The sequence below is a fragment of the Alkalispirillum mobile genome, assembly GCF_003664325.1.
In the GTDB taxonomy this organism is placed as follows: Bacteria; Pseudomonadota; Gammaproteobacteria; order Nitrococcales; family Halorhodospiraceae; genus Alkalilimnicola; species Alkalilimnicola mobilis.
Genome location: NZ_RCDA01000004.1, coordinates 1 through 55,933 on the forward strand (window position 1 = coordinate 1; position 55,933 = coordinate 55,933).

54 protein-coding genes and 1 riboswitch (1 of these 55 cut by a window edge) are annotated in these 55,933 nt (G+C 66.3%); of the genes, 27 read left to right on the forward strand and 27 right to left on the reverse strand.

Features of this window, described 5'->3' with window-relative positions:
- Both DFR31_RS14125 and gap read right to left on the reverse strand, forming a co-directional pair.
- On the reverse strand, positions 1–236 hold a 236-nt coding region (locus tag DFR31_RS14125; RefSeq protein ID WP_425452565.1), incomplete at its 3' end, for a hypothetical protein.
- A gap of 322 nt (positions 237–558) precedes the next feature.
- Positions 559–1,569, reverse strand: coding sequence for a type I glyceraldehyde-3-phosphate dehydrogenase (gene gap, locus DFR31_RS11265; protein WP_121442795.1), 1,011 nt, complete (start codon positions 1,567–1,569; stop codon positions 559–561).
- A gap of 209 nt (positions 1,570–1,778) precedes the next feature.
- On the opposite strand from gap, the gene DFR31_RS11270 reads away from it, so the two are divergent.
- Positions 1,779–2,054, forward strand: coding sequence for an Lrp/AsnC family transcriptional regulator (locus tag DFR31_RS11270; RefSeq protein WP_121442796.1), 276 nt, complete (start codon positions 1,779–1,781; stop codon positions 2,052–2,054).
- A gap of 37 nt (positions 2,055–2,091) precedes the next feature.
- Here the strand turns inward: DFR31_RS11270 and DFR31_RS11275 are convergent, their stop codons facing one another.
- The 4 genes from DFR31_RS11275 to DFR31_RS11290 all read right to left on the reverse strand — a co-directional run bounded on the left by DFR31_RS11275 (position 2,092) and on the right by DFR31_RS11290 (position 7,234).
- Positions 2,092–4,422, reverse strand: a complete 2,331-nt coding sequence (locus tag DFR31_RS11275) for a nitric oxide reductase activation protein NorD (RefSeq protein WP_121442797.1) — start codon at positions 4,420–4,422, stop codon at positions 2,092–2,094.
- A 39-nt stretch (positions 4,423–4,461) separates the two neighbouring features.
- A complete protein-coding gene (locus tag DFR31_RS11280) occupies positions 4,462–5,268 on the reverse strand; it encodes a CbbQ/NirQ/NorQ/GpvN family protein (protein WP_121442798.1) in 807 nt (268 codons plus the stop codon).
- 137 nt (positions 5,269–5,405) lie between these two features.
- Positions 5,406–5,762, reverse strand: coding sequence for a ribulose bisphosphate carboxylase small subunit (locus DFR31_RS11285; protein WP_121442799.1), 357 nt, complete (start codon positions 5,760–5,762; stop codon positions 5,406–5,408).
- Positions 5,763–5,812: 50 nt separating this feature from the next.
- Positions 5,813–7,234: a form I ribulose bisphosphate carboxylase large subunit gene (locus tag DFR31_RS11290; protein WP_121442800.1), complete on the reverse strand. Its 1,422-nt coding sequence runs from the start codon at positions 7,232–7,234 to the stop codon at positions 5,813–5,815.
- A gap of 145 nt (positions 7,235–7,379) precedes the next feature.
- Between DFR31_RS11290 and DFR31_RS11295 the strand changes: the two genes are divergently transcribed.
- The 3 genes from DFR31_RS11295 (at position 7,380) to DFR31_RS11305 (ending at position 10,248) form a co-directional block, all read left to right on the forward strand.
- Positions 7,380–8,309: a LysR family transcriptional regulator gene (locus DFR31_RS11295; RefSeq protein ID WP_121442801.1), complete on the forward strand. Its 930-nt coding sequence runs from the start codon at positions 7,380–7,382 to the stop codon at positions 8,307–8,309.
- A 306-nt stretch (positions 8,310–8,615) separates the two neighbouring features.
- Complete coding sequence (rpe, locus tag DFR31_RS11300; protein WP_121442802.1) at positions 8,616–9,308, forward strand: ribulose-phosphate 3-epimerase; 693 nt, start codon at positions 8,616–8,618, stop codon at positions 9,306–9,308.
- A 61-nt stretch (positions 9,309–9,369) separates the two neighbouring features.
- Complete coding sequence (locus DFR31_RS11305) at positions 9,370–10,248, forward strand: phosphoribulokinase (RefSeq protein ID WP_121442803.1); 879 nt, start codon at positions 9,370–9,372, stop codon at positions 10,246–10,248.
- A gap of 25 nt (positions 10,249–10,273) precedes the next feature.
- Here the strand turns inward: DFR31_RS11305 and DFR31_RS11310 are convergent, their stop codons facing one another.
- The 3 genes from DFR31_RS11310 to DFR31_RS11320 are packed head-to-tail and all read right to left on the reverse strand — an operon-like array spanning position 10,274 to position 12,920.
- Positions 10,274–10,777 carry an alpha/beta fold hydrolase gene (locus DFR31_RS11310; RefSeq protein WP_121442804.1) on the reverse strand — a complete coding sequence of 168 codons (504 nt, stop codon included), beginning with the start codon at positions 10,775–10,777 and terminating at the stop codon, positions 10,274–10,276.
- A gap of 12 nt (positions 10,778–10,789) precedes the next feature.
- Positions 10,790–11,941 (reverse strand): peptidoglycan -binding protein, encoded by a 1,152-nt coding sequence (locus tag DFR31_RS11315; RefSeq protein WP_121442805.1) that lies wholly within the window; start codon positions 11,939–11,941, stop codon positions 10,790–10,792.
- Positions 11,934–12,920: a flagellar motor protein MotA gene (locus tag DFR31_RS11320; RefSeq protein WP_121442806.1), complete on the reverse strand. Its 987-nt coding sequence runs from the start codon at positions 12,918–12,920 to the stop codon at positions 11,934–11,936. Before DFR31_RS11320 ends, DFR31_RS11315 begins: the two co-directional genes overlap by 8 nt.
- A gap of 148 nt (positions 12,921–13,068) precedes the next feature.
- On the opposite strand from DFR31_RS11320, the gene DFR31_RS11325 reads away from it, so the two are divergent.
- The 6 genes from DFR31_RS11325 (at position 13,069) to aroE (ending at position 18,406) form a co-directional block, all read left to right on the forward strand.
- On the forward strand, positions 13,069–13,275 hold the full coding sequence (locus DFR31_RS11325) for an oxidoreductase-like domain-containing protein (RefSeq protein WP_121442807.1): 207 nt from the start codon (positions 13,069–13,071) through the stop codon (positions 13,273–13,275).
- The gene (hemB, locus tag DFR31_RS11330; protein WP_121442808.1) at positions 13,272–14,270 is read left to right on the forward strand and encodes a porphobilinogen synthase; all 999 of its coding nucleotides are present in this window, start codon (positions 13,272–13,274) and stop codon (positions 14,268–14,270) included. The genes DFR31_RS11325 and hemB overlap by 4 nt, the downstream gene beginning before the upstream one ends.
- 88 nt (positions 14,271–14,358) lie before the next feature.
- On the forward strand, positions 14,359–15,033 hold the full coding sequence (locus DFR31_RS11335; protein ID WP_121442809.1) for a TIGR00153 family protein: 675 nt from the start codon (positions 14,359–14,361) through the stop codon (positions 15,031–15,033).
- 14 nt (positions 15,034–15,047) lie between these two features.
- Positions 15,048–16,304, forward strand: a complete 1,257-nt coding sequence (locus DFR31_RS11340; RefSeq protein WP_121442810.1) for an inorganic phosphate transporter — start codon at positions 15,048–15,050, stop codon at positions 16,302–16,304.
- A gap of 51 nt (positions 16,305–16,355) precedes the next feature.
- Positions 16,356–17,483 carry an AI-2E family transporter gene (locus DFR31_RS11345; protein ID WP_211328297.1) on the forward strand — a complete coding sequence of 376 codons (1,128 nt, stop codon included), beginning with the start codon at positions 16,356–16,358 and terminating at the stop codon, positions 17,481–17,483.
- Positions 17,484–17,593: 110 nt separating this feature from the next.
- Positions 17,594–18,406, forward strand: coding sequence for a shikimate dehydrogenase (gene aroE, locus DFR31_RS11350; protein ID WP_121442811.1), 813 nt, complete (start codon positions 17,594–17,596; stop codon positions 18,404–18,406).
- 33 nt (positions 18,407–18,439) lie between these two features.
- Here aroE and DFR31_RS11355 read toward each other — a convergent pair whose 3' ends face one another.
- Genes DFR31_RS11355 through DFR31_RS11365 form a run of 3 tightly spaced genes read right to left on the reverse strand, consistent with a single transcriptional unit; the run spans position 18,440 to position 21,031 of the window.
- A complete protein-coding gene (locus DFR31_RS11355; RefSeq protein ID WP_121442812.1) occupies positions 18,440–19,210 on the reverse strand; it encodes an ABC transporter ATP-binding protein in 771 nt (256 codons plus the stop codon).
- A gap of 1 nt (position 19,211) precedes the next feature.
- Positions 19,212–20,180 (reverse strand): FecCD family ABC transporter permease, encoded by a 969-nt coding sequence (locus DFR31_RS11360; RefSeq protein WP_121442813.1) that lies wholly within the window; start codon positions 20,178–20,180, stop codon positions 19,212–19,214.
- Complete coding sequence (locus tag DFR31_RS11365; RefSeq protein WP_121442982.1) at positions 20,177–21,031, reverse strand: cobalamin-binding protein; 855 nt, start codon at positions 21,029–21,031, stop codon at positions 20,177–20,179. The genes DFR31_RS11360 and DFR31_RS11365 overlap by 4 nt, the downstream gene beginning before the upstream one ends.
- A 255-nt stretch (positions 21,032–21,286) precedes the next feature.
- On the opposite strand from DFR31_RS11365, the gene DFR31_RS11370 reads away from it, so the two are divergent.
- The 8 genes from DFR31_RS11370 to DFR31_RS11405 all read left to right on the forward strand — a co-directional run bounded on the left by DFR31_RS11370 (position 21,287) and on the right by DFR31_RS11405 (position 30,291).
- Positions 21,287–21,901, forward strand: coding sequence for a histidine phosphatase family protein (locus DFR31_RS11370; RefSeq protein ID WP_121442814.1), 615 nt, complete (start codon positions 21,287–21,289; stop codon positions 21,899–21,901).
- Between the two features lie 222 nt (positions 21,902–22,123).
- Positions 22,124–22,373: riboswitch (cobalamin riboswitch) on the forward strand.
- A gap of 166 nt (positions 22,374–22,539) precedes the next feature.
- Complete coding sequence (locus tag DFR31_RS11375; protein ID WP_121442815.1) at positions 22,540–24,348, forward strand: TonB-dependent receptor domain-containing protein; 1,809 nt, start codon at positions 22,540–22,542, stop codon at positions 24,346–24,348.
- Between the two features lie 96 nt (positions 24,349–24,444).
- Positions 24,445–25,434, forward strand: a complete 990-nt coding sequence (acuI, locus tag DFR31_RS11380; RefSeq protein WP_121442816.1) for an acrylyl-CoA reductase (NADPH) — start codon at positions 24,445–24,447, stop codon at positions 25,432–25,434.
- Between the two features lie 101 nt (positions 25,435–25,535).
- Positions 25,536–25,994, forward strand: coding sequence for a MaoC family dehydratase (locus tag DFR31_RS11385; RefSeq protein WP_121442817.1), 459 nt, complete (start codon positions 25,536–25,538; stop codon positions 25,992–25,994).
- 131 nt (positions 25,995–26,125) lie between these two features.
- Positions 26,126–27,559 carry a bifunctional D-glycero-beta-D-manno-heptose-7-phosphate kinase/D-glycero-beta-D-manno-heptose 1-phosphate adenylyltransferase HldE gene (gene hldE / locus DFR31_RS11390; protein WP_121442818.1) on the forward strand — a complete coding sequence of 478 codons (1,434 nt, stop codon included), beginning with the start codon at positions 26,126–26,128 and terminating at the stop codon, positions 27,557–27,559.
- Between the two features lie 75 nt (positions 27,560–27,634).
- Positions 27,635–28,597 carry an ADP-glyceromanno-heptose 6-epimerase gene (rfaD, locus tag DFR31_RS11395; protein WP_121442819.1) on the forward strand — a complete coding sequence of 321 codons (963 nt, stop codon included), beginning with the start codon at positions 27,635–27,637 and terminating at the stop codon, positions 28,595–28,597.
- 15 nt (positions 28,598–28,612) lie between these two features.
- On the forward strand, positions 28,613–29,533 hold the full coding sequence (locus DFR31_RS11400) for a Kdo hydroxylase family protein (RefSeq protein WP_121442820.1): 921 nt from the start codon (positions 28,613–28,615) through the stop codon (positions 29,531–29,533).
- The gene (locus DFR31_RS11405) at positions 29,533–30,291 is read left to right on the forward strand and encodes a 3-deoxy-D-manno-octulosonic acid kinase (RefSeq protein WP_121442821.1); all 759 of its coding nucleotides are present in this window, start codon (positions 29,533–29,535) and stop codon (positions 30,289–30,291) included. Before DFR31_RS11400 ends, DFR31_RS11405 begins: the two co-directional genes overlap by 1 nt.
- A 12-nt stretch (positions 30,292–30,303) precedes the next feature.
- Here DFR31_RS11405 and DFR31_RS11410 read toward each other — a convergent pair whose 3' ends face one another.
- Both DFR31_RS11410 and DFR31_RS11415 read right to left on the reverse strand, forming a co-directional pair.
- Positions 30,304–31,392, reverse strand: coding sequence for a glycosyltransferase family 9 protein (locus DFR31_RS11410; RefSeq protein WP_121442822.1), 1,089 nt, complete (start codon positions 31,390–31,392; stop codon positions 30,304–30,306).
- Positions 31,393–31,399: 7 nt separating this feature from the next.
- Positions 31,400–32,377, reverse strand: coding sequence for an LpxL/LpxP family acyltransferase (locus DFR31_RS11415; protein WP_121442823.1), 978 nt, complete (start codon positions 32,375–32,377; stop codon positions 31,400–31,402).
- Between the two features lie 131 nt (positions 32,378–32,508).
- Between DFR31_RS11415 and DFR31_RS11420 the strand changes: the two genes are divergently transcribed.
- Positions 32,509–33,324, forward strand: coding sequence for a BUD32 family EKC/KEOPS complex subunit (locus DFR31_RS11420; protein WP_121442824.1), 816 nt, complete (start codon positions 32,509–32,511; stop codon positions 33,322–33,324).
- Positions 33,325–33,353: 29 nt separating this feature from the next.
- Here DFR31_RS11420 and msbA read toward each other — a convergent pair whose 3' ends face one another.
- Both msbA and DFR31_RS11430 read right to left on the reverse strand, forming a co-directional pair.
- On the reverse strand, positions 33,354–35,141 hold the full coding sequence (msbA, locus tag DFR31_RS11425; protein WP_121442825.1) for a lipid A export permease/ATP-binding protein MsbA: 1,788 nt from the start codon (positions 35,139–35,141) through the stop codon (positions 33,354–33,356).
- The gene (locus DFR31_RS11430) at positions 35,138–35,644 is read right to left on the reverse strand and encodes a ParB N-terminal domain-containing protein (RefSeq protein ID WP_121442826.1); all 507 of its coding nucleotides are present in this window, start codon (positions 35,642–35,644) and stop codon (positions 35,138–35,140) included. The genes msbA and DFR31_RS11430 overlap by 4 nt, the downstream gene beginning before the upstream one ends.
- A gap of 230 nt (positions 35,645–35,874) precedes the next feature.
- On the opposite strand from DFR31_RS11430, the gene DFR31_RS11435 reads away from it, so the two are divergent.
- Together DFR31_RS11435 and DFR31_RS11440 are read left to right on the forward strand one after the other, a co-directional pair.
- A complete protein-coding gene (locus DFR31_RS11435) occupies positions 35,875–36,714 on the forward strand; it encodes a glycosyltransferase family 2 protein (RefSeq protein ID WP_121442827.1) in 840 nt (279 codons plus the stop codon).
- A gap of 5 nt (positions 36,715–36,719) precedes the next feature.
- Positions 36,720–37,829, forward strand: coding sequence for a glycosyltransferase family 4 protein (locus DFR31_RS11440; RefSeq protein ID WP_121442828.1), 1,110 nt, complete (start codon positions 36,720–36,722; stop codon positions 37,827–37,829).
- On the opposite strand, the gene DFR31_RS11445 is transcribed toward DFR31_RS11440, so the two are convergent.
- The 11 genes from DFR31_RS11445 to DFR31_RS11495 form a co-directional block, all read right to left on the reverse strand.
- Complete coding sequence (locus DFR31_RS11445) at positions 37,809–39,059, reverse strand: O-antigen ligase family protein (RefSeq protein WP_121442829.1); 1,251 nt, start codon at positions 39,057–39,059, stop codon at positions 37,809–37,811. The genes DFR31_RS11440 and DFR31_RS11445 overlap by 21 nt on opposite strands.
- Before the next feature lie 73 nt (positions 39,060–39,132).
- Positions 39,133–39,843 (reverse strand): hypothetical protein, encoded by a 711-nt coding sequence (locus tag DFR31_RS13820; protein WP_147436978.1) that lies wholly within the window; start codon positions 39,841–39,843, stop codon positions 39,133–39,135.
- Complete coding sequence (locus DFR31_RS11455) at positions 39,777–40,916, reverse strand: glycosyltransferase (RefSeq protein WP_170153683.1); 1,140 nt, start codon at positions 40,914–40,916, stop codon at positions 39,777–39,779. Before DFR31_RS11455 ends, DFR31_RS13820 begins: the two co-directional genes overlap by 67 nt.
- 28 nt (positions 40,917–40,944) lie before the next feature.
- A complete protein-coding gene (locus DFR31_RS11460; RefSeq protein WP_245971175.1) occupies positions 40,945–41,946 on the reverse strand; it encodes a glycosyltransferase family 9 protein in 1,002 nt (333 codons plus the stop codon).
- Positions 41,933–42,763, reverse strand: coding sequence for a lipopolysaccharide kinase InaA family protein (locus DFR31_RS11465; protein ID WP_121442833.1), 831 nt, complete (start codon positions 42,761–42,763; stop codon positions 41,933–41,935). Before DFR31_RS11465 ends, DFR31_RS11460 begins: the two co-directional genes overlap by 14 nt.
- On the reverse strand, positions 42,760–43,605 hold the full coding sequence (locus DFR31_RS11470; protein WP_211328298.1) for a lipopolysaccharide kinase InaA family protein: 846 nt from the start codon (positions 43,603–43,605) through the stop codon (positions 42,760–42,762). Before DFR31_RS11470 ends, DFR31_RS11465 begins: the two co-directional genes overlap by 4 nt.
- Positions 43,602–44,462: a lipopolysaccharide core heptose(I) kinase RfaP gene (gene rfaP, locus DFR31_RS11475; RefSeq protein WP_121442834.1), complete on the reverse strand. Its 861-nt coding sequence runs from the start codon at positions 44,460–44,462 to the stop codon at positions 43,602–43,604. Before rfaP ends, DFR31_RS11470 begins: the two co-directional genes overlap by 4 nt.
- Positions 44,459–45,598: a glycosyltransferase family 4 protein gene (locus DFR31_RS11480; RefSeq protein WP_121442835.1), complete on the reverse strand. Its 1,140-nt coding sequence runs from the start codon at positions 45,596–45,598 to the stop codon at positions 44,459–44,461. The genes rfaP and DFR31_RS11480 overlap by 4 nt, the downstream gene beginning before the upstream one ends.
- The gene (waaF, locus tag DFR31_RS11485) at positions 45,598–46,644 is read right to left on the reverse strand and encodes a lipopolysaccharide heptosyltransferase II (RefSeq protein ID WP_245971176.1); all 1,047 of its coding nucleotides are present in this window, start codon (positions 46,642–46,644) and stop codon (positions 45,598–45,600) included. Before waaF ends, DFR31_RS11480 begins: the two co-directional genes overlap by 1 nt.
- Positions 46,645–46,660: 16 nt before the next feature.
- Entirely contained in the window at positions 46,661–46,921 is a 261-nt protein-coding gene (locus tag DFR31_RS11490; protein ID WP_121442836.1) for a zinc-finger domain-containing protein, read from the reverse strand.
- Positions 46,922–47,057: 136 nt separating this feature from the next.
- Positions 47,058–48,596 (reverse strand): malonate--CoA ligase, encoded by a 1,539-nt coding sequence (locus DFR31_RS11495; RefSeq protein ID WP_121442837.1) that lies wholly within the window; start codon positions 48,594–48,596, stop codon positions 47,058–47,060.
- Between the two features lie 176 nt (positions 48,597–48,772).
- Between DFR31_RS11495 and DFR31_RS11500 the strand changes: the two genes are divergently transcribed.
- The 6 genes from DFR31_RS11500 to DFR31_RS11525 all read left to right on the forward strand — a co-directional run.
- A complete protein-coding gene (locus DFR31_RS11500) occupies positions 48,773–49,432 on the forward strand; it encodes a GntR family transcriptional regulator (protein WP_170153684.1) in 660 nt (219 codons plus the stop codon).
- Between the two features lie 199 nt (positions 49,433–49,631).
- Positions 49,632–50,660, forward strand: coding sequence for a TRAP transporter substrate-binding protein (locus DFR31_RS11505; RefSeq protein WP_121442839.1), 1,029 nt, complete (start codon positions 49,632–49,634; stop codon positions 50,658–50,660).
- A gap of 118 nt (positions 50,661–50,778) precedes the next feature.
- Positions 50,779–51,405 (forward strand): TRAP transporter small permease subunit, encoded by a 627-nt coding sequence (locus DFR31_RS11510; protein WP_121442840.1) that lies wholly within the window; start codon positions 50,779–50,781, stop codon positions 51,403–51,405.
- The gene (locus DFR31_RS11515) at positions 51,402–52,718 is read left to right on the forward strand and encodes a TRAP transporter large permease (protein ID WP_121442841.1); all 1,317 of its coding nucleotides are present in this window, start codon (positions 51,402–51,404) and stop codon (positions 52,716–52,718) included. The genes DFR31_RS11510 and DFR31_RS11515 overlap by 4 nt, the downstream gene beginning before the upstream one ends.
- Entirely contained in the window at positions 52,718–54,145 is a 1,428-nt protein-coding gene (locus DFR31_RS11520) for a malonyl-CoA decarboxylase (RefSeq protein WP_121442842.1), read from the forward strand. The genes DFR31_RS11515 and DFR31_RS11520 overlap by 1 nt, the downstream gene beginning before the upstream one ends.
- Positions 54,146–54,263: 118 nt before the next feature.
- Positions 54,264–55,933 carry the 5' portion of a mechanosensitive ion channel domain-containing protein gene (locus tag DFR31_RS11525; RefSeq protein WP_245971177.1) on the forward strand. It continues 781 nt past the right edge of the window, so only the first 1,670 of its 2,451 coding nucleotides appear in the window; it begins with the start codon at positions 54,264–54,266; its stop codon lies beyond the right edge, outside the window.

Sequence of the window (55,933 nt, forward strand, 5' to 3'; positions counted from 1 at the left end):
CCCATGGGCGCGCCCGGGTGACCGGACTTCGCGCGCTGCACCGCGTCCATGGACAGGGCTCGGATGGCATTGGCCAGCTCTCGGCGTGTGGGCATGGGGAATCTCCCTGGGCTGGTACCCGGGCGCGGTCCAGTGGATGCGCCCGGGCGATTGTGGGGCGACGCGCGGCCGGCTGGCCGCAGCGTCTGGTGTAAGAAACCGGCGGGCTGTCCCCAGTCCGCCGGAAGGGGCTTCACGAGGGAAAGAAGCCCGTCACCCGACTCGGTGAGCGCCCGGCTGCTGTGACGGTGCCCGGTGTCGGACCCGGCGCGGGCGTTGACTTTGCAGATGGCGCGCGTGGCGGAACAGCCACTGCTGCGCCATGAAAGATTGTGGGCATGCGGTGGTTTTCATGCCGGTTCTCCTCCTGGCTGTTCGTTATGCCCGGCGGCCCTCTTCGGGGCTTTGCCGGTGGTCTTATCGTTGTCTACGAATCCATGCTGGCAAAAGGTGGCCCGGGATGGAATTCAGGGCTTTTTATGGCTCCCATAAGGCCGCCTTTTGCCGTGCGGGTTCGGGTCAGCCGGTGCGCATCATGGCCACGGCGGTATCGAGCATGCGGTTGGAAAAGCCCCACTCGTTGTCGTACCAGGCGGTGACTTTCACCAGGTTGCCGGTCACCTTGGTGAGGCTGGCATCGTAGGTGCTGGAGGCCGGGTCGTGGTTGAAGTCGATGGAGACCAGCGGGGCGTCGTTGTAGGCCAGGATGCCGCGCAGCGGCCCTTCGGCGGCCTCGCGCACCACCTGGTTGATCTCCTCCACGCTGGTCTCGCGCTGGGCGGTAAAGGTGAGATCGACAATGGAGACGTTCACGGTGGGCACCCGGATGGCGTAGCCGTCCAGTCGGCCGTTCAGTTCCGGCAAGACCAGCCCCACTGCGGCAGCGGCCCCGGTTTTGGTGGGGATCTGGCTCATGGTGGCCGAGCGGGCCCGGCGGATGTCCTTGTGGTGGACGTCGGTGAGGACCTGGTCGTTGGTGTAGGCGTGAATGGTGGTCATCAGCCCGCGGTCCAGGCCGATGGCCCGGTGCAGCGGCAGCACCAGCGGTGCCAGGCAGTTGGTGGTGCAGGAGGCATTGGACACCACGGTGTGCTCGGCTTTCAGGGTGTCGTGGTTGACCCCGTAGACCACGGTGTTGTCCACATCGCCGCCGCCGGGGGCGGAAATGAGCACCTTGCGGGCGCCGGCCTCCAGGTGGGCGGATGCCTTCTCGCGGCTGTTGAACAGGCCGGTGCACTCCATGACCAGGTCCACCCCCAGCTCGCTCCAGGGCAGTCGTGCCGGGTCGCGCTCCGAGAGCACCCGGACCCGGTCGCCGTTGACCACCATGGCGTCACCCTCGACCTGCACCTTGCCGTTGAAACGGCCGTGGACGCTGTCGAAGCGGGTCAGGTGGGCGTTGGTTTCGGCATCACCCAGGTCGTTGATGGCCACCACCTGGATTTCATCGGTGCGGCCCGATTCGTACAGGGCGCGGAGCACGTTGCGCCCGATGCGGCCGTAGCCATTGATCGCTATTTTGATCGCCATTGTGTACTTCCCCCTGGCTTTCTGTTTCCTTATGTCCGTGGCAGCGGGGCTGCCCGGGGTTTATGTCTGGTGAACATGCTGGCAAACAGGACATGGCCCTGGGAATTAAGGGTTCCTGATGAAAGCATAAGCCCTGGCAGGGGTTCGGGCCGGCACAGGCAGCCCGGTGCTGTTGGCCGCCCGTGAAAGCGATAAAAGGAGGCAGGAAAATGGTGACAGCGATTATTCTGATGCAGGTGGACCCGAAGCGGCTAAACGAGCTGGCCGACCAGCTGGCAGGGCTGGAGGGGGTGTCGGAGTGCTATTCGGTGGGCGGCAGCTACGACCTGGTGGCGATCATCCGGGTGGCGCGCAACGAGGACCTCGCCGGCCTGGTGACGGAACGGATTGCCCCGCTGGAGGGGATCGAGCACACCGAGACCCTGCTCGCCTTCAAGGCCCATTCGCGCCACGACCTGGAGAGCATGTTCTCCCTGGGCATGTGAGCGTGGGTCTGGGTCTGGGTCTGGACCTGGGCCGGGATCAGCGGGTCAGGCTGGCGAACAGCGCAGGCAGCTTTTCGGGTAGCCGTTGGGGGTGGTCAAGCACCGTGTAGCCGCGCGGGCCGAACAGGTGCTGCACGTACTGGTCGGCCGCCGGGTCCAGGGTGAGGCAGTGGGCGTGCACCCCACGGGCGTGCAGCGCCTCCACCGCCTTGCGGGTGTCCTGTCGCAGGTACTGCGGGTCGGGGGCGTCGATATCGGAGGGCGCGCCGTCGGAGAGCAGCAGCACCAGCCGGTGGCGCTCCGGGCGCCGGGACAGGTAGTGCCCGGCGTGGCGCAGCGCGGCACCCATGCGGGTGGATAGCCCGGCGCTCAGCCCGGCCACCCGGGCCCGGGCGGCGTCGTCCCAGGGCTGGTCGAAGTCCTTGAAGCGGTGGTAATGGACGTCGTGCCGGGTCTCGGAGGCGAAACCGTGCACGGCGAAGGGGTCGCCGATGCCTTGCGCGGCCCAGGCCAGCAGGGTGGTGGCCTCGCGGGTCAGCTGGATGAGGGGGCGGTCGGCGCCGGGCAGCACGTCGTTGGCCGATTCGGACAGGTCGAGTAACAGCAGCACGGCCAGGTCACGCTCCTGGCGGTGGTAGCGGATGCTGACCCGCTGGTCGGGCGTGTGGCCGGCGCGCAGGTCGATGCGGGCGCGGATGGCGGCATCCAGATCGATCTCGTCACCGTCCTCCTGGCGGCGCTGGCGGACCAGCCCCTGCGGGATCAGGCTGTCGATGACCCTCTGCAGCCTGCGCGCCACCGGGCGGTATTCCGCCATGATCGCCGCCAGGTCGTCCGGGTTGCCCGCGGGCTGGCGCCGCTCCACCAGAGTGACCCAGTCGGGCCGGTGCAGTTGCGCCTGGTAGTCCCACTCCGGGTAGTGGAAGGGCGGGCTGGCGGCCGGGCGCCCCTCCAGTTCGTTCACGCTGACCCCTTCCGGGTCGCCGTCTCGGAAATACTCCGTGTCCAGGATCCATATCTCCTGGGCGTCGTCCCCCGCCAGTTCGCAGTCCAGCTCGTTGACCATCTCGATCAGGCCGGGACGGCGCTGTACCGGGGCGTTGGACCGGGCGGCCTGCAGGGCGGTCTCTGCAGGCTCCGGCTCGGCCCAGAGGAAGCGGTTGTCGTCCCGGTAGACCAGCGGTAGCGCCTCCAGGCGGCTCAGCGGGGGCAGCGGCCCGGCCGACTGCAGGTGGCCGATGAGGTCCAGCCCCAGCTCGGCGGCGAGGGCCGGGCCCGGGTCGCCGGCGCGCACGCCCTGGTGGAAGCGGTGGGCCAGCTCGCTGACCACCGGGTGCTCGTCGCCGTGATCCGGATCGAGCAGCGCCAGGGCCAGGCGCTGGAGCATGGCCAGGGTGGGTTCCTCGCTGCGGGGCGCCGCCTGAAGCAGGTTGCGCCAGAGCGGGAACAGGCCGGGGAAGGCGGCGGTGGCCAGTGCCTCCACCCGGGCATCTTCCACCAGGCCGACCAGGTAGCGTTGGGCGGGGCTCAGGGCCTCCGCGGGCATGGGCGGCCCGTCGCCAAAGGCGATGTGGGCGGCGGCATGCGCGCACTGGGCGCGGTAGACGTTGAGGCCGCTCACGGGGCCGGCGTCATCCAGGGCGTCGGGCAGGTGCAGGGCGCCCTGGGCGATGAAGGGGCGGGCCTCCGGGCTGCCGGGTTCGGCCGCGTTGGGGCGCAGCAGGAAGGCGCGGCCCCAGAGTGCCCGCAGGTAGAAGCCGAGCCGCCGTTGCACGTCCACGAACAGCACGCCGCGCCGCTCCTGTTGCAGGATTTGCTGGCTGTCCGGCGATGCCAGCGCGAAGTAGGCGGTCAGCCGTTCGTAGTCGCGGGCGTAGGCCTGGATGCCCCACTGGGCCCAGCGGCGCAGGCCGCTGAGGGTGAGCACCGAGAGCAGCTCGTCCAGGTGGGTGAACAGCGGCCGCAGGGCGCGGGGTGCGCGGCCGGAGAGCTGGTGGACGAGGGCGAGGTACTGGCGTAGCAGTTCGGCATCGCCCAGGCGGCGGGCGGCGGTAGGCAGGCTGTCGAACAGCAGGCCGACCACCTGGCCGCTGACCATGGAGGCGAGCTTGAGTGCGGCGCTGGCGGTGTCGGGGATGATGGCCTCGCCGGCCTCACGGGCGACGGGGGGCATGGCTTCCAGCCAGGTGACGACCAGTTCGTGGCCGCGGCCCAGGCGGTGCAGCGCGAGCGCCGCCTCCAGGTACCGGACCTGGCTGTCGCTGGACATCACCCGGCTGGCATCCGCGAGGCAGGCGTCCAGGACGTCGGCCACCTCGTGGTGCGTGCCGCGCAATTCATCCGCCAGCGTGTGGATTTCACTCGTCATGACTCGCTCCTCGTCGCCGCCTGTGCCCCCGCGCCCGCATCAGTCCGGGAAGTGCGTGTCCACCGCCGCTTCGAGCGTGTCGCGCAGGTCCGGGTCGTCGGTGATGGGGTGAACCAGGGCCATGCGGCAGGCCGCACCGGGGGCGATGCCGCGGGCGATGAGCTGTCCGGCGTAGACCAGCAGGCGGGTGGAGATGCCCTCGTCCAGGCCGTGGCCCTTGAGGTTGCGCCCCCGCTGGCCTACCTGCACCAGCCGCTCCGCCGTGGTGGTGTCCACCCCGGCCTCGTGCATCAGGATCTCTGCCTCTGCCTCCGCCTCGGGAAAGTCGAAGTGCAGCGCCCCGAAGCGCTGTTTGGTGGAGGGTTTCAGATCCTTCATCAGGTTCTGGTAACCGGGGTTGTAGGAGATCACCAGGTGGAAGCCGGGATGGGCCTCCACCAGTTCGCCCTTTTTCTCCAGTGGCAGCACCCGCCGATGATCGGTGAGCGGGTGGATCACTACCGTGGTGTCCTGGCGCGCCTCCACCACCTCGTCGAGGTAACAGATCGCCCCGATGCGGGCGGCGAGGGTCAACGGGCCGTCCTGCCAGCGGGTGCCCTCGGCATCCAGCAGGTAGCGGCCGACCAGGTCGGCGGCGGTCATGTCCTCGTTGCAGGCCACCGTGATCAGCGGGCGCTGCAGTCGCCAGGCCATCCAGGAGACGAAGCGGGATTTGCCGCAGCCGGTGGGGCCCTTGAGCATCACCGGCATGCGTGCGGCGTGCGCGGCCTCAAAGAGTTCGGTCTCGTTGCCCACCGGACGGTAATAGGGTTCCTGGGCGATGGTGTATTGCTCGGTGTCGATCATGGTGCTTCACCCTGCCGGGTTGTCCGTATGACAGCGCCAACCCGGCGGCCGGCCCGCCCTGCAACGCGGGGCAGGGGAGCCCACACCGCCCCCGTGGGGCGGCGTGACCGGATTGGTTGGTAACGCCCCCGCGGAGGTCAGCGCGGCGTGGCGCGGTAGACGGTCATGGCCGCCCCCTGGCTCTGGGCGTAGTTGTCGTAACCGATCAGCCGGACGTGATGCTCCGGGTGGGCGCGGTGGCAGGCCTCGGCCTCGGCCAGCACCCGCTCCACGTCGGTCTCGCCGAACATCGGCAGCTTCCACATGTACCAGTAGTACATGTGCGCGTTCTCCGGCTCGCTATGCTCGATGGCCGGGTTCCAGCCCTTGCTGATGATGTACTCCACCTGCCGCCGGACCTCGTCATCGGTCATTGGTGGCAGGTAACTGAATGTCCCCAGCTTGCGGCTGGCCGGATCGGAAAGGCTGGACGGGTAGTCTTGCACCTGGCTCATGGGGGTCTCCTCCAGATTCGGTCTTTATGGCTTTGATGTGCTGTGCTGACTTAGCGGTGGGCCGTGTCCAGCTTGTCCACCGTCTCGAACTCGAACTTGATCTCTTTCCAGGTCTCCATCGCAATCTTCAGCTCCGGGCTGTGCTGCGCGGCGGCGACCAGGATGTCCTTGCCCTCGCGCTCCAGGCTGCGGCCCTCGTTGCGGGCCTTGACGCAGGCCTCCAGCGCCACCCGGTTGGCCGCGGCGCCGGCGGCGTTGCCCCAGGGGTGGCCCAGCGTGCCGCCCCCGAACTGCAGGACGGCGTCGTCGCCGAAGATCGAGACCAGGGCCGGCATGTGCCAGACGTGGATGCCGCCGGAGGCCACCGCGAAGACCCCGGGCATGGCGCCCCAGTCCTGATCGAAGAAGATGCCGCGGGCGCGGTCCTCGGGGATGAAACGGTCGCGTAGCAGGTCGATCCAGCCCTCGGTGGCCGCGCGGTCGCCCTCCAGCTTGCCCACCACGGTGCCGGTGTGCAGGTGGTCGCCACCGGACAGGCGCAGCGCCTTGGCCAGCACGCGGAAGTGGATGCCGTGGCGCGGGTTGCGGTCCATCACCGCGTGCATGGCGCGGTGGATGTGCAGCAGCATCCCGTTCTTGCGGCACCAGCGGGCCAGGCCGGTGTTGGCGCAGAAGCCGCCGGTCAGGTAGTCGTGCATGATGATCGGCGCGCCGATCTCCTTGGCGAACTCCGCCCGCTCGTACATCTCCTCGGGGGAGGGGGCGGTGACGTTCAGGTAGTGGCCCTTGCGCTCGCCGGTCTCCTGCTGGGCCTTCTCGGTGGCCTCCTGCACGAAGAGGAAGCGGTCGCGCCAGCGCATGAAGGGCTGCGAGTTGACGTTCTCGTCGTCCTTGGTGAAGTCCAACCCGCCGCGCAGGCACTCGTAGACGGCGCGGCCGTAGTTCTTGGCGGACAGCCCCAGCTTGGGCTTGATGGTGCAGCCAAGCAGCGGCCGGCCATACTTGTCCATCTTGTCGCGCTCCACATGGATGCCGTGGGGCGGGCCGTTGCAGGTCATGACGTAGGCCAGCGGCACGCGCACATCCTCCAGGCGCAGGCTGCGCACGGCCTTGAAGCCGAAGACGTTCCCCACCAGCGAGGTGAAGACGTTGACTACCGAGCCCTCCTCGAACAGGTCCATGGGGTAGGCGATGAAGGCGTAGAAGGCCTCGTCGTCGCCAGGGACGTCCTCAATGCGGTAGGCACGGCCCTTGTAGTACTCCAGGTCGGTCAGCAGGTCGGTCCAGACGGTGGTCCAGGTGCCGGTGGAGGATTCGGCAGCCACGGCCGCGGCTGCCTCCTCGCGGGGGACGCCCGGTTGTGGGACCACCTTGAAGCAGGCCAGGAAATCGCTGTCCTTGATCGCGTAATCGGGCTCCCAGTAAGTCTCGCGATAATCCTTCACACCTGCGGAATAGGTTTTGCTCGACATCGCCGGTTCTCCTCCAGTTATTCTCTATTTCGGGGTTGGCCGATTCCGTGGCCGTTGCTTCTTTGGCAGCTTACCGGCGGTGAACCAAAAGAAAACTCAATCCTTCTGATTGAGGGCATAAGTAAAGTCTTATAAATTGATCGCCATGAACGTCACACTTCGACAGCTGCGCGTCTTTGAATCGGTGGCCCGCCACCTGAGCTTCACCCGGGCCAGCGAGGAGCTTTTCCTGACCCAGCCCGCTGTCTCCATGCAGATCAAACAGCTGGAGGGGCAGGTGGGGCTGCCGCTGTTCGAGCAGCTGGGCAAGCGCATCTACCTCACCGAGGCCGGGCGGGAGCTGGTGGGCTACGCGCGCCGGATCATGCGCGAGCTGCGCGAGGCGCAGCTGGTGATGGAGGAGTTGCAGGGGCTGAACCGGGGACGCCTGGGCGTGGCCGTGGCTACCACCGCCAACTACTTCGCCACCCACCTGCTGGCCGCCTTCTCCCGACGCAATCCGGGGGTGAGCTTCAGCCTGGACGTGACCAACCGCGAGGGCCTGCTCCGGCTGCTTATGGAAAACGAGCGGGACGTGGTGATCATGGGCCAGCCGCCGGAGGGCCAGGAGCTGGTGGCCGACGCCTTCATGGCCAACCCGCTGGTGGTCATTGCCAGCCCCGACCACCCGCTGACCCGGGAGCGCGACATCCCCCCGGAGCGGCTGCAAAACGAGCTGTTCGTGGTCCGCGAGCGGGGCTCCGGCACCCGCGTGGCCATGGAGCGCTTCTTTGCCCGCAAAGGGGTGCAGTTGCAGTCCGAGATGGAGATGAGCAGTAACGAGGCGCTGAAGCAGGCGGTGCAGGCCGGGCTGGGCCTGGGGCTGGTCTCCCAGCACACCCTGGCCATGGAGCTCAGCCTGGGGTGTCTGGCCATCCTGGACGTGCAGGGCTTTCCCATCCAGCGCCAGTGGTACGTGGTGCACCGGGCCGGCAAGCGGCTCTCGCCGGTGGCGGCGGAGTTCCGCCGCTTCGTGCTGGAGGAGGCGGAGGCGCACTGGCAGCTGCCCGCACCCCAGGACGCCCCCGACACCTGATAGCCCGCCTGATCCCGCCCCCGGTTGCTGGCGCGCGGTCATCGCGTTGCCCGGACCGGGCGGGTTACCTAGGGCAGATTGTCGCGGCCAGTGGTCTTGGGGTTTGCCCCTGACGGCTGCGCCGGGGCGCCCGGTGCCGGGGCCTGGCGCCGTTCAACCCCGCGTAGGCCGCGCTTTTCCCGCTCCCCTTTATCGTTATGATAACCAATCCTTAATTGAACCCCTGCGCGCTGCCGTCTCCATAATCGGGCTATCGATTCCGGCGGCGCGCCAGCCGATGCGACCCGGAAGTACGAGGAGAAGACCATGACCGATTACAAGATTGCACCGTCTATTCTTTCCGCCGATTTCGCCCGTCTGGGCGAGGAGGTGGATGCCGTGCTCGCCGCCGGTGCGGACATGGTGCACTTCGACGTCATGGATAATCATTACGTCCCCAACCTCACCATCGGCCCCCTGGTCTGCGAGGCCCTGCGCAAGCACGGGGTGACCGCGCCCATCGACGTGCACCTGATGGTCAAGCCGGTGGACCGGATCATCCCGGACTTCGCCGAGGCGGGGGCCGACTACATCACCTTCCACCCGGAGGCCAGTGAGCACATCGACCGTAGCCTGCAGCTGGTGCGTGACTGCGGCTGCAAGGCGGGCCTGGTGTTCAATCCGGCCACGCCGCTGGATGTGCTCCGCTACGTGATGGACAAGATCGACATGGTGTTGCTGATGTCGGTGAACCCCGGTTTCGGCGGGCAGAAGTTCATCCCCGGCACGCTGGACAAGCTGCGCGAGGCCCGTGCCCTGATCGACGCCTCGGGCCGGGCTATCCGCCTGGAGGTGGACGGTGGCGTGAAGACGGACAACATCCGGGCGGTGGCCGAGGCCGGGGCCGACACCTTTGTCGCCGGGTCCGCCATCTTCGGAACAGACGATTACCAGAAAACCATAGAAAACATGCGGGCGGAACTGGCCCGGGCACAGCGTCCCGGGACCACTGCCTCATGAAACCAGACCGCGCGTGATCGACCCGTAGAGGTGGGCGCCGCGGCCGCAGGAGGAGTCAAGCATGTCCAGGAAATACCCCATCATTGCCGTGACCGGGTCCTCGGGCGCCGGGACCAGTACCGTCAAGGATGCCTTCGAGCACATCTTTCACCGCGAGCATGTCAGCCCGTGCGTCATCGAGGGTGACAGCCTGCACCGCTTCAACCGGCAGGAGATGAAGGAGGCCATCGTCCAGGCCAACCGGGAGGGCCGTAACCTCAGTCACTTCGGCCCGGAGGCCAACCTGTTCGAAAAGCTGGAACAGACCTTCCGCGAGTACTCCGAGACCGGCAGCTGCGAGCGGCGCTACTATGTGCACAACGAGGAGGAGTCGGTGCTGCACGGGGTGCGGCCCGGGGAGTTCACGCCGTGGGAGCGGGTGGAGCCGGGGACCGACGTGCTTTTCTACGAGGGCCTGCACGGCGGCGTGGTCACGGAGGATGTGGACGTGGCCCGCTGGGTGGACCTGCTGATCGGCGTGGTGCCCATCGTCAACCTGGAGTGGATCCAGAAGATCCACCGGGATGAGGCCGAGCGGGGTTATACCGCCGAGAAGACGGTGGACACCATCCTGCGCCGCATGCCGGACTACGTCACCTGCCTGACACCGCAGTTCTCGCGCACGGACATCAACTTCCAGCGGGTGCCGCTGGTGGACACCTCCAACCCCTTCATTGCGCGCGATATCCCCACGCTGGATGAGAGCTTCGTGGTGATCCGCTTCCGCAAACCGGAGAAGTTCGGCATCGACTTCCCCTATTTGCTGAACATGATCAACGATTCGTTCATGGCCCGGCGCAACACCATCGTGGTGCCCGGCGGCAAGATGGGTTTCGCCATGGAGCTGATCCTGACGCCCATCATCCACGAGCTGGTGGAGCGGCGCACCCGGCTGACCTGAGGCCGGGCCCGGGCCGGCGCCCTGCTCAGTCGGCCCGGACCTCGCCCAGGAAGCGGGCGAAGGTCTCGCACAGCCAGGGCAGGGTCTCGTTGAGGTCGTGACCGGCGTCCAGCACGTGGAGTCTGGCCCGGTGCGCCCGCGCCAGGCGGATGCCGTTGTCCACGGGGACGATGGCGTCGTTCCAGCCGTGCACCACGGTCATCCGCCGCGCCCGGCAGCGGGGCTCGGCCGGGTAGCCGGGCATGTAGAGCGCCGGGGCCAGCAGGAACAGCCCGTCCACGGCGACCCGCTCCGCGGCGACCGCGGAGACATACCCCCCCATGCTGGAGCCCACCAGCACCAACGGCCGGCGCCGCTGCTCCGGTGCCAGAGCGAGCAGCTGGCGCACCCGCTCATCCGGGTCGAAGGTGTGGCTGTAGTCCGGGCTTTCCACCTGGAAGCCGGCCTCCCGGGCCACGTCGGCCAGGGCGCTGATCTTGCGGCCCCAGGGGCCGGACTCCTTGCCGTGGGCGAAGAATACGGTGGACATCGGTTGTTAGGCCTATCGGTTGGTCAGTCTCAGTTCGATGCGGCGGTTGCGCGCCCACGCCTCCGGCGTGTCGCGGTCGTCCACCGGCTGGTACTCGGCGAAGCCGGCGGCGGCCAGGCGTTCCGGCGGAATCCCCTGATCCATCAGGTAGCGGACGATGGTCTGGGCGCGGGCGCTGGACAGCTCCCAGTTGGAGGGGAACTCGGCGGTCCGGATGGGGCGGCGGTCGGTGTGGCCTTCCACCTGCAACACCCAGTCCAGGTCCTCGGGGATGCGCTGGCGCAGCTCATCCAGGGTGGTGGCCAGACCGGCCAGCTGTTCGCGACCCTCATCACCCAGGTCCGCCGACGCGGTATCGAACAGCAGCTCGGACTGGAAGAGGAAGCGATCACCCTCGATGCGGATGTCCGGATGGTCGCCCAGGACCTCGCGCAGGCGCCCGAAGAACTCGGAGCGGTACTGCGAGAGCTCCTGAACCCGCTCGGCCAGGGCCAGGTTGAGCCGTTCGCCCAGGTCGCGGATTTCGGCCCGCTGGGCGGCCGCCGTGGCCTCGCTGAGGTCCAGGGCCTCGGACAGGGCGGAGAGCTGCTCGCGCAGGGCGATGATCTGCAGGTGTAGCCGGTCGATGCGGGCGGCCTGGTCGTCGGTCAGTGCCCGTTCCCGCTCCAGGTCCTCCTCCCGATCGGTCAATGCGTCACGTAGCTCGCTGCGCTCCGCCTCCAGCTCCCCTTCGCGCGCCTCCAGGCCGGCAAGCCGCGACTCCAGCTCACCGCGCCGGGTCTCCGCCTCGGCCAGGGTCTCCTCCTGGTCGGCCAGGCTGTCCTCCAGCGCCGCGCGCTGCGACTCCAGCGTGCTGACACGGGCGCGGGCCTCGTCCCGCTGGGCCAGGGTGGCCACCAACCGGGTCTCCAGTTCGGCCAACTGTGTCTCGGTGGCCGCCCGCTCCTCGCGCTCCATGGCGATGATCTCGGTGAGGGCGTCGATGTCCGCCTCCAGGCGCTCCAGCGCGGCCTCCCGGCCGGAGAGGGCGTCGCTGAGGAAGTACTGTGCCACCATGAACAGCGACAGTACGAAGACGAACAGCAGCAGCAGGGTGGCCAGGGCGTCCACGTAGCCTGGCCAGATGTTCAGCCCACGGCGCCGGCGGCGACTGTCCTCAAGCATCGCGGCCTCCGCTCCCGCGGCCCCCGGCCAGGGTGCGGGCCAGCAGCCGGATCTCGCTGCGCAGCTCGTCGGTGAGCTGAGCGCGGTGGGTGGGCATGTCCTCCAGCAGGCGCATCAGGCAGGCGTCCATGTTGCGCAGGTGCTGCAGGGTGGCCTCGTCGGCGTGGCCGTGGTGCTGGCCCTCGGCGCGCTGCATGGTGCGTTGCAGCTTGTCCAGGCTGTCGGCAGTCTGCTCCAGCAGCGCCTCGATGTAGGCGGGCACCGCCTGCTCCCCGTCGGCCACCGCGCCGCTGGTGCTCACGTAGCCGGACAGCCACTCCTCCAACTCGTTGTAGAAGCGGTTCTGGGCGTGCCCGGTCTGCAGGTCGATGAAGCCCAGGACCAGCGCCCCGCCCAGGCCGAAGAGCGAGGAGCTGAAGGCCGTGCCCATGCCGGCGAGCGGCTCCTGCAGCCCGTCGCGCAGGGCGGCGAACAGCGCCGTGGCCTCCTGGCCCTCGGGGGACAGGCCCGCCAGCACCGAGCCGATGGCGCGCAGGGTGTCCAGCAACCCCCAGAAGGTGCCGAGCAGGCCGAGAAAGATGAGCAGACCGATGAAATAGCGCGACAGGTCGCGGCTGTCATCCAGCCGGCCGCGTACCCCGTCCAGCAGGGTGCGGGCGGCCAGGGTGGACAGCCGCGGGCGTTCGCCCCGCCGGTGCATGCTGTGGCGCAGGGCCTGCAGGGGACTGGACCGGGCGCCCGGGCCCTGGGGCGTGTAGCCTTGGCCCACGGCATCCACCCAGCGCGCCTCCGGGGCCAAAACCAGCACCTGGCGGACGTTGATGGCGAGCCCCACCAGCAGGGCCATCAGGATCATCCCGTTGAACACCGGATTGGCGAGCAGCGCGTCGAGCAGCGGCTCCCAGAGCAGGGCGCAGACGGCGACCACCGCTGCGACAAACAGGGCCATCCAGTTGAGTACGCGGGTGGGAGGGGTCATCAGCCGAGCTCCTGGTTTGCTGTGCTGTCTCAACCTAGCGACATTTTCGGTGGTGTGAAAGTGCCCTGGCGCACGGTTTGGGCCGCGACTTCAGGGCCGCGGCCGCTTTGTGGGAGAATAGCCACAGGATATGAACAGGAGTTGACCCGTGAGCAAGTTGCCACCGGAACCCAAGCTGCCGCCCCAGCCCGAGAAGCCCGATCCCTCCGAGTGCTGCGGGAGCGGTTGCATACCGTGCGTCATGGACCTCTACGAGGAAAAGCTGGCCGAGTGGGGCGAGACCGTCGCCTACCTCAAGGCCGAGCACGAGCGGGCGGTGCGCAAGGCCCGCGAGGCCGAGGGGGCGGAGCAATGAGCCATTACCCCCGGACCCGCATGCGCCGGCTGCGCGCCGATGCCTTCTCCCGCCGCCTGGTGCGGGAGACCCGCCTGAGCGTGGACCAGCTGATCCTGCCGCTGTTCGTGCTGGAGGGCGAGGGCCGGCGCGAGGCGGTGGACTCCATGCCCGGCGTGGAGCGCCGTTCCATCGACCTGACCCTGGACTACCTGGAGGAGGTCGTCGCGCTGGGGATCCCCGCCGTGGCCCTGTTCCCGGTCATCGCCCCCGACCACAAGAGCGAGGACGCCCGCGAGGCGGCCAACCCGGTGGGGCTGGCCCAGCGCGCGGTGCGGGCCATCAAGGAGCAGTTCCCCGAGCTGGGCGTGATCACCGACGTGGCCCTGGACCCCTACACCAGCCACGGCCAGGACGGGCTGATCGACGACGCCGGCTACGTGCTCAACGACGAGACCGTGGAGGTGCTGGTCCGCCAGGCGCTGAGCCACGCCGATGCCGGCGCCGACGTGGTGGCGCCGTCGGACATGATGGACGGGCGCATCGGCGCCATCCGCGACGCCCTGGAGGCCCACGAGCACCGGAACGTGCGCATCCTGTCCTACGCGGCGAAGTACGCCTCCAGCTTCTACGGGCCCTTTCGCGATGCCGTGGGCTCGGCCTCGGCCCTGAAGGGGGCGGGCAAGCAGACCTACCAGATGGACCCGGCCAACAGCGACGAGGCCCTGCACGAGGTGGCCCTGGACCTGGAGGAAGGGGCCGACATGGTGATGATCAAGCCGGGGCTGCCCTACCTGGACATCATCCGCCGGGTGCGGGACGAGTTCGGGGTGCCTACACTCGCCTATCAGGTGAGCGGTGAGTACGCCATGCTCAAGGCGGCGGCACAGAACGGCTGGCTGGACGAGCGCGCCTGCGTGCTGGAAGCGCTGACCAGCCTGGTGCGGGCCGGCGCGCACGGCATCCTCACCTACCACGCCGAGGCCGCCGCGCGCTGGCTGCAGGAGGCCGACTGAACTGCCTCAATGGGGCGCCGATTTCATTAACAGCGCCGATATCCTGTTGTAACATTCAGGGCCCGGCAGACACCCGGTACCCGGGCTCATGAAAAGCTACTTCTCATCGATCTTCGGGCGCTCGCCCGTCAGCCCCCTGCAGCAGCACATGGCCAAGGTACTGGCTTGTGCCGAGGCGCTGCTGCCGCTGTTCAAGGCGGTCTCCGAGGGTGACTACAACGCCGTGGCTACCGCCCAGCAGCGGGTCTCCGATATCGAACGGGAGGCGGATGCGCTGAAGAAGGAGCTGCGCGACAAGCTGCCCCACAGCATGTTCATGCCCTTCGACCGGGCCGACTTCCTGGAACTGCTGCGCGCCCAGGATCGCATCGCCAACAAGTCCAAGGACATCGCCGGCCTGGTGCTGGGCCGCAAGATGCAGCTGCCGGAGCCGCTGGTTGATCCCTTCATGGACTACCTGAACCGTGCCATCGATGCCTCCCGCCAGGCGAAGAACACCGTTGACCAGCTGGACGAGCTGGTGGAGACGGGCTTCCGGGGCGCCGAGGTGGAGGTGGTGCAGGAGATGCTCGACAAGCTGGATGCCATTGAACACGACACCGACCGCATGCAGGTGCAGCTGCGCAGCCTGCTGCAGAAGCTGGAGCCGCGCATTCCGCCGGTGGACGTGATGTTCCTCTATCAGCTTATCGAGCGCGTTGGGTCGCTGGCCGACCGGGCCCAGCAGACCGGCAGCCGCCTGCAGATCCTGATGGCCCGTTAAGGAGTTACCCCACCATGGAGTACGGTGTCGTCTACCTGGTGCTGGCCGCCGCGTTCGGGCTGTTCATGGCGTGGGGCATCGGCGCCAATGACGTGGCCAATGCCATGGCCCCCTCCGTGGGTTCGAAGGTCCTCACCATCCGCCAGGCGGTGGTGGTGGCCGCGATCTTCGAGTTTGCCGGCGCCGTGCTGGCGGGCGGGGAGGTGACCGCCACCATACGGAGTGGCATCGTCGAGACGGGGGCGCTGGAGGATTCACCGGAGCTGCTTGTATTCGGCATGCTGGCGGCACTGGCGTCGGCCGGCACCTGGCTGCTCATCGCCTCCAAGCGCGGCTGGCCGGTCTCTACTACCCACTCCATCATCGGTGCGCTGGTGGGCTTTGCCATAGCGGCGGTGGGCTGGAGTGCCGTGCAATGGGGCGTCGTGGGCACCGTGGTGGCCAGTTGGGTAGTCTCGCCGGTGCTGGCGGGCATAGCCAGCTTCGTGCTCTTCCGCAGCGTCCAGTACCTGGTGCTGGACAACCCCGACCCGCTGCGTGCCGCCCGGCTCTGGGTACCGATCTATATCGGCCTGACCGCCTTCGTCATCGCGTCGGTCACGATGGTCAAGGGGCTGAGCCACCTGGGCCTGGAACTCACCGAGGCGGAGAGCTACGGCTATGCGCTGGCCTTTGCAGCGGGCATGTGGCTGGTGGGCAAGGGCCTGGTCGCGCGCATCAGTATCGACCCCAGCGCGGACCGGGACTTCCACTTCGCCTCCGTGGAACGGGTGTTCGGGGTGTTGATGGTGGTGGTGGCCTGCGCCATGGCCTTCGCCCACGGCTCCAACGACGTGGCCAATGCCATCGGTCCGGTGGCCGCGGTGGTCAGCGTGGTCACCAGCGGTGGCGATGTGGGCGCGCAGGCGGAGCTGCCCCTGTGGATCCTGTTGCTCGGCGGCGGCGGCATCGTGGCCGGGCTGTTCATGCTCGGGCACCACGTGATCGCCACGGTGGGCAGCAACATCACCCAGCTGACCCCCAGCCGCGGCTTTGCCTGCGGGCTCGCCACCGCCGGAACGGTGGTGTTCGCCTCCGGCTTTGGCCTGCCCATCTCCACCACGCAGACGCTGGTGGGGGCGGTGCTGGGCATCGGCCTGGCCCGCGGTATTGCGGCACTGAACCTGCGGGTGGTGGGCGGCGTGTTCATGTCCTGGCTGGTGACCCTGCCGGCCGGCGGTATCCTGGCGATCTTCTTCTTCTATCTGCTGTTGCTTGCCTTCGGCGGTTGACCGGTCCGGGCGCAGATTGGCCCTCCAGCCGGGCTTTGGTCATAATCGGGTATGGCCGATGACCCCATGACACCCGCCGAGGGCTCCGGAGCGGCCCGCGATGGCGCCGGCGACAGCCTGTCCGCCCTGGGCGCACTGCGTCTGCCGCTGTACGGGCTGTTCATCCTCTCCATTCTCTACACCCTCTACCTTACAAGGGATATCGCGCTTCCCATTACGCTGGCGGTGCTGGCCAGTCTGCTGCTGGCGCCAGCGGTGCACGGGCTGGCCCGGCGCGGCGTGCCCCGGGCGGTGGGCGCTTTCGTACTGCTCTCCGGGCTGGTGGGGGCCGTCGGCGGGATCGGCGCGCTGGTGGCCAATCCCATGCTGGACTGGATGGAGGAGGCCCCCCAGGGTATTGCCCAGCTGCTGGTCACCGACAGCGGAGTTTACGAGGCCTACGAGCGGATGACTCGCTCCGCCCGCGAGGTGGAGGAGACGGTGGAGGGGCTTCGCCAGGAGGAGGATGCAGACGAGGCGCCCACCACGGTAGTGCTGGAGTCTGAATCCTGGCGCGGACAGCTGGTGGTCAACGCCCAGCGCAACCTGGTCCGCCTGGCCCTGGCGCTGGCCCTGTGCTACTTCCTGCTGGTCAGCGGCGACCGACTGGCCACCCAGTTCATCGCCCAGCTGGGCAGCCGTGCCCGCCGTCGCACGGCGCTAACCGTTATCCGCCAGTCCCAGCGCGAGATCGCCCGCTACCTGATGGTGATCACGGCCAGCAACAGCCTGGTGGGGCTAGTGACCGGGCTGCTGGCCTGGGGCGTGGGTCTGCCCTCGCCGGCGGTCTGGGGGGTGGTGGCCACGCTCCTGCGCTTCATACCCTACCTGGGGGTGGGGCTGACGGCGGCCCTGCTGCTGGTGATCTCCGCCATCACCCTGTCCGAGCCCTGGATGATGCTGGTGGTGCCCGGCGGCTATCTGCTGCTGAACACGCTGGTGGGGTTCTTTCTGGAGCCCTACATCCACGGCTACCGGATGTCCATCAACCCGGTGGTGGTCTTTCTCTCCATCTTCTTCTGGGGCTGGCTCTGGGGGGCGATCGGGGTGCTGCTGGCGGTGCCGCTGATGACGGTCATCCAGGTGCTGCTTAGCCATATCGATGCCCTGAAACCGGTGCACCGGGTGCTGGCGCGATAGCGGGCACAGACCGACGCCCAGCGGCGGGTGCAGTAGGCAGGTCGCTAGGCGGCGCGGTACTATCCCCGGCCGATAATACCGGACCGTCCACCGACTTTTGGGGAGTTGCAATGACCGACCGCTACGCTGTGATGGGCAATCCCGTCGACCACAGCAAGTCGCCGGAGATCCACCACATGTTCGCCCGACAGACCGGCGAGGCCATCCAGTACGACCGCATCCTGGTGCCGCTGGATGGCTTCGAGGCGGCGGTGCGCGATTTTTTCGCCGACGGCGGTCGCGGCCTGAATATCACCGTGCCGTTCAAGGAGCAGGCCTGGGCACTGGCTGACCGCCGGGCGCCGCGGGCGGAGCGGGCCGGGGCGGTGAACACCCTTTACATGGCGGACGGCGAGCTGGTGGGGGACAACACCGACGGCACCGGGCTGGTGCGTGACCTCAGGGTCAGCCACGGGGTTGCGCTGGCGGGCCGCCGGGTGCTGCTGCTGGGTGCCGGGGGCGCGGTGCGCGGGCTGCTGCCCGTCCTGCAGGGCGAGGCACCGGCCGAAGTGGTGATCGCCAACCGCACCGTGGCCCGCGCGGAGGCGCTGGTGGAGCTGTTCGCCGACGGTGGCCGGCTGAGCGCGGTGGCCTTCGATGCCCTCCGCGGTCCCTTCGACGTGGTGATCAACGGCACCTCCGCCGGCTTGTCAGGCGAGTTGCCGCCCCTGCCGGCGGATCTGCTGGCCGAGGGTGCCGCCTGTTATGACATGGTCTACGGGGACGGCCCCACGGTCTTCGAGCGTTGGGCTCAGGCGCACGGCGCCGCGGTGGCGCTGGATGGACTGGGCATGCTGGTGGAGCAGGCGGCGGAGTCCTTCCTGCTCTGGCGCGGCGTGCGACCGGAGACGGCGCCGGTGATCGCCGCCCTGCGCGGGGACTAGCACCCCGGGTCAGCACTCCGGGGCGGCGCGCAGTCAGCGCGGCACGAAGACCGGTTGGCCGGCTACCGAGCCGGTGGCCAGGGGCTGACCGTACAGCCGTTCCAGCGCCTCCGGTACCAGCATCTCGGCCGTGGGGCCCCAGCAGGCCTGGCCGTCCGGGTAGAGCAGCAGCAGCCGGTCGCAGTGCCGGGCCGCCAGGTTGATGTCGTGCAGGGAGAGTACCGCGGCCCGACCGCGCGCCACCTCCGCGTGCACCAGCGCCAGCACCCGGGTCTGGTGGTGCAGGTCCAGGTGGTTGGTGGGTTCGTCCAGCAGGAACAGCTCCGGGGTCTGGGTGAGCGCGGTGGCGATGGCCAGCCGCTGGCGTTCGCCGCCGGAAAGGGTGGCGATCAGCCGGTGTTCCAGCCCTGCCAGGTCAACCCGCGCCAGCGCCTCCGCCGCGATGGCCGTATCCTCCGGCGATTCCACGTCCCAGGCCCGGAGGTAGGGGTGGCGGCCGATCAGGGCGGTCTCCAGCACGGTGGCGGGGAAGCCGTCGTGGTGATCCTGAAAGACCAACGCCAGGCGCCGGGCCACGCCCTGTCGGCCCAGCCGGGCGAGTGGCTCGCCACCCAAGCGCACTTCTCCCCGGTGCGGGGCGCGCAGCCCGGCCAGGGTGTGCAGCAGGGTGGTCTTGCCCACGCCGTTGGGGCCCAGGATGCCCCAGCACTCCCCCGGTGCCACCGCCAGGTTCAGCGGCGAGCCGGGGGGGCGTTCCGGTATGTGGATGACCAGGTCGTCCATGGTGAGCAGCGATGCGGCCATGTCAGCGGCTCCGGTGCAGCAGGTAGAGGAACAGTGGCACGCCCAGCAGGGCGGTGATCACCCCCACGGGTAACTGTTCCGGTGCGATGGCGGTGCGGGCCAGGGTGTCCGCCAGGGTGAGCAGCGCACCGCCGGCCAGGGCCGAGGCCGGCAGGATGACGCGCTGATCATTGCCCAGGACCAGCCGGAGCATGTGCGGGACCACCAGGCCAATGAAGCCGATGCTGCCGGCCACGGTGACCGCGGTGGCGGTGAGCAGCGAGGCCGCCAGGTAGACGGTCCACTCCAGCCCACGCACCCGGACCCCCAGCGCCGCCGCCTGCAGGCTGCCCCGCGCCAACACGTTGAGGCTGCGGCCCAGGGGCCAGGCGCAGAGGGTGGCGGTGAACAGGACCGCCAGGGCCGGCCAGGGCGAGCGGGCGTGGGAGAGATCGCCCATCAGCCAGAAGAGCATGCCGGGTAACTCCTGGCTGGGGCTGATCGCCAGGATGAAGTTGATGGTCGCGCCCCAGCCCGCCGCCACCACCACGCCGGTGAGCAGCAGGCGGGTGGGGGTCCAACTGCCGGTGCCGTGGGCCAGGCCGAAGACGATGAGTGTGGAGGCCAGCGCGCCGATGAAGGCTGCGCCGGAGACCAGGGCCAGGCCCAGCCCGGCCAGCATGGCGAGCAGGGCGCCCACCGCGGCCCCGCCGGAGAGGCCCAGCACGTAGGGGTCGGCCAGCGGGTTGCGTAGCAGCACCTGCATGAGCGCCCCGGCCACGGCCAGCAGGCCGCCGGTGGCGAAGGCCGCCAGGGCACGCGGCAGGCGCAGTTCCTGGACCAGGGTGGTGTGTAGCGGCGGGCCCTCACCCCAGAGGCCGGCCCAGACCTGTGCCGGGGTCAACGGCACACTGCCCACCGCCACGGCCAGCAGCAGGCTCGCCAGGGCGGCGAGGCCGAGGACGGCCAGGGTGGCGGGTAGGCGGGTCACTCCTGCTCCGGGCGCCCGTCGCGCGCCTCGTCCAGCGCCTCGCAGAGGTGGCGGGTGCCCTCGAGGATGCGCGGGGTATGGCGCTGGAGCAGCGATGGGGGAATGAAGTAGAGGTTGTCCCGTTGCACGGCGGTGCTGCCCGACCAGCGGCGCCATTCCTCCACCCAGTCCTCGCGCTCCTCGCCCCTGCCGCTGGCCAGGATGGCCTCCGGGTCGGCCCCCAGCACCGCCTCCCGGTCCACCCGGGGGGTGAGCCGGCTGCTGTCGCCGAACACGTTGTCACCCCCGCAGAGCCGGATCGCCTGGCCGATCAGGTGCTCGTCGTTGACGGTCATCAGCGGCTGGTCCCAGATCTGGTAGTAGGTGCTCACCGGGCTGCGCTCGGCGTAGCGGGTCTGCAACGCCTCCCATTCGCCGCGGAAGGCCCGGGCGGCCTCGCGACCGGCGTCCGACCTGCCGGTGAGTTGGCCGAGCCGTTCCAGCTCATCGGCCACGTCCGCGAATCCCCGCGGTTCGCTGACGTACACGGGCAGGCCCAGCGCTTCCAGGCGCTCCACCTGGGCACTGGGGTTGCCGCTGCCCCAGGCGATCACCAGGTCGGGCGATTTGGCCACCACCTGCTCCACGTCGATGCGGTCGTGGCTTCCGATGCGCGTGATGGATTCTGCCTCGGGCGGATAGTCGCTGAACCCGACCGTGCCGACGATGGTCTCGCCCGCGCCGACAGCGAAAAGCTGCTCGGTGATGTGGGGGCTGAGACTGATCACCCGTTCGGCGGGTTGGGACAGGCAGACCCGCTCGTTCCGGTCGTCCTCGACGCAGATCGGGTCGGCGGCCATCACGCCGCTCATGGGCGCCAGGACCAGTCCGGCGGCCAGGAGGCCGGTCCACCAGGGTGTGCGGGCATCGCCTGAATGGTGCTGCACGTTTGTTGCCATCCTGTCGGGTTACGAGGGCCATGCCGGCATCCGGTACGCGGGGGGCGCCGGCTGGCGGGGTGGGTAGGAGAACGAAACCTAGCAACCGGCCACGGGAGCGTCAAACCGGGCCCGTGGCCGCGCACTGGGTGTATCCTTATCGCGCTGTCTCTGCTGTGGAGTGATGCTTTGAACGAGCACCCCTTGTACGTGGACCTGTTGCGCCATGGTGAGCCCGAGGGCGGCCGGAAGTACCGCGGTCGTCTGGATGACCCCCTGTCCGAGACCGGCTGGGAGCAACTCCGTGATGCGGTGTCGGGGGGCTGCCGCTGGGATGCAGTGATCAGCTCGCCGTTACGCCGGTGTGCGGCCTTTGCCCGGGAGTACAGTCACCGTCAGGGCCTGCCCCTGCACCTGGAGTCGTACTTCAAGGAGATCGATTTCGGTCGCTGGGAGGGGTGGCGCCCGGAAGCCTTGATGGAGGCGGAGGGTGACCGCCTGAATGCCTTCTGGCGGGACCCCCGCAACAACCCGCCGCCCGAGGGGGAGACGCTGGAGGCGCTGCACGCCCGGCTGGCGAGGGGGTGGCACCGGTGGGTCGCGGAGCCGCCGGGGCAGCGCCTGCTGGTGGTGTGCCACGGGGGCGTGATCCGTGTGCTGCTGGCCGAGGCGCTGGGAGGGGACCCGGGGCACCTGCTGAGCCGGCTTCAGGTGCCCTATGCCTGCATGACCCGTCTGCGCGTGGACCGGGTAGGGGGCGAACCGGTGGCAACCCTGCTCGCCCATGGCCGTCCCGGGGTCTGACCCGGCACGCTGACGTTGGACAAGGAATGACGGCGAGCATTCGGTTGAATGCTCGCCGTCAGGCCCGAGTGGGTGGTGACTGTCCCTGTCACGCCCTTCGGCCAACCCTGGCCAGCTCAGGTATGTTTATCTTGCGCCTGTTGGCGCCGGCTGGCTATCAGATAATTCAGCAATCCTTGTAGGAATTTTCTGAATTTTGACTCCCGGGTGGTGTCGCTATAGGCTTTGCCGCCTGCGACAGGTGTCCCGGGGCGCGTTCCGCGCCCCGGGATGAAACGGGAAGCCGGTGCGGTGGGCTGCACAGCCAGCCACCCAGTCCGGCGCTGCCCCCGCAACGGTGATTGAGCGCAAACGGCCACCCTCGCCACTGTGCCCCGGGACTCCAGCCCGGCATGGGAAGGCGGCCGCTTCGGGCCCTCCTCAGAGGCCCCGGCTCATCAGCCCGGAGACCGGCCTTTCGCACACGCCGGGTTGCGGTGGGCGACCGACGGCAGACGAGGCCTGCCTGTTCCGTGTTGCCCCGCCTGCTGTGCACTGTCCCGCCCGAGGTCCCGCGTGTATCCGTGGTCGTGCGGGGGCGCGGCCGAAGGTCTGATTCCGTCGCGGGGCGACGGCTTTGTACTTGGGGCATCTGCAACATGACTAGAATGAAACCGATGGTGGCTACCGCCGCCAGCCTGCTTGTCGTCTCCACCTTTGCAACGCCGGCTTTTGCCGAAACCGAATCCGCCAGTGGTGTCCTGCCGCCCGTGGTGGTGACCCCGGCGCGCACCGCACAGACGGTCGAGGAGTCGTTGTCTTCCGTAGCAGTGATTACCCGCGAAGAGATAGAGCAGCAGCAGGCGGTCGACACTCTGAGTGTTCTCAGTAGTGTGCCGGGCGTCGACCGGTCGCGGGCGGGTGGCCCCGGGCAACAGAGCTCTGTATTCATTCGGGGTGGAAACAGTGATCATACGCTGGTCCTGATGGATGGCGTGCCGATCAACCCGGGAAGCGCGGGCGCAGCTGCCTTGCAGAACCTGCATCCAGCCTTTCTTGAACGCATTGAGGTGGTCCGTGGGCCGGCAGCAACGTTGCACGGCAGCGACGCCTTGGGTGGCGCGATCAACTTGATCACGGTGGAGCCGGACCTGGGTACTAGGGGGCGGTTCGGGTTCGGCTTGGGCCGGTATGGCCGCGAGGAGCAGCAAGTGGGCGTCACCCACCGGGATGAAGCCGGGGGCTACGCCGCGGTCAAGGCATTGCGTCAGCGCGTCGATGGGTTTCCTGCGGTGGTGGATGGCGATGAGGACAGCGGCTTCGATAATGATTCCATGCTGTTACGCGCCGGGATGGACGGTGACCAAGTGGCGGTCGATGTGAGTCATTTCCAGGCCCAGGGGGAGGCTGAATACTATGACACCTTTTCGCTCATGCCCCTGGCCCAGGACTTCAAGACCCAATTGAGCCGCCTCAGCGTTGCAGCACAGCCGCGTGAATCACTGGAGAGCCGGGTCACGCTGAGCCGTTACAAGGATGACTTGGACCAGCTCGACAGTGATGACTTTGTGTTTACTGAGCGCTACGGCGTGGATTGGCAGAACGACTTCGTCGTGGGTCCACTGGAGCTCACAGCCGGTATCCAGGCCCATCAGGAGGATGTTGAGTCGCTGAGCTTCGGCACCGCCTACGAGACCACGGAGCGCCGTCGGTCCGCGTATCTGCAGGCAGGCCTTGAACACGCTGCCCACCGGGTCGAGGCCGGTGGGCGTTATGTGAACGATCAGGCTTTTTCCAGCGAGGATGTCTGGAGCCTGGGCTACGCCTTCCAGCCCAATGAGGTATGGCAGTGGCGGATTCGGGGTGCAACCGCCTACAAGGCGCCGGATGCGACTGAACGATTCGGTTTTGGTGGTAACCCGGACCTGGATCCGGAGAAAGCAACAAGTCTTGAAGCTGGGGTGCGGGTGCGGCCGGTGGCCAACCAGCGTATTGATATCGCGCTTTTCGAGACCAGGTACCGGAACTTGATCACCTATGACGGTACCCAGGATTTGAACGTCAATGTCGGACGAGCTCGAGTGCAGGGCGTGGAGTTGGGTTGGCAACTGCAGCAGGACGCCTGGCGCTTGAGGGCGGAGGCCCATTTTCAAGACCCCGAGAACCGAGATGATGGCGAGCGGTTAGCGCGCCGGACCCGCGCCAGTGGACTGATTCGTGCCGCTTACGATCCGGGCCCGTGGGCAGCTTTCGCTGAGGTGACTGGCGAGGGTTCCCGGCAGGATCTCGGTCAGCGCCTGTCTGGGTTTGGCTTGGTGAACGTCGGGGCGCAGTGGCGGATTAGAGATGACATGACATTGCGGGCGACGGTGGAGAACCTTCTGGATAAGGATTACACCATCGCGGAGGGGTATAACACGGCGGGGCAGGCCGGGTTTATCTCTTTCACCTGGACACCGGAGCTCTGACGCCGGGGATGGGGTCCTACTGCTGAATCGGTGTTACGGTTATTCAGGTGCGATAACCAAACCGCTGTATAGCGGTGCATTCAGGAGGAGAACCCCATGAGCGACAGCTTCAAGGCACTGGTACTCGAGCAGGACGATGCCGGCAAGACCCTGGCCGAAGTCCGGGATTTGACCGTGTCGGACCTGCCCGAGGGCGACGTCACCGTCCGCGTCAGTCATTCCAGCATCAACTACAAGGATGGCCTGGCGGTCACCGGCAAGGGCAAGATCGTGCGCAAGTTCCCCATGGTCCCCGGCATCGACTTCGCCGGGACCGTGGTCGAGTCCGATTCACCCGACTACCAGCCTGGCGATGCCGTGGTGCTGACCGGCTGGGGCGTGGGTGAGCGGTACTGGGGCGGCCTGGCCGGGATGGCCCGGGTCAAGAGCGAGTGGTTGGTGCCTCTCCCGGAAGGCCTGGATGTCGTCGGTGCCATGGCTATCGGCACCGCAGGCTTCACCGCCATGCTGTGCGTCATGGCTTTGGAAGAAGCCGGCGTGGTGCCGGACGATGGCCCGGTGCTGGTCACCGGTGCCTCGGGTGGTGTCGGCAGCATGGCTGTCGCCCTGCTGGCTAAGGCTGGTTTTGAGGTGGCTGCGGTGACCGGGCGCCCGGAGAACGAGGCCTGGCTGCGCGAATTGGGCGCCACCCAGATCGTGCCCCGGGAGGAGCTCACCGAGCCGGCCCGCCCGCTGGAGAGCGAGAAGTGGGGCGGTGCGGTGGACACCGTGGGAGGCCAGATCCTGGCCAACGTGCTGGCATCGGTGCGTTACGGCAAGGCCGTGGCCGCCTGTGGCCTGGCCGGCGGCATTGACCTGCCCGCCACTGTCTTCCCCTTCATCCTTCGTGGCATCCGCCTGCAGGGCGTGGACTCCGTTATGTGTCCGAAGCCGATGCGGGAGAAGGCCTGGGCACGATTGGCCCGGGACCTGTCTGCCGATCAGCTGTCTGAGGTGGCCGAGCGGATCAGCCTGGAGCAGGTGCCGCAGGTGGCCGAAGACATCCTGAAGGGGCAGGTGCGTGGCCGGGTAATCGTCGACTTGTAATCATTCGGATCGCCTCAGGGCCTTGAAATGGCTGTCGGCATGGTGCATTGTGCAGTGCATCATGCCGATTGGTATTACCGCCTAAACCTGAGGTGCCCGAAATGATGATGGACGAGTATCAGGGTTACTACATCGAGGACTTGGAAGAGGGCATGTCCGGGTCCTACGCCAAGACCGTCACCGAGGCGGATGTGGTGCTTTATGCCGGGCTTTCCGGTGACAACAACCCGGTGCATATCAACGAGGAGTTCGCCTCGAACACCTTCGCCCGGGGCCGTATCGTGCACGGCATGTACCTGGCCGGGTTGATCTCCTGCGTACTGGGCACTCGCCTGCCCGGACCAGGCGCCATTTACCTGGACCAGTTCATCAAGTTCAAGGCGCCGGTGCGCATCGGTGACACCGTGAAAGCTACGGCCACCGTGCGGGCCATTGATCGCGAGCGCAAGCGCATCACCCTGGAGACCGTCTGCACGGTGAAGGGGCGCGTGGTGGTGGTCGGTGAGGCCACGGTACTGGTGGCCTCCCGTGCCGAGCAACAGGAAACCGCCGCCGCCTGACCATTGGGTGCGCAGGGCGGGCCAATGGTCGACCCGCTCCGCCACCACTGCAGTCATTGGGAGCGTTAGCGAAGCAATGACGCAGGGGCGGTATACTACCCGCCCACCTGAAGCCAGGCCGTTCGTAATCCATGAAGATCACGCTTCCCCCCTTTGACCAGGCCCGCGTGCTGGTGGCCGGCGACCTGATGCTGGACCGCTACTGGCACGGGGGCACCGACCGCATTTCCCCCGAAGCCCCGGTGCCGGTGGTGCACGTCCGCGACATCGAGCAGCGCCCGGGTGGTGCCGGTAACGTGGCTCTCAACCTGGCGGCACTCGGCGGGCAGCCGGGGTTGGTGGGTGTCACCGGCCAGGACGACGCGGCCGATGACTTGGCCTCGCTGCTGGAGAATGCCGGTGTGGCCTGCCACTTCCGCCGCCAGCCCGGTGCGGCCACCATCACCAAGCTGCGGGTCATCAGCCGGCATCAGCAACTGATTCGGCTGGATTTTGAGGATGGCTTTCCGGGTACGCGGGCCCGCGACCTGCTACCCCAGTTTCGACCCCTGCTGGCCGATTGCGGTGCTGTGGTGCTGTCCGATTACGCCAAGGGGGCCCTGCGGGACCCGCGGCCGCTGATTGAGGCGGCGCGGGAGGCCGGGGTGCCCGTGCTGGTGGATCCGAAGGGGCGCGATTTCTCCATCTACCGCGGGGCCAGCCTGATCACCCCCAACCTGGGTGAGTTCGAGGCGGTGGTCGGGCATTGCCAGGACGATGCGGAACTGGTCCGGCGCGGCGAAGTGCTGGCGCGGGAATGCGGCATCGAGGCCATCCTGATCACCCGGGGCGAGGACGGGATGAGCCTGGTCCGGCCCGGCGAGGTACCGGTACACCTGCCCGCGCGTGCGCGGGAGGTGTTCGACGTGACGGGGGCCGGGGATACCGTCATCGCGACCCTGGCGGCCGGGCTGGCCACCGGCCTGGCCCTGCCCCAGGCCACCGCCCTGGCCAACCTGGCCGCCGGCATCGTCGTGGCCAAACTGGGCACTGCCACCGTGAGCGTTGCCGAACTGCGCCGCGCGCTGCAGGAGCAGGAACAGAGCGGCCGCGGCGTGCTCACCGAACCGGAGTTGCTGCACGCCGTGGCTGATGCCCGTGCTCACGGCGAGCGCATAGTGATGACCAACGGTTGCTTCGACCTGCTTCATGCGGGCCACGTGGCCTACCTGGAGCAGGCCCGCAGTCGTGGTGACCGGCTCATTGTCGCCGTCAACGATGACGCGTCGGTGCGGCGGCTGAAGGGTGAGGAGCGCCCAATCAACGCGGTAGAACAACGTATGGCGGTGCTGGCGGGGCTCGCGTCGGTGGACTGGGTAGTGCCTTTCGGTGAGGACACCCCGGCCCGGGTGATCGGCGAGGTCCTGCCCGACGTGCTGGTAAAAGGGGGCGATTACCGGCCAGAGGAGATCGCCGGCCACGATGCAGTGGTGGCCCACGGCGGCCGGGTGGAGATCCTCGACTTCCTCGACGGCTGTTCCACCTCGGCGATGATCGAGCGGATGCAGTCCAGCACCAATCGCTGAGCCCGGTGGGCCGCTTTCACCGGCCGGGGCGCGCGCTTACAATGCCGTGCATACCCCAATGGCAGGAGCAGTACTGTGATCATCGTAACCGGCGGCGCCGGCTTTATCGGCAGCAACCTGGTCCACGAACTGAATCGGCGCGGTCGCACCGATATCATCGTGGTGGACAACCTCACCCGGGGCGAAAAGGCGCTCAACCTCGCTGATTGCATCATCGCCGACTACTTCGACAAGGATGATTTCATCACCCTGATTGAGGCGGACGAGGGCGTTGGCCCGGTGGAGGCGGTATTCCACCTGGGCGCCTGTTCCGCCACCACGGAGTGGGACGGGCGCTACATGATGCGCAATAACTTCGAGTACACCCGGGCGTTGTTCCACTGGTGCCAGGACCGCCGTATCCCGCTCATCTATGCCTCGTCAGCCGCCGTCTACGGCGGAAACAGCGTCTTCACCGAGCACCCGGAGCATGAGCGGCCGCTGAACGTCTACGGGTACTCCAAGCTCGCCTTCGACCAGTACCTGCGCCGCCATATGGACGACCTGTCCGCCCAGGTAGTGGGACTGCGCTACTTCAACGTCTACGGCCCGCGCGAACAGCACAAGGGTGGCATGGCCAGTGTCATCCACCATTTCAGTCGGCAGTTGCAGGAGACCGGCAAAGTTCGGCTGTTCGAGGGCAGCGATGGTTACGCGGACGGCGAGCAGCGGCGCGACTTCGTGGACGTAACCGACTGCGTCCGCCTCAAGCTGTGGCTGCTCGACCACCCGGAGGTCAACGGGATCTACAATTGCGGTACCGGTCGGGCACGTACCTTTAATGACATGGCGCGTGCTGTCATCGGCTGGTTCGGGCACGGCGAGATCGAGTACATCCCCTTCCCGGAACACCTGAAAGGCCGCTACCAGAGCTACACCCAGGCGGATCTCAGCCAGCTGCGGTCCGCCGGCTGCGACCTGGCTTTCAACGACATCGAGACCGGCGTGCGCAACTACCTGGACGCGGTGGCGGATTCCCCCGCCGTCATGCCGAGCTGACCCGGAGGACGATCCATGAGTGAACAACCCCTGCACCGCGTCACCGCAGAGGAGTACGACAATCCCGGTGACCGCCTGGAGCGGACGCTTGAGCAGGGCAACATCCTGCTGTTCGAGCCGGGGCGGTTGCCCCTGCCCAGCGAGGAGGATCTGCACTTCCTGCGCAACGAGGTGGGCAAGCTGATCAAGCTCAAGAACATCAGCTATCACCCCCACGGTGATTACATCAGCGGGATGAAGAATGAGGGCGACGCCGGCGAGCAGGTCATGCGCATCCTGCGCGAGCATAGTCGCACCGTGAACGCCTTCTTGGGGCGGATGCTGCCCGGCTATTCCGCGAGCTGGAGCCCCCGCAAGGTCAACTTCCGGCCGGTGCAGGAAAAGGGGCGGGTCATCAAGCGCCACTCCAACAACGAGCTGCTGCACGTGGACGCCTTCCCGGCCGGGGCCACCCACGGCTGGCGCCCGCTGCGCTTCTTCACCAACATCAACCCGGAAGAGGCGCGTATCTGGCGGATCGCCGAGGAGTTCCGGGAGCTGTACCAGGCGTACGGCGAGGCCGCCGGTATCGCGCCGGCCCCGGCGCTTCGTCAGGGTCTGGGCGAGCGTGCCTGGAGTGGCGCACTCCGGGGGCTGGCCTCGCTGGGGCTGCCGCAGCTGCAGGTGGTGGGGGACACCTCACCCTACGACCGCGCCATGCGCCGGATGCACAACTGGATGAAGGACAACGATGACTACCAGAACGACCCTGACCGGGGCGTGAAGCTGTCCTTCGAGCCCTTCCACAGCTGGTGCGTCTTTACCGACCTGGTGAGCCACGCCGCGTTGTCCGGGCAACACGCCCTGGTAGCCACCTACTACGTCAAACCGGAGGCCTGCCACCTGCCCGAGCGCTCCCCCTGGAAGGTACTGGAACAGGCCGGCCAGGCAGCTTGATGGAGGCACGCCACTGGCGCGAGGGCCGGGTCCGCGTCCTCTACGACACGGCACTGGCGCAACCGCCCGCCCACTGGTGGTTCGACCCGGTGGAACTGGAGCGGCAGGGCCTGGTTACCGGCCGTGGCGGCGGCCGCGGCAGCGTGGTCTTCTTCCGTGCGCCTGAAACGGCCGAAGAGGAATCGCCCGGTGACCCCAAGCAATGGGTGCTACGCCACTACATGCGAGGCGGGACCATCGCCCGGGCCCTGGGGGATCGTTACCTCTGGCAGGGGCTGCAGGAGACCCGGCCCTGGCAGGAGTGGCACTACACGGCGCGGCTGTACGATGAGGGCCTACCGGTGCCACGTCCGGTGGCCGGTCGGGTGGTGCGGCTGGGTCCGACCTATTCCGCAGACCTCATCACCGTGCGGGTGCCCGGCGGGCGCTCGCTGGATGAGAATCTGGGCGAAGATGGGGTCAGCGATGCCACCTGGCGTGCGGTTGGTGCCTGCATCCGCCGCTTTCACGACGCCGGCCACTGGCACCCGGACCTGAACAGTCGGAACATCCTCATCGACCCCGAGGGGAAGATCTGGATCATCGACTGGGACCGGGGTGAGCACCGGCCGGAGTCCACCGCCGACTGGCGACGGGCCAACCTGCAGCGGTTGAAGCGGGACCTGGAGAAGCGGCTGCGGATTCGCGAGCGCTGGGTTTATTCCGAGGCCTGCTTCTCGGCCCTGATTGCCGGCTACGAGGGCATCTGTTCTCGATAGCAGGCGCCGCCCTCAGGACTCTGGCGGGGTAGCGCGCGGGGCACCGGCGGCCATCAGGGCATCCAGTCGTTCGATCGCATCGTCCGGGGTGATCAGTGCCATAACCCCCGGGCGTTCGATCTTGGTGCCCCAGCGAATCTCGCTGGCCGGCTTGCCCAGTTCCCGTCTAGCGGCCTCGTCGTAGCGATCCACACACCACTGGCCGCTGTAGTAGGGCCGGGCCCGACCCGGGTTGGTGCAGGCGTAAAGCCCGATTACCGGCGTGCCCATGGCGTTGGCCATGTGTGCCGGGCCGGAATCGGGGCTGACCACGGCGGTTGCGCGACCCAACAGGGCCAGCATCTCCTTGATAGAGGTCTGACCCACCAGGTTCTCGGGCGCCGTTTCCGCCTGCGCGGCAATCTCTGCGCCCATCTTTTGCTCCCCCTCCGAAGGGCCGCCGGTGATCAGCACCCGCAGACCGTGCCGGCGTGCCGCGTAATCCGCCACCCGGGCGCAGCCTTCCACAGTCCAGTTGCGCAGGGCGTGGCTGGAACAGGGGCTGATTACCAGGGTAGGGCGATCGTCCGGAATCAGGGTCCGGGCGCGCGCCTCGGCCACGTCCGGCACCGGGATGTCCCAGACCATGTGGCGCCGCCGGACCCCCAGTGTTTCGATGAAGCTGAAGTAGATGTCGATGACGTGCTGGCCCGGGTGCGGCGGGATGCGGGCGTTGATGAACAGGCCGTGCAGGTCCTTGGAGCGCGCCCGGTCGTAGCCCAGTCGCAGGTCGGCGCGGATGCCCAGGCTGGCGATGTTCGCCCGCAGCGCGAATTGGTTGTGCAGTAGCACATCGAACCGCTGCCCGCGCAGTTGCCGCCACAGGTCGCGATAGCCGGCCCAGCCGGCGGCCTTGTCGAAGACCGCGAACTCCACGCCGGGGATGTCGCCCACCAGGGTGTGCTCGGCCTTGCCCACAATCCAGGTCAGCCGTGTCTCCGGCCACTCCCGCTGGAGGGTGCGGACCACCGGGGTCATGTGAGTTACATCCCCCAGCGCGGAAAACCGCAGGATGCAAAGAGAACGTGGGGGCTTGGTCAGGGGCAGGGTTGGTCGGGCCATGATGAGTTCAGCGGCTCTCCTGTCGGGCCTGGCGCCGGCGGCGGCGCTCCAGGCGGTGGTCCTTCACGCCGGGGTACATGTTCACGTTCGAGTCCGGCTGGCTCTTGAAGCGCCGATGCGCCCAGAAGTACTGCGCAGGTTGCGCCCGGACGGCCTCCTCAATGATGCGGTTCATCCGCTCCGCGTCGGCCTGCTCGTCCCCCGACGGGAACCCGTCCAGCGCTGGCTTGAAGACCACCCGGTAGCCGGGGCCATCGGTGCGTGCGTAGTAAAAGATAGGTACCACTCGCGCCTTGCTCAGCCGGGCCAATCGGCTCAGTCCGGTGACCGTGGCAGCGGGGATGCCGAAAAAGGGTGCGAACACGTTCTGGCGGCTGCGGTAGTTCTGGTCACCGGCGTACCAAACGGGGAGCCCTTTGCGCAGGGTGCGCACGATGCCGCGCAGGTCATCCTTGGACAGCACCGGACCGATGGCCCGCGCCCTGCCCTCGCGCATGGTGCGGTCGGCCAGCGGCCGTTTGTCCATCGGCTTGTAGATGACCGCCATCTCGGAATGCTGGCGCAGCAGCCGGCCACAGATCTCCACGGTGGTAAAGTGCCCCGATAGCAGGATCACCGGCGTGTCGTCCGCCTGCGCTGCCCGGAGATGCTCTAGCCCCTCCACTTCAAGGGGCAGGCGGTCCACGCCTGGGCCACCGAACCAGGACAGGGCCAGTTCCATCAGGCCGCGCCCCGTGTACCGGAAGTTCTCCCGCACCAGCCGCTCGCGCGCTGCCTTGTCGAGTTCCGGGAAGCAGAGTTCCAGGTTACGGCGGATGATCAGGCGCCGTTGCCGTGCCAGTCGGTATCCGATGGCGCCTACGGCGCTGCCCAGCGCCAGCGCCCAGCGGGCAGGCAGGCGGCTCAGTAACCGGAGGGTGCCTATACCCAGGGCATGGCCCCAGTTAACCGGGTGGACAGGATGATTGCTACGCGCTTTGGCCATGGGGCGTTGCTGGTTCACATCTTGGTTGGGCGCAGTATACCAGCCGCGCCCGGGGACAGGTTGAGAGCCCCCGGCCGCCGTGAAACGGGTTAGACTGGGCACCCGTTTCACGAAAATGTCACTTATCCGTCATGAGCACTTCCCACGCAGCCGGGCCGGACCTTACCGAACTGGACGCCGCAGCGGAGAAGGCCCGGGGCCGTGCTTTTGCCATTCGCCACGCCGGGGACCGATGTATTGCCAAGCGTGCCGCGCCCGGGCGTGGGCGGCTGCGCGCGTTCGGCGGCGCGGTGCTCGGCCGGCTGATGCTGGGGTATTGGCCGGCACAGAAACCGCTGAGGCTGGGGCAGCAGGCGCAGCTGGAGTACGAGGCCCAACGACTGGCCGAGTTGCGCGAGGCCGGCGAGCCGGTCCCCCGGGTGCTGGGGGTGAAACCCGGTTATTTGCTGATGGAGGACGGCGGTGTCCCGCTTTGGCAGCACCTGCGACACAAACCGTTCGATGAGCTACTGCCCTGGCTGACCTACGTGGCGCAGGACCTGGGCCGGTTTCATGAAGAGCACCACTGGCACGGTGGGGCGCAGCTCCGTAACCACCTGATCGGCGATGACGGGCAGACATTGCTGCGAATCGACTTCGAGGAGCCGCTTGATCACGTGCTGCCCTTGGGGGTGCGTCAGGCCATCGACCTCTACCTGTTGATCTATTCGGCGACGGCCTTCAAGGGGCTGGAACCGGGCGAGACCGAGCAACTGTGCAAGGCAATGGTGCATGCCTACCTGCATCGCCATCAGCCAGGCAGGGAGATGCGCCGCAGCCTCGCCCGGGGCCACGCAGTCCTGGCCCGGCTTGAGGCCGTCATGGGCGGGCTGCTGCGGCGGGCGAGCAAGGATGCCCGCCGTCTGCTGATCACCAAGGCAGTGGTGTCCGAAGCCATTAACAGTTAGCTGGGCCTGCCCTGGGGCTGCACGGGTACTCAAGCCCCCTGATCGCTGAACTGCACCCGGTGCAGCGAGGCGTAGGCGCCATTCTTCCGGAGCAGTTCCTCGTGGGTGCCCGTCTCCACGATACGGCCCTGGTCCAGCACCACGATCCGGTCAGCATCCTCGATGGTGGAGAGCCGGTGGGCGATGACCAGCGTGGTGCGCCCGCGCATCAGCTCCTCCAGGGCATCCTGGATTTTCTGCTCCGACTCCGAGTCCAGTGCGGAAGTTGCCTCGTCCAGGATGAGGATGGGTGCGTTCTTCAGGAGTGCGCGGGCGATGGCGATGCGCTGGCGCTGACCGCCGGAGAGCATCACGCCGTTCTCGCCGATGACCGTGTCGAACCCGTCGGGGAGTTGCTCGATGAATTCCAGCGCATTGGCGGCCTGGGCCACTTCCCTCAGCTGGGCCTCGGTGGGCTTTTCCGCCAGACCGTACGCAATGTTATTGGCCAGCGTGTCGTTGAACAGCACCACCTGCTGATTGACCAGGGAGAGTTGGGCGCGCAGGTCCTGCAGGCGGTATTCCGGCAGCGGGTGGCCATCCAGCCGGATCTCCCCCTGCTGCGGTTCGTAAAAGCGGGGCAGAAGGCCCGCGAGGGTGGTTTTGCCGCTACCGGAGCGACCCACCAGGGCGACGGTCTGGCCCGGTTCGATGTTCAGGTTGATGTCTCGCAGCACCCAGTCATCGGACTCCGGGTAGCGGAATGCGACCCCGTCGAATTCGATCCGTCCGTCAGCCCGGTCAAGTCGGAGCTGCCCTGCATCAGGCTCCGGCGGTGCATCCAACACCTCGAACACACTCTCACCCGCTGCCAGAGCCTTCTGGATCTCGGCGTTTACGCCGACCACCCGCTTCAGCGGGGGGAGCATCAGCAACATGGCGGCGATAAAGGAGATCATGCCCCCGGGCGTGATGGTCTCCAGGATCACGTCCATGGTGGCCAGATACAGGATGATGGCGAGGGCGATCACAGCGCCAAGTTGCGCGAGCGGCTGGCTTGCGGCCTGTACCGCCTTGTAGCGCATCAGCTGGCGGTGGTGGCGGGTGTTGGTTTTGTCGAAGCGTTCCGCCTCGTAGCCCTGCGCCCCGAAGATCTTCACCTCGGCCTGCCCGCGGATACCATCCTCGGCGATTTGCGCGTACTCACCCACGGAGGTCTGCATCCGGCGACTGAGCTTCCGGAACCGCTTGTTGGCGGCGGTGACCACCACGGCCACCAAGGGGCCCAACCCGAAAACAATCAGCACCAACCACCCACTGAGGTAGGTCATGTAGGCGAGCAGGAAGATCACTGTGAACGTGTCCCGGACCAAGACCACGATGGCCTTGGAGGCCGCCGCGCTGATTTGGTTGACGTTGTAGGTGAGCTTGGCCAGCAGTGTGCCGGGCGAGTTCTTGTCAAAGAAACTGGTGGGCAGCCGGAGGTACTGCTCGAACACGGCCTGGCGCACGTCCTTGACCACACGGCGCCCCACCCAGGCCACGGTGTAGTCGGAGGCAAAGGTGGTGGCGCCATGGAAGAGAAAGATGCCGACAAGCGCGGCTGGCACCCAGACCCGAGCGCTAGGGTCCTGCTCAATGAAGGTGCCATCGACCAACGGCTGAATGATCCACGCGAAGGCCGCCTGCCCGGCCGCAGCCAGGATCATGCAGACGATCGCCAGCACGCCGAGCCGCCAGTACGGCTTGATGAAGCCGAAGATGCGCTTGTAGAGGTGCCACGAGTTCTCGGACTGGGGATGGGTCGGCTTCTTGATCTGCGGGCTTGCCGTCGTCATTCGAGTGCGTCTCGTAGCGCTTCCGGATGTGCCTTGAAAACATCGAAATGGCTCAGAAGCCACCGTGTGTGTACAGTCATTACAGCGAAGGGCACCGCTTCCAGGCCGAGCAGCTGTGCCGCCGCCAGGCGATGGTGGCCATGCTTTTCCTTGATGAGCGTACCATCTCGGCCGATTGCCAGATTGAGCGGGCCGGCCCTCTCCAGATCATAGCCCCGGTCTGCCAGACTACGGATCAGCTCGCTGATGCCCTGGAAGTGACCGATCACGCCCGCCTCGCCGGTGAACGTTCTGCGCCCGCCATGCCCGATATTGGCAGAGCCTTTGCGCTGCAATGCCTGCATCGCCCGTCCAAAACTGGCGGTGCGTTCGTAGGCCAGGTCGGCATCGTGAACCTCCTTGACCGCCAGGTAGGCCTCGTGGTCCGCGAAGGGCGATATGTATCGGTCCCAGCGTCCCCGGCGGGCGGGCCAGGCCAGCCCCGCGACTTCCAGCCCGGTCATCCAGCGCCACCATTCAGGCGGCCTGCCCCGTATGAACCGCACCCGCTCTGGCGGCAGGTGAATCACAGGTGCCCTATCTTTGTATGGCTTGAGTGGCCGGTCTTTCCAGATCGCGTCCGCCTTCATGCAGTCATGGCCGCCTCGGGGCCGTTCTCGTGGTTGCAAGCCCCCCATGCTAACATTGCGACCTTTATACTTTCTCCCCCTTGCATCGTGCCTCGGAGTGTTCCATGTCAGAGCCCGTTTTCGTTCCCGGCCGCATAAGCATTTCCATCCCCCATTGGCAGGTTCTGCCGCTGTTGCAGCCTTGCCTGCGCTCCATCCGGAAACACACACCGGGAAAAGACATCGAAGTCATCGTTATCGATAACGGGTCCAAGGATGAAAGCCTGGACTATCTTCGCTCGCTGGAATGGATCCGGCTGATAGAGCGTCCGGACGAGGGCCTTTTCAACTTCCCGGATAACGTCTGGACCTCGCACGACATTGCCCTGCACGAGGCCACGGGGGAGTTCCTGGTCACCATGCACACGGACTTGTTCGTGAAGCGTGATGACTGGCTCGATGAGTATTTGAAAGCCATGAATGAAGACGATCGCCTCGGCGGTGTCGGCACCTGGAAGCTCGAGCTCAAGAACCCCATTTATGAATTCCAGAAAAGGGTTATTCATGTCGTCCGCAGCAATATAAAGTATGCGCTGGGGCTGCGCAGCAAGAAGTACGAATGGAAACAGGGACACTACCCCAAAGACTTTTGCGCCATGTACCGCCGGAAGATCTTGCTCGATGAAGGCCTGACATTCCAGAGCGTCAACGGCCCGAAGGGTTTTTATGACCAAAGTGGGGGCTATTCGATATCGGCCCAACTTTGGGACGCCGGGTATAATACCAAGGTGATCCCCGTGCAGACCATGATGCCCCGGATTGTTCATCTGGGTCATGGGACTGCAGCGGTCTCCCCGGAGAAGAGTCACCGCCGAAACCAGGAGAAGCTGGAAAACCGCCGGGATTCCCTGTTCGACGAGCCGTGGCTGAAAGAATTGCAGACGAACGAGCAGCTTGATAAATAACTGCCATGACAAGCCGAGTTATCGTCTCTGTGCTGACGCCCAGGCAGGGGTACGGCCCGCGATCCCACGGGGCGATCGCGCTCGACATTCACGAGTGCCATGGGCGTTCGAAATACGGTAACCACTGGGTTTTCGGAACCGAGCCAGGGCCGTGGTTCGAGCCCGAGTGGTTCGTCCAGATCAAGAAGCGGTGGCCTTGGCAGAATCACACCGAGGGTCAATACGCAGCCCGTATGATACCCCGGCTCAGGAGCATCAACCCCGACCTCATCGAGGTCCACAATAGCGGGACGGTCGCGGAGTTTCTGGCGGAAAAGCTGGATGTGCCCGTTGTTCTATTCCTCCACAATGACCTGGCGGCGACGTCCGGGTACGCGCACCCAAGGGACCGACAGCGGGTTGCGGATAAGGTCGCCGGCCTCTTCTTCGTAAGCGATTACCTCCGCGGGCGCTTCCTGGAAAACGGCGTCCAGGCAAGGGGCCTGGTCCGCGTCGTATACAACGGTGTTCATTGGCCGGAAACGGTGCCGCCCGAGGAAGGCCGGAAAAAACAGATCGTCTACGTCGGGCGAATTCATGAGGAGAAGGGGGTGTTCAACCTCATGGATGCACTACCTGACGTGTTCGCGCGCCATCCCGACTGGACGGCGACCGTGATCGGGCCGCCCAGCTACAGAAACATGGGCAGGAAAAACAAGCGCGTGCGCCGGTTCCAGGGCCTCCTGCAGCGCATGCAGCAGCGCGTGCGACATTTTAATTTCCTTCCACAAGAGCAGGTCAGCATAATCCTGCAGACCTCTTCGGTTGCAGTCACGCCGGCTGTTTGGTGCGAGCCCTTCGGGCGAACCTCCGTCGAGGCCATGGCGAACGGCGTTCCGCTGGTCTCATCCAGACGAGGCGGGTTGCAGGAGGTCCTCTCGGATGACTGCGCGATTATCATTGACCCTGAGTCCCCGGACTCGATCCGTGATGGAATCGAGCGTTTGATTGCATCGTCGTCCCTGAGAAGAGAGTACGGTGACTCAGGAAGGCGCCGTGCCCGGGACTTCTCGATCGAGAACAGCGTCAAATCTCTTGACGCCGCCCGTGACGACCTATTCGCCAGTATTCTGTAAAGCCCCGACGCGGCGGTTGGCGCGAGCCGTCATCGCCCGGTTTATCTGCGCGCCAATAATCAGACCGACGGGAAGCCAGTAAAGCAGCCAGGTGGTGTTGGGGCTTCTCAGGAAGTCGCGGCTGGTGAAAAGCATTGCGATGAGGCCGAAAACCATCAGCGACAAGAGCAACCAATTTCTGCTTCTGGCGCCAATTCTGTATGCGGCAAGCAAAAAGTACGTGGTGCATATGAGCCAAAGAGACAGGCCGACAAAGCCGGTCTGGAGCAAAAGATAAAGCACCACGTTGTGGGGGTGGCCATATATTCTTGACCCCGTATCGAGCTCAAATTCCGCAGTGCGACCCTGTCCGAACCAGGGAGCCTCCAGAACCTGGCGCCAGGCATCGGCCCATATGGCCGGACGCGCGCCGGCACCTCTTTCCAGAAATCCCCTGATGGAGCCCCACAACTCGACGGAGACAGTGACGAGCACGAGTGCCAGGGCAATGCAGACCAGCGTCTTCCAGCTGCGGTGCAGCGCCAGCAGTGTTGTCAAGGTGACTGCCAAGGCAAGAATCGCCCCCCGCGTCTGGGCCAGAACCAGGAATGCGAGAAGAATGCTTGCTGAAACCGCTAAAGCTGTCAGGTAGGCCGGGGCGAGGCTGCGCCGGGTGCTCGGTTGTAAAAGCAAGACTAATGATGCGGTGGCGAAGACGCCGTACATGTTCGCGCCTAGGGTCTGGACTTCTCCATGTCGACTCAGGGCGGGCACCCTAGAATAAGGGAAGGGATTGTTCTGATAATGGATCAATAGGGTCGCGAATGCAATGGCGGCCACTAGCAGCACGGAATAAAGCAGTATTCGTTCCACAGTCCAATGGCTATCGCATATCACCGTCACGATAAGAAGCAAAAAAGACATGACGAGCAGGAAGTAACGGATCATGTCATAGGCGTCATCCGCCAAAGAGACCGAAGACCACAAGGCGGATGCCGCGGTGAAGCCGAGAAAGCACGCCACGATGACCCAAGGCAGCTTATGGTTGAAGGCCCCGGGAATTCTCTTGGTGATAACAAGATAAGCAATCGGCAAAAAACTCAATAAATAATATAAGTTTCTGTGGTGTCCCCGATCCTCGAAAACGAAAAAACCAGCGAGGAAAAAGATGAGGACCAAGGCGAAGTAATTGGCCTTGGTAAACCAGGCGAGTTCGGCTTTCAGGGCTTGAGTGGTTGTGGTCCGATTCATGGGATTCTGGCAATGGTCCTAGGATTCGCAAGTCCGGATCGATGAACGGTTTTTTGATCCCGGTCCGGGCAGGTTATTCCCGCGTGTCGTGCCGAAGTTTTCTGAGGGCCTTTTTGGATGAGGCGGCCTGCTCGTGCACCAAGCCGAGTTGCGCGGGGATGACAGGTATATCAAGAATCTTGCAAATGGCGAACCGGTGGCAGCCTTTTCCGCCGAATATCGGTCGCCCAAACCGGTCAATATGTATGTAGACGCCGCTATCTTCCCGGCTCGAGGCCTGATTGAGGAACTCGGCGCTTGTCTTGAGTCTCCTTGTCTCTTTTAGTTCGGAATAGAGCTTATCAATCTCTTCCAGTCGCCTGGAAATCTCGGCCCAGCTCCTCCTGCCATCCGCGCTGCCCCTTTTGTCCAGGAGCTTTTTTGCATGTTCTATCGCACCAGCTTCTTCCCACGACTGACCGCGTACGAACCTGTTGATGCAATAGCGCACCTTTGGATGCTCGTCCAATGGCTTTACCTGCAAATCCCAGTTCCCGGAAAGGACGCGGCCCGTGTCACTGCGGCTGGGGCTGCGTTGTGCGTAGGTTACCACCGCCGAGGGCGCTATGAAGATCCTCTCCGCGGCCCTCGGTGCGTGCCATCCGAAGAGCAGGGCATTTTTTGCGTCTCTTCGCAGGTGCTTCAGCTGTTTCCTTGAAAAAATCACGAGATGTTTTGCTACTGAGATAATGCGGCGGCCAGTTGCGCCTCCAGCCGTTTCCGCGAGAATTGTTTGTTCGACCACTCCGCACCACGCGCCCCCAGGCGGGCTCTCTCGGTCGCGGGCTTGCTTAAAATAGTCGCCATCTTGCGGGCAAGGTCGTCCGGAGATCGCCGACCGGCGATAAGCCCGTATTCGCCGATGACCTCGGGTGTCCCGCCACCGTCGACACCGATAACGGGTAAATGCGCGGCGCGCGCCTCAAGAAAGACCCGCGCGAAATTGTCACCCTCGGACGGTAGCACGAAGCAATCGAACGCGCGCATGCAGCGGGCCGCATTCGGGATTTTCCCGGTAAGCAGGACCCAATCCCGCAGCCCCAGTGCCTGGACGCGCGCCTGAATCCTGCACTCTTCGCGTCCGGTGCCAACGATCACCACCCTGAATTCGTATCCCGCGTCACGGAGAATCGCAGCGGCCTCCACGAGGTCAACCAGGCGTTTGTAGCGGTCGAACCTGCAGACGGTGCCAAAGGTGAACAGGTCACCTGCGATGTCCAACGTACGTTGGGCCTCTTCCCGGGAAAAGAGGCTGGCCGCCAGTCTCTCCGAGTCCAGGAAATTGTTAACCACCGAGACGTGCTCTTCGGAGACCCAAGGCATCAGGGTGAGTACCTTGGACCTCTGTGCCTGGGTCAGAGTGATAAAACCCGTGATACGGCTAGCGAACAGCCGGTAGAAGTGTCGCCGGCTGCGGGAGGAAACGGCCTGGAAGCCACGCAACAGAGCAATCAGCTGAGGTCGTTCCATCATAGGCAACACGGTTGCCAAGGTGCCCGTAGTGATGGCCTTATACTGGTCACAAACCAAGGTATCAATGGGATGGCCAAGCAACCATCGCCGGAATGCTCGGGCTGCGCCGATACGGCTCCCTGACAAAGCGGAGGCAGGCAGCCTCAAACCGCTGACATGATCCGCTTCGTCCTCGACCTTGAAGGAGTCCGGATCACCGGACAGGAGGCACGCGGTGACCGTGGCGCCCAGTCGGCGCAATGCGGCCATCTGCTGGCGGACATTGGGGCCGACCTCACCAGGCGTTTCCAAGAGGTAGGCCACCCGACGTCTGTTCAGCGGGCGTTCTGCTGGATCGTCGTTCATCGCGTGCGGTTTCGTTTGTTTGCCCAAGTCAGAGGGCCTGGGTGATAGCGTCAGTGACGGCTTCCAACGGGATGCTGTCCATCCGTCGGCCATCTTGAACGTGCTTTTTGCCTTCTTCCGGGGCAATCGGTTCAGTGCCCCGGATGAGGGTGCGCTTTTCCGTCAGTGGACCCCATCGGGCCGGGTCGGTGGGGCCAAACAGGCCAATGATGGGAGCGCCCGCTGCAGCGGCCAGGTGCATGGGCCCGCTGTCGTTGCCTATGAATAGCCGACACCGTTCCAATCGGGCAATGAGCGTACCCAGAGAAAGCTGTTGCACCAAGTCGATGGGCTGCTGCTTGCAAAGGGCCTTCACCGCGTCTGCCGAGGGCCGATCGGGCCCAGCCCCAACAAGCGTCGGGCGGAGCCCTTGATCGTACAGCCAATCGCAAAGCGAGGCATAACGGTCCAGGGGCCAATGCTTGTACCCCTTACCCCCTGCGACGTGCAGGCAAACGATGGTAGCTGGGTCCGGCAATGCCTGGGCCTCGAGTTCCCGACGATCTGAGCTCGTCGCGCTTACCACCGGCCAGCCCCATTTCCCGTTTAGACCCGCCGCCTGGGCGAGCGTGCCGTAGGTATCAATACGGTGGCTTCCATTAGCTGGATGCTCTGCGTGCCGATTGTACAGGCCGGCGCGGGGTTTGCCCTTTCTGCAGATCCGTAGGGGCGCGCCCGAAAGCCCGCCGAGTAAAGCGCCGGTGTTGCTGCCGCCAAAATCCGCTATCCATGAGGGCTTGGTGCCACGCACCGTGCGCAATGCACGCAGGAATTCGAGGCCCTTCTTTATCCCATTGCCGGTACCCTGAAGCTGCACGCATGGCTCGGGAAAACCCGGAATACGCTGCGCCAACGCCCAGTGTGAGGCGTTGATCACCGCTTGAGTCCCGGGCTTCTCACGGGCGATGTGGGTGAGCACAGGGCTGGCCACCAGAAAGTTGCCTAGGTGGCGGTCCAGCATTATGAGAAGGGGAGGATTATCGTCGCTCACAATGGTTCTTTTGTCGGTCTCGGTCGGGAGTGGGTTGGGCTGCCAAGTATACCGGGGGCCGGCCGTACCGTTTCTGGTGGGCGGCGCTGATGCGCTCGATTGATCGCTGGACCCGCCCGATCAGCCCCTCGGGGCGCAACGCCCGCCCTGCTGCATAATGCTGAATGACCCCATGGGCCCAGTGTTGGTCTAGGCCCAGTTCCAGCCCACTGACCAGGAAGCGTGCCAGGTCCTGTGTGGCTGCGTTGAGTCCCACCCGGGGCTTGATGCGGGCGCTGTCCAGATCCGTGATGATGACCCGGGCGTTCTGTACCAGCAAATTTCCCCACTTCAGGTCGCCATGCACCACGCCGGCATCATGCAGGCGGATTAACTGATCGACGGCGGTCTTGCAAAGCCCGGTGGTCTTGGACGTCGCTGGCCCTGACTGTCGGACAGCTGCCTCCATTGTTGCCGCCCCCATGATCGCCTCGCTCAGATACCAGGATGTGTCCTGTCCCCAGATTGCGGCATGGGGCGCCGGGATGGCCACGCCGTGGGCCTGCAGTCGTTGAGCGACTCGCCAGTTCCGGTTCACCCGATCCCGGACGGTCATCCGTTGGAGCGCACCGGCCCACGGATTATTAGGGAATCGCTTGAAGAACAGCGAAGTAGAGCCGAGGCTAATAAAGCCGCTGCAGACCTTCTTGTTCTTTTTGATGACCTTCAGCGTGGCGCCTGGCGGCGGCCAGCGGCCCCCATCAAGGGCTGCGAGGGCGGGCGAGTCGGGCGAGCAGGCGTACTGAAAGCCGTGGCCCTTACCCCGAATGGCTCTCACGGCTTTGCCTCACGGTGGCCAGGCTGGAAACGAGGCTTGGGGCCGCCACGCGCCATGCGTCGGGCCCAGCGCTGCTGACGACCGCTCTCCACGTTGCGAGCCAGTCGCCGATAACTGGCCCGGTCGAGTTTCATACCCTCTGCGTAGCCCTGCAGCATGCGCAGCTGGTCCGTGCGGCTCTGGTGGTCCCGTCGAGTCATGGCCAGTTGGACGAGGTTACGGTCTTGATCCTGCGCTTTTGCGCTGCGGTGGCTGCCCTCATTGTCCAGGTACCAAAACTCCGCTGCCTCAAGTCCCCCTTGCAGATCGCATAACACGTTGCCCAGGCGCAGGTCGCCGTGAACCCAGCCGGCCTGATGCAAGCGGGCGATTTCGGCACCGAAACGCCGGAGCAAACACCACCGCGACTTCAGCTCCAGGCGTGATGGGCCCGAGGCGCAGGTGACCAGGTCCACCATGGCGGGATGGGGTACGGCCTGGGTGAGGACGAACTCCAGGCGCGGATTGGCGCGGCCGTAGGCCAGCACGGGCGGGGTTGGGAAGCCATCCCGGCTCATCTGGATGGAGCGATCCACCGCGCGGGCACCGCGGCTACCGCGGCCCAGGGCCTTCAGTTCCTCCAGGCGATGACGGGGCAGCAGCACCTTGAGAAAGACAGGTTGCCCCTGCCATTCGCCGCGGGCCACACGGGCCTGTGCGGAACTGCCCAGAAGGGTCCACCCGGCGGGCGGATTGCCCTGTGCCAAGGCCCGTGCGCAAGCCTGCAGGTTAGGGTGGTCTCCAGCGTTCGGGAGCAACCGGGGTGCCAGTCCCAGCCATTGCAGCAGGCGATAAGACTTCATAACGGCGGTGCCTTGGGCGCTTTGCCATGCTCCCGCCGGTACTGCCAGCGTGCTCGTTCTGCTACCTGCTGCCAGAACCTGCCATGCGCCGCCAGTGTCTGCCGAAGGGTTAGGCCCTGGTAGGCACGCATGAAACGTAAGATATCCCGTCGGGTCAGCCCGATATCCAGCGCCGAGAAGTACAGTCCGCCGATATCCTTTACCCGAGCACGTTCCGGTAATTGCTTGTGGCGCTGAACCCGGTGCAGGTCCATCAGGTGCAGTCGCGGCGGGCGTGCCCCCGAAAGCACGGCGGCCTCGTCCTGGTTCAGGTCCAACCGGAAATGGCAGAGGTAGAAGTCCCGGTGGTTCATCCCGTCCTCGTGCAGGGCACGGGCGATTCGCGCCACCTCCCGGATCAGCGCCAGTTTGAAGCGGAAGGCGGGCGGATGCTCCGGCCACCGCAGGCACTCCTGCTCCAGGGTGCGGGTGCGGCCAAGGTCTCGGGTGATCACGAAAGAGCGTTCCCTGGCCGGGTTGAGCCCCCGGCGCAGGCCAAAGGCCACCGGCGGCGTGGTGGGTATGCCCAGCGCCTGCAGCCGGTGTATGGCCCGCCACTCCGGTTCGGCCCCCAGCACCGGGACTCGAAACTGCGACAGCTTGCGCAGAATCCGTCCCCAGGGCATGCCGGTGTGCACCTTGGCGAAGTAGGTGAGGCCGCCCAGCTCGAAGCGGAAGGTGCGGCGGCCATCCACGGCGCGCACCACCTCCCCGTCCAGGGCCATCACCTGCTCGAAGGGATCGCCCGGGCCAAACGCGGCCTGCAGCGCGGCCCGGAAGTCCGGGTCCAGCACCATCTCGTCCCTCCTCGGTTTCATGCCGCGGCCTGCTCCCCGTACCGGGGCCCTTCGATAACCCGCAGGGCGTGTTCGGCGCGACTGCCCAGTTCGGTCCGCCGAGCGTAGGCCAGGGCGTTGTCCCGCCAGCGGGGCCGCTCGAGGCTACCGATCATCTCCGCAAGTGCCCGGTTCATGGCGGGCTGGGAGAAGGATGGCGGTAGGACCTGTCCGCATTCGGCACGCTCGACGTGAAAGGCGTAGCCGCAGTTGCCGGTCACCAGGGCAGGCAGACCGGCGGCAATGGCCTCGACGATGGCGGTGCCGGTATTCTCCTGGTAGGCCGGGTGGAGCAGCAGGTCGGCGGCGAAGAGAAAGCGCGCCACATCGTCCCGCCCCTGCAGGAAGTGGACCTGAGCTGCCACGCCGAGCCGGTGGGCCAGCGCCTCCAGTGTTGCCGCGCGGCCCTTGCCGAGCACGTACAGATGGCTGCGCTGCCGCTGGGCCTCGGGCAGGGCGGCCAGGGCGCGGATGCTGCGGTCCACGCCCTTGCGACGAAAGTCGGAGCCCACCATCAGCAGCATCCGGTCGTCCTCGCCCAGGCCCAACTCCTGACGCAGGCCGGCACCGATGTCCGGGGCCTCCGGACCGGCAAAGCGGTCGGCGGAGACGTAGGGCGGCATCAGGTGAAAGCGCTCATCGGGGGTGCCGTACCATCGCTGGAACAGGGGCTTCTCCGCTTCGGAGAGCAGCAGGATGTGGTTGCGGGCATCGGCGCGAAACACCGCCTGCTCGAAGGCAGCGTGCTGCCGATAGCGCCCGGACCAGCGATAGAGCGGGTGGCGGGTCTGCGCCCGTTCCATGAAGCAGGGGTCGGCGTTGTAGTAGACGTCCAGCCCCGGCATCTTGTTGAAGCCCACTACCCGGTCGGGGCGGCTTTCCGCCAACCGTTCTTGCAGCCGGTTGCCGAAGAGGCGGTAGCGGGTGTGATTGCGCCAGCCGGGCACCTTCATCACCTCCACCTGCAGGTTCGGGTGATCCGGTGTCCAGCCGCTCCAGGCGAGGGTATAGACGTCAACCCGGTGGCCGCGCTCCAGCGCCAGCTCGGTGATGCGCCGGAAGTTGCGCTGTAGCCCGCCATGGGGGAAGTACTTGAACAGGGCGAAGGCCAGGTGCATCAGGCGGCCTCCCGGTGCAGCGTGGTGATGGCCTCCAGCACCCGGTCGGGGTGCATCTGCCGCAGGCAGTTCAGGTGGCCCAGAGGGCACTCGCGCTGGAAGCAGGGGCTGCACTCCAGGCCCAAATACAGGATGCGGGCGCGGCTGCTCAGTGGTGGCGTGTAGCCCGGATCGGAGGAGCCGTAAAGCGCGACCACCGGGCGCCCGGTGGCGGCGGCCACGTGCATTAGCCCCGAATCATTACTGACCACCACGTCCGCCGAGGCGAGCAGATCGATGGCCTGCGCCAGCGTCGTGTGGCCGGCCAGGTCAGTGCACCCCGGCGCCGCGTCGGCAATCTCACCCGTGATGGGGCGGTCCTTGTCAGAACCGAACAGCCAGACCTGCCAGCCGGCGGCCAGCCGGTCTCGGGCCACTTCGGCAAAATAGGCCGCCGGCCAGCGTTTGGCCGGGCCGTACTCGGCGCCGGGGCACAGGGCCAGGGCGGGGGCGTCGTCGCCCGCCAGGCCCAGCGCCTCGCGGGCGGCCGCGCGCCCGGTCGCGGAGATCTCCAGATGGGGTTCCGGCACGGGTGGGGGCAGTGGGGCGTCAGCTTCCTGGCCCAGGGCGACGAAGCGGTCCACCGTGCGGTAGAGCTTTTGCCGGTCCAGGGGGCGGATGTCGTTAAGCAGGCCGTAGCGGTGTTCTCCCTTGTAACCGGTCCGCCGGGGGATGCCGGCGGCCAGCACCGGCAGGGCGGCCTTGGCGGAGCGGGGCAGCACGATGGCCTGCTGGTAGCCCTCGTGGCGCAGGGATCGGCCGAGGCGCCAGCGTTTACCCAGAGCCAGTTCGCCGTGGGCCACAGGTAGCGGGATGGCGCGGCGCACCTCGGGCATCCGCTCCAGCAGCGGAAGGCTCCACGCCGGGGCGATGACATCGATCTCCGGAGAAGGGTGGCGCTGGCGGAGGCTGATGAACAGGCTCTGCGCCATCACCATGTCGCCCACCCACGCCGGGCCGACCACCAGCACCGGGCGAGCAGCGCTGTTGTCCTGTCCGTTTGTCACGCCCGTCGGATACCGCTCACTTATCCGACTGCCGCCGCCCCTTGCGCAGGGTCACCACATCCTCAACGGAATCCTTCAGCACGTACTGGGCACCGCAGTAGGGGCAGATCTCCTCGCCCGTCTCGTGGATGGGCAGGTAGACCTTGGGGTGGGAGTTCCACAGGTACATGCCGGGCATCGGGCAGGAGAGCGGCAGATCGTCCTGCGAGACCTCGTAGCGGTTGGCGGCGTTCGGCTCGATGAGATCGGTGCGGTCGTGGGTCTGTGGATCGGGCACGGTGCAATCTCCCTGGTGTGGGCCGGGCCGGAAACAGCACGGTCGCCCGGCGCGTTGGCTTTTGCGCGCCATTGTACAACGGGAGAGGGGGGAAGGCGCACCCGGCAATCAAACCGGGTGCGCCCGCGGGCGGGGTTCAGCTCGCGTACTGCTCGCGCAGCACGTTCTTCTGCACCTTGCCCATGGTGTTGCGGGGCAGCTCGTCGACGAAGAAGACGGCCTTCGGGACCTTGTAGCCGGCCAGTTCGCCCTTCAGCTGGCCGATCACCTTGCTCTCGTCCAGCTTGTCGCCGCTCTGCTCCGGCACCACCACCGCGGCCACCTGCTCGCCGAAGTCCGGGTGGGGCAGGCCGATGACCGCCGATTCGCGCACCCCGTCCAGGGCGTCGATGAAGCCCTCCACCTCTTTCGGATAGACGTTGTACCCGCCGGTGATGACCAGGTCCTTCGCCCGGCCGACGATAGCGAAGTAACCGTCCTCGCTCACCATGCCCATGTCGCCGGTGATGAAGTAACCGTCGTCGGTGAACTCCTCCGCGGTCTTCTCCGGCAGGCGCCAGTACCCGGAGAACACGTTCGGGCCCTTCACCTGCAGGCTGCCCACCTCGCCGGCCGGCAGCTCGCGACCCTGCTCGTCCACCACGCGGGCATGCACCCCGGGCAGCGGGAAGCCGACGGTGCCGGGGCGGCGCTCGCCCTCCAGCGGGTTGGAGATGTTCATGCCGGTTTCGGTCATGCCGTAGCGTTCCAGGATGTGGTGCCCGGTGCGCTCGTGCCACTGCTCGAAGGTCTCCTCCAGCAGCGGCGCGGACCCCGACACGAACAGCCGGATGTTGCTGCAGAGCTCCGGGGTCAGCTCGGGCTGTTGCAGCAGGCGGGTGTAGAAGGTGGGCACGCCCATCAGCACGGTGGCCTGCGGGATCAGCTTGATCACCTGGTCGGCATCGAACTTGGGCAGGAAGTAGATCTTGGAGGCACCGAGCATGGCGCAGTGGATGGCCACGAACAGCCCGTGCACGTGGAAGATCGGCAGGGCGTGGATCAGCACATCGTCATCCCGCCAGCCCCAGGCCGACTCCAGCGCCAGTGCATTGGACCCCAGGTTGCCGTGGGAGAGCATCGCCCCCTTGGGCCGGCCGGTGGTGCCGGACGTGTAGAGGATACAGGCCAGGTCATCGCGCTTCACCGGGTGCGGCGCCAGCGGCTCCGGGGCCTGTTCGGCCAGCGCTCGGGTCAGGCTGCCGCCGCCCTGGGCGTCCAGCGTCTCGACGCGGATCCCGCCCTGGGCCTCCGCCAGCCCGCGCATGGTCTCCTCGCCCGCAGGCCGCACCACCACCAGGGCCGGTTCCGCATCGTGGAGGAAGTACTCCAGCTCCGCGCGCATGTAGGCGGTGTTCAAGGGCAGAAAGACCGCGCCCGCGCGCAGGCAGGCGAGGTAAAGGGAGATGGCCTCCGGGCTCTTTTCCACCTGCACGGCCACCCGGTCACCGGGCTGCACGCCCAGCTGGGCCAGCAGGCCGGCCAGGCGGGCCGCGTGTTCGTGGACCTGGCCGTAGGTCCAGCTCTGGCCTCCGGGCACTTCCATGCAGACCTGGTCCTCACGGCCCTGACAGCGTTCATGCAGCAGGTTGTAGAGGCTCTCCGGTCCTTGCGCGAGGGGTTTAGGGGCGTTCATAGGCTTCCTCCATCAAAGTGTTCTGGTTGCGTCCCGGCTTCTTCTGGGTGGGCCCTGCGGAGCCTCTGGGACAGTTCGTCATCTTGCCCTTGACGTCTTGCATTATGAATTATACATTCGTAATTACAAGCTACAAGCATCATCCCCGGAGAGGGTCTGCAGGAGGAGCAGAAACGATGGTGGGTTCACTGAAATCGCCAGCGCTATACAGCCAGGTTGCTGATCTGGTGAGGAAAAGGATCTTTCAGCAGGAGCTGCGTCCGGGCGACCGGATCGACGAGGTTGTGCTGGCCGAAGAACTGGGCGTCAGCCGTACCCCGGTGCGCGAGGCGCTGAAGATCCTCGACGCCGACGGGCTGGTGACCCTGGAGCCGCGGCGCGGCTGCCGCGTGCGCGTGCTGGACCATAAGGACCTGGAGCAGCTCTTCCCGGTGATGGCCGTGCTCGAGGGGCTGATCGCCGGCGAGGCGGTGAAGCGCACCGACGAGCGCGAGCTGCAGAACCTGGAGCGTATCCACCAGAACCTGGAGGATGCCGCGGCGGACGGGGACATCGACCGTTACTACGAGCACAACTACGAGTTCCACACCCGCCTGCAGGAGGTCTGTGGCAATCCCTATCTCCAGCGCGTGGCAGCGGACCTGCGCCGCATTCTTATCCTCGCCCGGCACCGGCAGCTGAAGGCACCCGGACGGCTGCAGGACTCCCTGCAGGAGCATCGCGACCTGATGGAAGCCTTCCGCAAGGGCGATGCAGAGGCCGCCGATGCGCAGATGAAGCACCACCTGCTCGAACAGGGCAAGACCCTGATGGATAAGGAGGCCGTGCGGCACTGAACCGCACACCCTTTTGCAAGCGTCACCCGATTTTCAGGCGTGGCTGCGCCGCAACCTGAAAGAAAAAGGCCCGAAAGAAGGCCGCGTAGTACCTAGGCAGTAAAAAAAGGCAGTACCAAGAAACCGTCGCCGCTGGGCAACCAGATCAAAACTCAGCCCACGGCCGGTTAATCGAGAGGAAGACCAGGAGGAAGTACCGATGTCTCAGAAAAAGACCTACCGCCCGCGTTGGGCTTTCGCTGTTGCCGTCACCATGTGTGCCATGGCCACTGCCATGATTTACCCCATGAGCGCCCAGGCGCAGATGCGGCTGGATGCCTCGCACCAGTGGCCGGGTGGCCAGGGTGACGTCCGCGACGAAATGGTGCAGATCATCGCCAACCGGGCGGAAGAGGCCGACGTGGGCCTGCAGGTTCGCGTCTACCCGGGCGCCTCCCTGTACCAGCCGCGTGAGCAGTGGCCGGCCCTGTCCCGTGGCCGCCTGGCCCTCACCGCGCTGCCGCTGGCCTACGTGGGTGGCCGGGTGCCCGAGGTTAACCTCACTCTGATGCCTGGCCTGGTGCGTAACCACGACCACGCCCAGCGCATCAACGAGTCCCCCTTCATGGAGCGGCTGGAAGAGATCATGGCCGAGCACAACGTGAAGGTGCTCGCCCACACCTGGCTGGCCGGTGGTTTCGGCTCCACCGAGAAGTGCATCGTGCATCCGGATGACGCCGACGGCATCAACATCCGCGCGGCCGGTGCTGCCTTCGAGGAGATGCTCGCCGAGGCCGGTGCCTCCATTGCCTCCATGCCCAGCTCCGACATCTACACCGGCCTGCAGACCGGCGTGCTGGATTCCGCCAACACCAGCTCCGCCAGCTTTGTGTCCTTCCGGCTGTACGAGCAGCTTGAGTGCGTGACCCCCCCGGGTGACTACGCCCTCTGGTTCATGTACCAGCCCATCCTGGTCTCCACCCGCATCTGGGACCGCCTCAGCGAGGAGCAGCAGGCCGTGCTGATCGAGGCGGGCAAGGAGGCCGAGGAGTTCGCCTACGAGGCCGCCATCGAGGCCGACGAGCGCTTCGCCGAGGTCTACGAGGAGCACGGCCGTGAGGTCGCCTACATGACCGAGGAGGACTTCGAGGCCTGGCGCGAGATCGCCGAGCGCAGCGCCTACGCCAACTTCGTCAATGAAGTCGAAGGCGGTCAGGAACTGCTCGACATGGCCCTCGAGGTCGAGTAACGCCGCTCTCTCCCTGATGTCCCTGCCGGGCCCGTGCGGCCCGGCAGGGTCCACCGCACGAGAAGCATAATCCACGGGGTCGTTGCGACGACGGCACCCGCTATCGGGAGTGAGAAACATGCTTTGGTTTATTCGCGGGGTTACTGCGCTCTCCCGGGCCGCGGCCACGGTAGCCTCAATCATGATCGTCGTCGCGGCCCTGGTTGTGTGTCAGATGGTGTTCATGCGCTACGTGATGGGCACCTCGACCATCTGGCAGACCGAGTTCGTTACCTTCATGCTGCTCGGTGCCACCCTGCTGGCAAGCCCCTACGTGCTGCACGAGCGCGGCCACGTCAACGTGGACCTGCTGCCGATGCTGCTCGGTCCCAGGGGCAAGCTCGCGCTGGCGCTGATCGGCAACTTCATCGCGTTCGCCTTTATCGTCATCGTGGCCTACACCGGCTTCATGCTCTGGCTCGAGTACTTCGAGACCGGCTGGCGCTCGGAATCGGTCTGGCGCCCGCGGCTGTGGATCCCGATGACCTTCCTGCCCCTGGGCATGATCCTGCTCGCCCTGCAATACATCGCGCAGACCGCGGCCATCGTCATGGGCGTGGAGGAGCCCTTCACGCTTGAGGCCGAGCAGATCCTTAAGGAGGAGTCGGAGTCGCAGGGTGGCGCCGCCCAAAATGCCGACAAAGGTCACCCGGCAGTGGCGCAGGCCCGGCATGTGGTTGACGCCCATGGGGGGAGCGGAAAATGAATGAATTTGTACTTGCATTGGTCATTTTGGCCGTTTTGATGGTCATTCTGCTGCTGGGGACCCCCGTGGCCTTCGCCCTGGGCGCCACTGCAGTCCTCTTCCTCTTCCTGTTCGAGGGCATCTTCGCCCTGGAGATGGTGGGGGAGATGCTCTACGCATCGATGAACAAGTTCACGCTGCTCTCCATCCCCATGTTCATACTGATGGGGGCGGCGATCGCCTCGTCGCGGGCCGGTGCCGACCTCTATGAGGCGCTGCATCGCTGGCTGTACAAGGTGCCCGGCGGGCTGCTCGTCTCCAACATCGGTGCCTGCGGTCTGTTCTCTGCGCTGAACGGCTCGTCTCCGGCCACCTGTGCCGGTATCGGCAAGATGGGCATTCCGGAGCTGCGCCGGCGCGGCTACCCGGAGGGCCTGACCTGCGGGGCCATCGGTGCCGGGTCCACCCTGGGCATCCTGATTCCGCCCAGCGTGACCATGATCATCTACGGGGTCAGCACCGAGCTGTCCATCGGCCGGCTCTTTCTGGCCGGCGTGTTCCCGGGCCTGCTGCTCATCTTCATGTTCTCCTGCTGGGCGGTGTTCATGGCCTGGCGTGATGGCGCGCTGCGGAGCATGGATTCCGGGACGCATTACAGCTGGGCCGAGCGCTTTTCGATGGTGCCCAAGCTGCTGCCCTTCTTCGCGGTCATCGTCTTCATCATGTGGGCGCTGTACGGCGGGGTGGCGACACCGTCCGAGGCGGCCGGCGTGGGTGCGGTCTTCTGTGTACTGCTGGTGATCGCCATCTACAGGGTGTGGCAGCCCCAGGCCCTGTGGCGCATCCTGCGCACCACCACCAAAGAGTCGGTGATGATCATGATGATCATCGGCTGCGCGGGGCTGTTCGGCTTCATGCTCTCCCAGCTTTACGTCACTCAGGCGATCGCCACGTCGGTGGGGGCCCTGGACGTGAACCCCTGGGTGCTGATGGGTCTGATCAACGTCTTCCTGCTGATCGCCGGCCTGTTCCTGCCGCCGGTGGCCGTCATCCCGATGACCGCGCCCATCCTGCTGCCTATCGTGGTGGAGGCGGGCTTCGACCCGATCTGGTTCGGCGTCATCATGACCATCAACCTGGAGATAGGGCTCATCACACCACCGGTGGGGCTGAATCTCTATGTGCTCAAGGGTATCGCACCGGATGTGAAGCTCTCCAAGATCCTTTGGGGCTCCCTGCCCTTCATGCTGCTGATGCTGCTGTCCATCGTCATCCTCTGCTTCTTCCCGTGGATCGCCACGGGCCTGCCTGACATGCTGATGGGGCCGATGTGATGAGAAACCGTTGGTGGAATCGCCTGGTAGACCAGGTGGCGGACCGGGGGTTGGGCCTGTCACGGCCCAACCAGAACCCGGATGTCATGAAACGCCTGGAGGAGAACTGCCGCGCGCTGCTGACCAGCCGCGGCGAGGCCTCCGGGGTGGCGCTGGCCCGCGAGGTGGTCCGCGCGGTGGATGGACTGGACGAGGCGGGCAAGACCCGCTTCCTCCAGCTCCTGGCCGAGCGCTTCGGCCCGGACCGGGACACCGTGCTGGCCGCGGCCGAGCGCTTTCGCGAGAGCGATGAGACGGCGGACCTGCAGGAGCTGTTGCGGGTGGTGGAGCCGCCGCGACAGGAGGTGTTCCGGCGCCTGAACGGGGCGCCGGACGGCACCCGGGTGCTGGTGCGGCTGCGCGAGACCCTGCTGCGCCAGCTCAAGGCCCACCCGGAACTGAAGCCGGTGAACAGCGACCTGCAGCACCTGCTGAAGTCGTGGTTCAACCCCGGCTTTCTGCAGTTGCAGCGCATCAGCTGGGATCGCAGCCCGGCCCGCCTCATGGAGAAGCTGATCCAGTACGAGTCGGTGCACGCCATCCAGAGCTGGGACGATCTGCGGCGGCGGCTGGCGTCGGACCGGCGTTGTTTCGGCTTCTTCCACCCGGCCTTGCCGGACGAGCCGCTGATCTTCGTGGAGGTGGCCCTGGTCCAGGGGCTGGCCACCCACACCGCGCCGTTGCTCGATCCGGAGTCGCCCGTCGGCAACAACGACGAGGCGGATACCGCGATCTTCTTCTCCATCAGTAACTGCCAGGTGGGGCTGCGCGGCGTTTCCTTCGGCAACTTCCTGCTCAAGCAGGTGATGGGCGAACTGATCAGCGAGTTCCCCCATGTGGAGCGCTACGCGACGCTTTCGCCGGTACCCGGGTTCTCGCGCGCCCTGCGGATGGAGGGTGACTACGCGGATGGGTTCACCCGCGACCGCATCGCCGCGTTGATCCAGGACGACGCCGAGGCGCTGACCGTGGCGGCGGGTGTGTCGGACCCGGTGGATGCACTCCACCAGTTGCTGGAAGCGCCGCTGAGCCATCAGGAAGTGCTGGCGGAACCCATGTCCCGTCTGCTGCTCGCCTACCTCACACGGGTGCGCCGCCACGATACCGTGGCCGATGCGGTGGCCCGGTTCCACCTCAGCAACGGCGCGCGCCTGGAGCAGATCGACCCCTTCGCCGACCATTCACAGACGCGCATGGACGCCTCCTACGGGATGATGGTCAATTACCGGTATATCGCGGAGGCCGTGGAGGAAAACCACGAGCGGTTCGTGAAGACCGGCGAGGTGGTGCTGTCGCGCAACCTGCAGAAGCAGCAGAAGCGCATCAATGCCGCCTGGGACGGCAATGCCACCAAGACCGGCGCTTCGCGCTCCAGAACCACCGGTTGAACGGGGGCGGGTACGGCTCTATCGTTGCGGGTTCCCGAATAACCCCATAGGCTTTTCAGTTGGGTGCCGGTAACCTGTCCGGCCCAGCTGAACGCCTGACAACAACATGGAGTGGCCCGTGTCCCGATCGCTGCTGTTTTGCCGTCTGATCCCGTGGCCGCTGTTTTCTGGTCTGTTGCTCGCACTCTTGTTCGCATTCACCCCGGCGGTGGCCGGGGAGGGTGATGCGGACCCGGCGGACTCGCCCAGCAGCCGGCTGGCGGAAATCCTCGAGGACAACCAGGCACGCCAACGGCTCATCGACGAGCTGCGGGGCCTGGAGGCCGCGGAAACCGCGGAGCCGGCAGCGGAGGAGGCGCCGCCGGCGGGAAGCTCGTTGGTCCGGCACGTGGCGGAGTTGACCCAACAGTTCGCGCAGACGGTGGTGGACGAGACGCGGGCCGCCGCCTCGGCCCTCACCGGCGCCACCGACGATGGCCTGGGCGCGGTCTGGTTCAACCTGGCCGATGGCCTGGTTGAACTGCTTATCCTGATCGTGGCCACGGTCGCCGTCTTCTTCGTGTTTCGGCGGTTGGCCAAACCCCTGTTCGACGTGCTCAGCCGGTGGGCGGTGGCTACACCGCCCGCCCAGGCGCCCGAGTCCGGGGAAAAGCGCCGAGGCCGGTTCTCCGGCCGTCCGGTCGAGAACCTGCTGACCCTGGCCACAATGCTCCGCCGTGCGGTGGGCATCGTGGTGGCCGCCGTCATCGACCTGGTGGTGATCCTGCTGGCCTGGGTCACCGGCTACGCCCTGTCCCTGTTCGTCTTCGGGGACGCCGGGGCGATGGAGACCCGCCAGTCGCTCTTCCTCAACGCCTTCCTGATGGTTGAGGTGGCCAAGGCGGTCTTGCGGGTGGTGTTCGCCTCCCGCCACGAGGGCCTGCGGCTGCTGCCCATGGGCGAGGAGGACGCTGCCTACTGGAATGCCTGGATCGCCCGGCTGGTGGGCTTTGTCGGCTACGGCATGCTGCTGGTCGTCCCGATCCTGTCCGTCGCCGTCAGCGAGGGCTTCGGCCGCGCCCTGGCGCTGCTGATCATGCTGCTGGCCTTCATCCAGGCCCTGGTGATCATCCTGCAGAACCGCAAGCCGGTGCACGACAAGCTGCAGGCCCAGGCGCGCCAGGCGGGCCTGGGCTTTACCAAGGTGGTGCTCTCCATGCTGGCTGAGCTCTGGCACCTCATCGCCATCGCCTACGTCGGCGCGCTTGCCGTTGTTACCATCACGCACCCGGAGGCGGCCCTGCCCTTCATGGCCCAGGCCACGGTGCAGACCCTGGTGGTGGTGGGTGTCGGTGTGCTGATCTCGCTGCTGCTGACCCAGTTCATCAGCCGCGGCATCCGCGTGCCGGCGGAGACCCGCGAGCGTTTCCCGCTGCTGGAGGCGCGGCTGAACGCCTTCGTGCCCACGGCGCTGAAGATCATCCGGCTGGTGATCGTGCTGGCGGTGCTGGCGATGGTGCTGGACGCCTGGAGTATCTTCAACTTCACCGCCTGGGTGGTCTCCGACGCCGGTGCGGCCGTGATCCTGAAGGCGGTGACGGTGGCCATCATCCTGTCGGCCGCCGTGCTGATCTGGATCGCCATCGCCAGCTGGATCGAGCACCGGCTCAACCCCGAGACCGGTGTCGGCGAGCCGACCAGCCGCGAGCGCACCCTGCTGGCCATCTTCCGCAACGCCGTGCTGGTGGTGCTGGTGACGCTGACCCTGATGATCGTCCTGGCGGAGATCGGCATCAACATCGGCCCGCT

Bases quoted from the DNA above. Each gene is read 5' to 3' on its own strand.
- rpe (WP_121442802.1), top strand. From the start codon at position 8,616: ATGACCGATTACAAGATTGCACCGTCTATTCTTTCCGCCGATTTCGCC.
- DFR31_RS11270 (WP_121442796.1), top strand. From the start codon at position 1,779: ATGGTGACAGCGATTATTCTGATGCAGGTGGACCCGAAGCGGCTAAAC.
- DFR31_RS11345 (WP_211328297.1), top strand. From the start codon at position 16,356: ATGGCCGATGACCCCATGACACCCGCCGAGGGCTCCGGAGCGGCCCGC.
- DFR31_RS11515 (WP_121442841.1), top strand. From the start codon at position 51,402: ATGAATGAATTTGTACTTGCATTGGTCATTTTGGCCGTTTTGATGGTC.
- DFR31_RS11470 (WP_211328298.1), bottom strand. From the start codon at position 43,605: ATGAAGTCTTATCGCCTGCTGCAATGGCTGGGACTGGCACCCCGGTTG.
- DFR31_RS11320 (WP_121442806.1), bottom strand. From the start codon at position 12,920: ATGACCCCTCCCACCCGCGTACTCAACTGGATGGCCCTGTTTGTCGCA.
- aroE (WP_121442811.1), top strand. From the start codon at position 17,594: ATGACCGACCGCTACGCTGTGATGGGCAATCCCGTCGACCACAGCAAG.
- DFR31_RS11500 (WP_170153684.1), top strand. From the start codon at position 48,773: ATGGTGGGTTCACTGAAATCGCCAGCGCTATACAGCCAGGTTGCTGAT.
- DFR31_RS11445 (WP_121442829.1), bottom strand. From the start codon at position 39,059: ATGAATCGGACCACAACCACTCAAGCCCTGAAAGCCGAACTCGCCTGG.
- acuI (WP_121442816.1), top strand. From the start codon at position 24,445: ATGAGCGACAGCTTCAAGGCACTGGTACTCGAGCAGGACGATGCCGGC.
- DFR31_RS11410 (WP_121442822.1), bottom strand. From the start codon at position 31,392: ATGGCCCGACCAACCCTGCCCCTGACCAAGCCCCCACGTTCTCTTTGC.
- DFR31_RS11440 (WP_121442828.1), top strand. From the start codon at position 36,720: ATGACAAGCCGAGTTATCGTCTCTGTGCTGACGCCCAGGCAGGGGTAC.
- DFR31_RS11280 (WP_121442798.1), bottom strand. From the start codon at position 5,268: ATGATCGACACCGAGCAATACACCATCGCCCAGGAACCCTATTACCGT.
- hemB (WP_121442808.1), top strand. From the start codon at position 13,272: ATGAGCCATTACCCCCGGACCCGCATGCGCCGGCTGCGCGCCGATGCC.
- DFR31_RS11340 (WP_121442810.1), top strand. From the start codon at position 15,048: ATGGAGTACGGTGTCGTCTACCTGGTGCTGGCCGCCGCGTTCGGGCTG.
- DFR31_RS11420 (WP_121442824.1), top strand. From the start codon at position 32,509: ATGAGCACTTCCCACGCAGCCGGGCCGGACCTTACCGAACTGGACGCC.
- DFR31_RS11495 (WP_121442837.1), bottom strand. From the start codon at position 48,596: ATGAACGCCCCTAAACCCCTCGCGCAAGGACCGGAGAGCCTCTACAAC.
- DFR31_RS11415 (WP_121442823.1), bottom strand. From the start codon at position 32,377: ATGGCCAAAGCGCGTAGCAATCATCCTGTCCACCCGGTTAACTGGGGC.
- DFR31_RS11310 (WP_121442804.1), bottom strand. From the start codon at position 10,777: ATGTCCACCGTATTCTTCGCCCACGGCAAGGAGTCCGGCCCCTGGGGC.
- DFR31_RS11365 (WP_121442982.1), bottom strand. From the start codon at position 21,031: ATGAGCGGCGTGATGGCCGCCGACCCGATCTGCGTCGAGGACGACCGG.
- DFR31_RS11510 (WP_121442840.1), top strand. From the start codon at position 50,779: ATGCTTTGGTTTATTCGCGGGGTTACTGCGCTCTCCCGGGCCGCGGCC.
- DFR31_RS11400 (WP_121442820.1), top strand. From the start codon at position 28,613: ATGAGTGAACAACCCCTGCACCGCGTCACCGCAGAGGAGTACGACAAT.
- DFR31_RS11385 (WP_121442817.1), top strand. From the start codon at position 25,536: ATGATGATGGACGAGTATCAGGGTTACTACATCGAGGACTTGGAAGAG.
- hldE (WP_121442818.1), top strand. From the start codon at position 26,126: ATGAAGATCACGCTTCCCCCCTTTGACCAGGCCCGCGTGCTGGTGGCC.
- DFR31_RS11520 (WP_121442842.1), top strand. From the start codon at position 52,718: ATGAGAAACCGTTGGTGGAATCGCCTGGTAGACCAGGTGGCGGACCGG.
- DFR31_RS11435 (WP_121442827.1), top strand. From the start codon at position 35,875: ATGTCAGAGCCCGTTTTCGTTCCCGGCCGCATAAGCATTTCCATCCCC.
- DFR31_RS11275 (WP_121442797.1), bottom strand. From the start codon at position 4,422: ATGACGAGTGAAATCCACACGCTGGCGGATGAATTGCGCGGCACGCAC.
- gap (WP_121442795.1), bottom strand. From the start codon at position 1,569: ATGGCGATCAAAATAGCGATCAATGGCTACGGCCGCATCGGGCGCAAC.
- DFR31_RS11505 (WP_121442839.1), top strand. From the start codon at position 49,632: ATGTCTCAGAAAAAGACCTACCGCCCGCGTTGGGCTTTCGCTGTTGCC.
- DFR31_RS11430 (WP_121442826.1), bottom strand. From the start codon at position 35,644: ATGACCGGGCTGGAAGTCGCGGGGCTGGCCTGGCCCGCCCGCCGGGGA.
- msbA (WP_121442825.1), bottom strand. From the start codon at position 35,141: ATGACGACGGCAAGCCCGCAGATCAAGAAGCCGACCCATCCCCAGTCC.
- DFR31_RS11285 (WP_121442799.1), bottom strand. From the start codon at position 5,762: ATGAGCCAGGTGCAAGACTACCCGTCCAGCCTTTCCGATCCGGCCAGC.
- rfaP (WP_121442834.1), bottom strand. From the start codon at position 44,462: ATGAAACCGAGGAGGGACGAGATGGTGCTGGACCCGGACTTCCGGGCC.
- DFR31_RS11290 (WP_121442800.1), bottom strand. From the start codon at position 7,234: ATGTCGAGCAAAACCTATTCCGCAGGTGTGAAGGATTATCGCGAGACT.
- DFR31_RS11480 (WP_121442835.1), bottom strand. From the start codon at position 45,598: ATGCACCTGGCCTTCGCCCTGTTCAAGTACTTCCCCCATGGCGGGCTA.
- DFR31_RS11295 (WP_121442801.1), top strand. From the start codon at position 7,380: ATGAACGTCACACTTCGACAGCTGCGCGTCTTTGAATCGGTGGCCCGC.
- DFR31_RS11315 (WP_121442805.1), bottom strand. From the start codon at position 11,941: ATGCTTGAGGACAGTCGCCGCCGGCGCCGTGGGCTGAACATCTGGCCA.
- DFR31_RS11305 (WP_121442803.1), top strand. From the start codon at position 9,370: ATGTCCAGGAAATACCCCATCATTGCCGTGACCGGGTCCTCGGGCGCC.
- DFR31_RS11355 (WP_121442812.1), bottom strand. From the start codon at position 19,210: ATGGCCGCATCGCTGCTCACCATGGACGACCTGGTCATCCACATACCG.
- DFR31_RS11375 (WP_121442815.1), top strand. From the start codon at position 22,540: ATGACTAGAATGAAACCGATGGTGGCTACCGCCGCCAGCCTGCTTGTC.
- DFR31_RS11405 (WP_121442821.1), top strand. From the start codon at position 29,533: ATGGAGGCACGCCACTGGCGCGAGGGCCGGGTCCGCGTCCTCTACGAC.
- DFR31_RS11335 (WP_121442809.1), top strand. From the start codon at position 14,359: ATGAAAAGCTACTTCTCATCGATCTTCGGGCGCTCGCCCGTCAGCCCC.
- DFR31_RS11455 (WP_170153683.1), bottom strand. From the start codon at position 40,916: ATGAACGACGATCCAGCAGAACGCCCGCTGAACAGACGTCGGGTGGCC.